Genomic DNA, 54,293 nt, shown 5'->3' with positions numbered 1-54,293 from the left:
TCGTGCTGACCTCCGCCGCCGAGGACGTCGCCCGCACCCGCCGGCTCGGCGTCCAGGTGCCGGTCACCGGCTACGACGAGGTGGGCCGCCTGGGCCGTGCCTTCGACCGCATGCTGGGGCGCCTGGCCCAGTCCGAGGAGGACCAGCGCCGCCTGGTCCAGGACGCCGGTCACGAACTGCGCACCCCGCTGACCTCGCTGCGGACGAACATCTCCCTGCTGCGCCGCATCGACGAGCTCCCGCCCGGCACGCGCGAGGAACTGGTCGCGGACCTGGCCCAGGAGGCGCTCGAACTGACCGACCTGGTCAACGAGCTCGTCGACCTCGCCGCCGGGCAGTCCGACAGCGAGGCGCCGCAGCGGGTCGACCTCGCCGGTCTCGCCGAGGACGTGGCGGCCCTCGCCCGGCGCCGCAGCGGGCGCCGGATCACCGTCCGGGCCAGCGGCGAGACGGTGACGACCGGGCGGCCCGGCATGCTCACCCGGGCGCTGTCCAACCTCGTGGAGAACGCGGTGAAGTTCGACCGCGGCGGCCGGGCCCCGATCGAGATCGTGGTGGCCGGACCCGCCCGGCCGGGCACCCTCCGCGTCGAGGTCCTCGACCGGGGTCCGGGCATCTGCGACGACGACCTCCAGCGCGTCTTCGACCGCTTCTACCGCGCCGCCGACGCCCGTTCCCTGCCGGGCTCCGGCCTGGGCCTGTCGATCGTCCAGGAGGTGGCGCTGGCGCACGGCGGAGCCCCGTTCGCCCACCGGCGGGACGGGGGCGGGACGGTGATCGGGTTCACCGTGAGCGGGTGCGCGGCCGACGGGGGCGCGTGAGCGCGTGAGCGCGTGAGCACGGGCCGGACGGATCCGCGGGACCGGCGGGGCCGGAGGGGCCGGAGGGGTGTGGGGTCCCTGCCGGTCGTCCGGTGACGGTGGGCGGGGTGTGGGGTCCCTGCCGGTCGTCCGGTGACGGTGGGCGGGGCGTGGCGTCTTCGCCGGTCGCCTGGTGACGGCGGGCCGGGTGCGGGGTCCCCGCCGGTCACCCGACGACGGCCGACGGGGTACGGCGCCCCCGCCGGTCGCCCGACGGGGTACGGCGCCTCAGCCGGTCACACGACGACGGGGCTGCGGCGTTCGAGGAGGACGACGTCGCGCCAGCGGCCGTGGTGGCGGCCGATGCGCTCCCTCGTGCCGATGACGCGGAAGCCGGCCCGCGCGTGCAGCGCGAGACTGGCGGTGTTCTCGGGGAAGACGCCGGACTGGATCGTCCAGATCCCGGCCGCCTCCGTGGAGTCGATCAGCGCCGTCAGCAGCGTGGCGGCCACCCCGCGGCCCCGGGCGCCGGGGCGGACGTACACGGAGTGCTCGACGACACCGGCGTAGGCGCAGCGGTCGGAGACCCGGGAGGCGGCGACCCAGCCGAGGACCGTCCCGCGGGCGTCCAGGCCGACGAAGCGGTGCCCGGGGAGCCTGCCGGCGTCGAACGCCTCCCAGCTCGGCGCGGCCGTCTCGAAGGTCGCGTCGCCCTCGTCGATGCCCGCCTGGTAGATCGCCAGGACCTCGCCGGCGTGCGCGGCGGTCATCGGGGCGGCCGTCACGCCGGCGGGCGCGGCCGGTCCGGGCAGGGTGCTCTCGGGCACGGTGGCCTCTCCTCGGCCCGGTCAGGCCGTGGCCGGCGCGAGGGACAGCAGCCTGCCCATCGCGGCCAGCACGGACGGCTCGACGCGGTAGTACACCCAGGTGCCGCGCCGCTCGGAGGTGAGCAGGCCGGCCTCCCTCAGCTTCTTGAGGTGGTGCGAGACGGTCGGCTGGGAGACGCCGACGTCGGAGATGTCGCACACGCACGCCTCGCCGCCCTCGTGGGAGGCGACGGCGGAGAACAGCCGCAGGCGCACGGGGTCGCCCAGGGCCTTGAACATCCGCGCGGCCGTCTCGGCCTCCTCGGCGGTGAACGGGCGCTCGGTCAGCGGCGGGCAGCACGGCTCCGCGGAGGAACCGGAGACCTCGGGCCGGAGCAGCGGCAGCACCTTCGTGTTCGACATGTGTCTATGTTGACACACGTCGAATCAAATCCTCGTGGCCCCGTCTGGATTCGACCTCTGTCTATATTGATGATTGCCGAAGCAAGTGGCATGCTGGCACGTGCAGCACATCGACACATGTCGAAACAGAGGGATGCCGTGCACGTGCCGACGGCACCCCGTCCCGTCCCCAGGAGGAACGCCATGTCCCGCGTCCAACTCGCCCTGCGCGTCCCCGACCTCGCCGCGTCGGTCGCCTTCTACCGCAAGCTGTTCGGCACCGAGCCGGCCAAGCTCCGCGACGGCTACGCCAACTTCGCCGTCGCCGAGCCCCCGCTCAAGCTCGTCCTCATCGAGGGCGCGGCGGACGAGGAGACCCGCCTGGACCACCTCGGCGTCGAGGTCGGCTCCACCGAGGACGTGGCCGCCGCCACCGCCCGCCTCGCCGGGGCCGGCCTCGCCACGGCCGAGGAGCGCGACACCGCCTGCTGCTACGCCCTCCAGGACAAGGTCTGGGTGCACGGCCCCGGCCGCGAGCCCTGGGAGGTCTACGTGGTGAAGGCCGACGCCGGCACCCTCGCCCGGCAGCCGGACAGCACCTGCTGCACCGGCCTCTCCGGCACCGGCACCGACATCGATGCCGGCACCGCGGCCACGCGGCAGCCCGGCGCCGCCGCCCAGGACCCGGTGGTCGCGGGCGGCTGCTGCTGAGGCGGGGCCGCGGCCGGCACGGGGGGCCGGCCGCGGCCCGGACGGACGCGCGCCGCCGGGCGACGGCGGCGCGCGTCCGTCGGCGCCGCCCGGCGAGCCCGCCGCCGAGCGCCGCGTGGAGCCGGGCGCTCGGCTCGTTCAACTTGGTGATCTCCACGGTCCTGCCGTGCCGGCCGTACCGGGCCCGGACGGCGTCCGGGGCGGCGGAGGAGCCGGGGCGGGGCGGGCAGGCGGCGGCGCCGGACCTCACGGGCCCGCGCACGCGCTCTCCTGCGAACCGCCGGTGGCGGACTGCCGGACTCGGGGCCGTTCACCCGGGACGGCGGACCGCGGTCCGCGCCGGGAGCGTCACCGGCCCCGGCCGTCCGGCGGCCACGACCGCGTCCCGCACCGGCGGGACGGGCCCGGCGGCCGGCCGGGCGCCTCTGCCCGGCCCCGTCACCGGCCTCCCGGCCGCGCGGGGACGCGGCTCAGGGCCACACCAGGCAGTACGGCTGGTGCCCCGCCTCGTGCAGCCGGTGCGAGAAGTCCTGCCACTCGTGGAGCAGCTGGTACACGTTGAAGGCGTCCCGCGGGCCCCCGCGGTCCGGCACCGTCGACCAGATGAACGCCGCCGCGCCCACCGCCTCCTCGCCGATGCCGCGCAGCGGGTCGACGACGGTCATGGGGAGCTTGACCACGGCGTAGTCCGGGTGCAGGACGACCAGCTCCAGCGGCGGGACCTTGTGCAGGGGGACGCCCTCGATGCCGGTCAGCACCATGGCCGCCATCGTCTCCGGCTTGATCTTGGTGAACATGCCGTTCATGCCGAGCTCGTCGCCGCCGAGCTCCTCGGGACGCATCGAGATCGGGACGCGGGCCGCCGTCGCGCCGTCCGGCGCGCCGAAGTACTTGTACGTCACCCCCACCCGACCACCATTCCTGCTCCCCGACCCGGGACGGTCGATCCGTCCGTCCACGCGCCGGTCGTCCGTACGTCGATCGTCCATACGTCGGTCGACCCGCTCGGGTTCATTCGGAAGACCCTGCGTCTGACGTGCTTCGTTCGTGTCCTCCGCGTCGCGCCGGTGCCTTCCCCGCCGGGCACGTCGAGGACCCAGGTCATCGGTCCCCTCGCCCAGTCCGCCACCGCGATGCATATCTCCACCCGACTGCTTTTCTAGGACGCGTGGCCCCCGCCGCGCAACCCGATCATCGTGTCAGTGACCTCCCCCACGGCCGCTCGCCGAAACGTACGGCGGACCACCCGCGCGGGGAGCTCCTCGGCCTCTGACCGCCATGGGCCGTTCGAGCTGTGTGTATCAGGGACCAGTCTCGCAGACGGCGGCGGACCGGTAGGGGCGGTCGGCCCGGAGCGCCCCGCTGCGCCCCGTGCCCCTGGCCTACCCTGAACAGGTCACTGGCAACCGGAGTCCGTGAACCCGCAAGACGAAGAAGGTCGGAGAAGTCGCAGGTCATGAGCGAACTGGCATATCCGTACGAAGCCCCAGCCTCGCAGGCGCTGTTCGACCGTGCGACGGCCGTGACGCCGGGCGGCGTGAACTCCCCGGTGCGCGCCTTCCGCGCCGTCGGCGGTACGCCCCGGTTCATGGTGTCCGGCACCGGTCCGTACCTGACCGACGCCGACGGCCGCGAGTACGTCGACCTGGTCTGCTCCTGGGGGCCGATGATCCTCGGGCACGCCCACCCCGAGGTGATCGCCGCCGTCCAGGAGGCCGTGGCCCGCGGCACGTCCTTCGGCACGCCCGGTGAGGGCGAGGTCGCGCTCGCCGAGGAGATGGTCGCCCGGATCGAGCCGCTGGAGCAGGTGCGGCTCGTCTCCAGCGGGACCGAGGCGACGATGTCGGCGATCCGGCTGGCCCGCGGCTTCACCCGCCGCTCCAAGGTGATCAAGTTCGCCGGCTGCTATCACGGGCACGTCGACTCGCTGCTCGCCTCGGCCGGCAGCGGCGTGGCGACCTTCGCGCTGCCGGACACGCCCGGCGTGACCGGCGCCCAGGCCGGCGACACGATCGTGCTGCCGTACAACGACCTCGACGCGGTGCGCGCGGCCTTCGCCGCCCACCCCGGCGAGATCGCCTGCGTGATCACCGAGGCCTCGCCCGGGAACATGGGCGTCGTGCCGCCGCTGCCCGGGTTCAACCAGGGGCTCAAGGACGTCTGCGCCGAGCACGGCGCGCTCTACATCTCCGACGAGGTGATGACCGGCTTCCGCACCAGCAGGGCCGGCTGGTACGGCATCGACGGGGTGCGGCCCGACCTCATGACCTTCGGCAAGGTCATGGGCGGCGGCTTCCCCGCCGCGGCCTTCGGCGGGCGCGCCGACGTGATGGGCCACCTCGCCCCGGCCGGGCCGGTGTACCAGGCCGGCACCCTCTCCGGGAACCCCGTCGCCACCGCCGCCGGCCTCGCCCAGCTGCGCCTCCTCGACGACGCCGCCTACGACAGGGTCAACGCCGCCTCCGCGCGGATCCGGTCCCTCGTCTCCGAGGCGCTGACCAAGGAGGGCGTCGCGCACACGCTGCAGAACGCCTCCAACATGTTCTCCGTCTTCTTCACCGACCGGCCGGTGCGCACCTACGCGGACGCCAAGGAGCAGGAGGCCTTCCGCTTCAACGCGTTCTTCCACTCGATGCTCGCGAGCGGCGTCTACCTGCCGCCGTCGGCCTTCGAGTCCTGGTTCGTGTCCGCCGCGCACGACGAGCGGGCCCTGGAGCGGATCGCCGACGCCCTTCCGGCGGCGGCCCGGGCGGCTGCGGAGGCGACCGCATGAGCGCCGGCACCGACATCACTGTCGTCCACCTGATGCGGCACGGCGAGGTCGCCAACCCGGACGGCATCCTGTACGGCCGGCTGCCCGGCTACCACCTCTCCGAGCTGGGCGTGCGGATGGCCGAGCGGGTCGCCGAGCACCTGGCCCCGCGGGACGTGACGTACGTCGCGGCCTCCCCGCTGGAGCGGGCGCAGGAGACGGCCACGCCGATCGCCAAGGCGCACGGCCTGGAGCTGAACACCGACGAGCGGCTCATCGAGGCCGACAACGTCTTCCAGGGCAAGACCTTCGGCGTCGGCGACGGGGCGCTGCGCCGCCCGGGCAACTGGCGGCACCTGGTCAACCCGGTGCGGCCGTCCTGGGGCGAGCCGTACGTCGACCAGGTGGTGCGCATGACGGCCGCGCTGCACACGGCCAAGGACCGGGCGCGCGGGCACGAGGCGGTGCTGGTCAGCCACCAGCTGCCGATCTGGATCGTGCGGTCCTACGTCGAGCGGCGGCGGCTGTGGCACGACCCGCGCCGGCGGCAGTGCACGCTCGCCTCCCTGACGACCTTCACCTTCCAGGGCGACCGGATCGTGTCCGTCGGCTACTCCGAGCCGGCCCGCGATCTCGTCCCGCCCCACCTCCTGGCCGGCGCCAAGCCGGTGAAGGGGAAGGGCAAGGCCTTCGGGGCGTGACCGACGCGCCCCCGTCGCGCACCCCCCGTCACACACCCCCTGACGCAGCACCCTCTGACGCACCCCCCGTCACGCCCCCGTGACGCTCCTCACACGTACGTGACCCCGCTGCGAAACGTGTGCGAAAGCGAGGAACCTCCCCGTTCGTCACCTCCTCTGACTGGGTGACCACCCAAGGACGTGACGAACGGGGATGCGATGCGCACTCTCACCCGCAGGGGAATGCTCGGGCTCGGCGCGGGTGCCGGAGCCGCGACCGCCGTGTCGCTGGCGGGCTGCGGCGGCCCCACCGGGCCGGACGGCTCGACGCACGCCGGCGGTTCCGGCGGCGGCCGGCCCGGCACCCGTCCGAAGCCCGCGCCCACCGCCCGGCTCCTCGGCGACGGCTCCACCTCCTACACCGGCAGGCAGCCCCACCAGCCCGCCGCCCCCGTCCCGCTGGAGCCGGGGCAGCGGCCGCCGCAGTTCGTCGTCTTCTCCTGGGACGGGGCCGGCGAGGTCGGCAACGGCCTCTTCCCGCGCTTCCTGGACCTCGCCCGCGAGCACGGCGCGAGCATGACCTTCTTCCTCTCGGGCCTGTACCTGCTGCCCGAGTCGAAGAAGCGCCTGTACGACCCGCCGAACAACCCGCGCGGCGCCTCCGACATCGGCTACCTCACCGACGCGCACATCAAGGACACCTTGAGGAACCTGCGCCGCGCCTGGCTGGAGGGCCACGAGATAGGCACCCACTTCAACGGCCACTTCTGCGGCGACGGCCCCGGCTCGGTCGGCCGCTGGACGCCGCGGCAGTGGCGCAGCGAGATCGACCAGGCCCGGTCCTTCGTGACGCGGTGGCGCACCAACACCGGCTGGACCGATCTGCCGGCGCTGCCGTTCGACTACGACAAGGAGCTCGTCGGCGGCCGCACGCCCTGCCTGCTCGGCCAGGACAACCTGCTGCCCGCCGCGCGGGAGCTCGGCTGGCGCTACGACGCCTCCTCGCCCGGCGGACGCCAGGTGTGGCCGGTGAAGCGGCAGGGGATCTGGGACCTGCCCCTCCAGCAGATACCTTTCCCCGGTCGTTCGTTCGAGGTCCTGTCGATGGACTACAACATGCTCGCCAACCAGTCGCTCAACTCCACGAACGCCCCCGCCCACCGCCACCCGGCCTGGCGGGAGCAGGCCGCCCGGTCCTACATCCAGGGCTTCCGCCGGGCCTACGAGACGAACCGGGCGCCGCTCTTCATCGGCAACCACTTCGAGCAGTGGAACGGCGGCATCTACATGGACGCCGTCGAGGAGGCGTTCCGGCACATCGCGCGGGAGAAGGAGAAGGGCGGCGACGTCCGGCTGGTCTCGTTCCGGCAGCTCACGGACTGGCTGGACGCGCAGCGGCCGGAGGTGCTGGCGAAGCTGCGCACCCTGGAGGTCGGGCAGGAGCCGGCCGGCGGCTGGAAGGAGTTCCTCAAGGGCGCCGAGAAGACCGCCGAGGGAGCCGGGAAAGCCGCCTGATATGCGGTTTTCCACCCGCAAGGGGGGTGCGCGAGAGCCCTGGAACGGGCATGCGAAACTTTTCACATGAGTGCCGCCAGCCGCGCCCCCCAGGGCACGAACCGCTCGAATCACCCGCACCGCACGACCCGCGCCCGCCGCGCCGTCCTGGCCGCCGGCGCCGCCGTGGCCGCGCTGCTCGTCTCCGCGTGCAGCTCCGGCGGGACGTCCGGCGGGGGCGGCGACACCAACTTCGTCACCGGCACCGACGGCATCGCCACCGTCGCCCGGGGGGAGCGCGCCGCGGCCCCCGAGCTGTCCGGCAGGACCGTCACCGGGGACACCCTCGACGTCGCCGACTACAAGGGGAAGGTCGTCGTCCTGAACGTCTGGGGCTCCTGGTGCAACCCCTGCCGCGCGGAGGCCAAGTACTTCGCCAAGGTGTCCAAGGCGTACGCCGGCAAGGGCGTGCAGTTCGTCGGCATCAACACCCGGGACACCAACGTGAAGGCCGCCGCCGCCTTCGAGGAGGACTTCGGGATCCCCTACCCGAGCCTGTACGACCCGGCCGGCAAGCTGATGCTCCGCTTCGAGAAGGGCACGCTCAACCCGCAGACGGTCCCCTCCACGCTCGTCCTCGACCGGGACGGGCGGATCGCGGCCCGGTCGCTGGCCGCGCTCAGCGAGGAGCGCCTGCTGAAGATGCTCAAGCCGGTCCTCGCGGAGAAGTGACGTGACCGCGCTCACCACGCTCGCCGCGGTCACGGACCCCAACGGCACGGTGCTCAACGGCGCCCTGCTGGTGGCCCTGCCCATCGCGCTGCTCGGCGGGCTGGTCTCCTTCTTCTCGCCGTGCGTCCTGCCGCTGGTCCCCGGCTACCTCTCCTACGTCACCGGGGTCGCCGGCACCGACCTCGCCGAGGCCCGGCGCGGCCGGATGGTCGCGGGCGCCTCCCTGTTCGTGCTCGGCTTCACCGCCGTGTTCGTCTCCTCCGGGGCGCTGTTCGGCTACTTCGGCGACACGCTCCAGGTGCACCGGGACGTGCTGTCCAAGGTGCTCGGCGTGCTCATGGTCCTCATGGGCGTCTTCTTCATGGGCCTGATGCCCTGGCTCACCCAGCGCGAGTTCCGCTTCCACCGGCGCCCGTCGACCGGGCTGGTGGGCGCGCCCCTGCTCGGCGCGCTGTTCGGCATCGGCTGGACGCCCTGCATCGGCCCCACCCTCGCCTCCGTGCAGGCGCTCGCCCTGGACCAGGCGAGCGCCGGGCGCGGCGCCGTCCTGACCGTCGCGTACTGTCTGGGGCTGGGCGTGCCGTTCGTGCTCGCCGCGGTCGCCTTCCGCAAGGCGCTCGGCGCCTTCGGGTGGGTCAAGCGGCACTACGTCTGGGTGATGCGGGTCGGCGGCACGATGATGATCGTGACCGGTCTGCTGCTGCTGACCGGCGCCTGGGACCGCATCGTGCAGGAGATGCAGGTCTGGTCCAACGGCTTCACTGTGGGGATCTGATCGATGAGCAAGACCACCTCCGACCCGGCCCCGACCGCCGCCGAGGACCAGGAGCTGGGCGCCGCGGGCTCCCAGCTCACCACCGCCCCCAGCGACGAGGCCCCCCAGCTGCCGGCGCTCGGCGCCCTCGGCTGGGTCCGCTGGTTCTGGCGGCAGCTGACCTCGATGCGGGTCGCGCTGCTGCTCCTGCTGCTGCTGTCGCTCGGCGCGATCCCTGGCTCGCTGATCCCGCAGACCGGCGTCGACGAGACGAAGGTCGCCGACTTCCGCGAGGCCCACCCGGCGCTCAGCGACGTCTACGACAAGCTGGGCCTGTTCCACGTCTACAGCTCGGTGTGGTTCTCCGCGATCTACATCCTGCTGTTCGTCTCCCTCATCGGCTGCATCGTGCCCCGCACCTGGCAGTTCGTCGGCCAGCTCCGGGGCCGCCCGCCGGGCGCGCCCAGGCGCCTGAACCGGCTGCCCGCGTACACCACCTGGCGCACCGTGGCCGAGCCCGAGCAGGTCCGCGAGGCCGCGCTCGCCCTGCTGAAGAAGCGCCGCTTCCGCGCCCACCTCGCCGGTGACGCCGTCGCCGCCGAGAAGGGCTACCTGCGCGAGCTGGGCAACCTGGCCTTCCACATCGCCCTGATCGTGATGCTGGTCGCCTTCGCCTGGGGCCAGCTGTTCAAGTCCGAGGGCAACAAGCTGATCGTCGAGGGCGGCGGCTTCTCCAACACGCTCACCCAGTACGACGACTTCAAGTCCGGCAACCTCTTCGCCACCGAGGACCTGGTGCCCTTCAGCTTCCACCTGAAGGAGTTCACCGGCACCTACGAGCGCACCGGCCCCAACAAGGGCACCCCGCGCCTCTACCAGGCCGACCTCACCTACACCGAGGGCGCCTACGGCACGGAGAAGAAGACCAGGATCAAGGTCAACGAGCCGCTGGAGATCGGCGACGCCAAGGTCTACCTCGTCAGCCACGGCTACGCCCCGGTCGTCACGGTCCGCGACGGCAAGGGCGAGGTCGTCTTCCGGGACGCGGTGCCGCTGCTGCCGCTGGACGCCAACGTCACCTCCTCCGGCGTGGTCAAGGTCCTCGACGGCTACCGCAACCCCGGGGGCGAGAAGGAGCAGCTCGGCTTCAACGCCTTCTTCGTGCCGACCTTCGGCGGCTCGGCCAGCGGCACGATGCTCTCCCAGTTCCCCGCGCTGGACTATCCGGTGCTCGCGCTGTCCGCCTACCACGGCGACCTGGGGGCCGACGCCGGCATCCCGCAGAGCGTGTACCAGATGGACAAGAAGAACATGAAGGAGTTCAAGGACTCCAAGGGCGAGCTGTTCAAGAAGCTGCTGATGCCCGGCGAGACCATGAAGCTCCCGAACGGCGCCGGCTCGGTCACCTTCGAGAAGGACGTCAAGGAGTGGGCCGGCTTCCAGATCGTCCAGGAGCCCGGCGGCGGCTGGGCCCTCGCCGGGGCCCTCGTCGCGATCGGCGGCCTGGCCGCCTCCCTGTTCATCCAGCGCCGCCGCGTCTGGGTCCGCGCCGTCCGGGGCGCCGACGGCGTCACCGTCGTGGAGATGGCCGGGCTCGGCCGCAGCGAGTCCGCCAAGGTCCCCGAGGAGCTCGGCGACCTCGCCGGGATCCTGTACGAGCGGGCCCCCGGCGCCCCCGACCCCGACGACGGCCCGGCGCCGCCGTCCGATTCCCCCGACCCGCACGCCGTACCTGCCGAAGGGGCTGAGCAGCAGTGACCCTCGCCGCCGCCACCAACGAGAATCTCGCGAGCATCAGCAACGTGCTGATCTACTCCGCGATGGCCGTCTACACCCTGGCCTTCTTCGCTTACATCGCCGAGTGGCTCTTCGGCAGCCGCAGCAAGGTGGCCCGGACCGCCGCCGCGCTCACCGCGAAGCCCGGCGCGGACGGGGCGCCGGCGGTCACCGTGAGGACGGCCGGCGGGACCGCCGTGCTGGAGCGGCCCAAGGTCGTCGTGCGGGCCGCGGCCGGCCGGCGCGACGTGCCGGACGGGCCCGGCGCGCACGGCGGGGACGAGCGGGGCGACCTCTACGGGCGGATCGCCGTCTCCCTGACCGTGCTCGCCTTCCTGGTCGAGTTCGGCGGTGTGCTCGCGCGGGCCCTGTCGGTGCAGCGGGCGCCGTGGGGCAACATGTACGAGTTCAACATCACCTTCTCCACGGTCGCCGTCGGCGTGTACCTCCTGCTGCTGGCGCTCAAGAAGAACGTGCGCTGGCTCGGCCTGTTCCTCATCACCACGGTCCTGCTCGACCTCGGTCTCGCCGTCACCGTGCTGTACACCGCCAGCGACCAGCTGGTGCCCGCCCTGCACTCGTACTGGCTGTACATCCACGTCTCCACCGCCATCGTGTGCGGCGCGGTGTTCTACGTCGGCGCGGTCTCCACGGTCCTGTACCTGTTCAAGGACAGCTACGAGAACAAGCTGGCCGGCGGCGGCAGGCCCGGCAGCTTCGCCACCTCCGTGCTGGAGCGGCTGCCCGCCTCGGCCTCGCTCGACAAGTTCGCCTACCGCGTCAACGCGGCCGTCTTCCCGCTGTGGACGTTCACGATCATCGCGGGCGCCATCTGGGCCGGCGACGCCTGGGGCCGCTACTGGGGCTGGGACCCCAAGGAGACCTGGTCCTTCATCACCTGGATCGCCTACGCCTGCTACCTGCACGCCCGCGCCACCGCCGGCTGGAAGGGCCGCAAGGCCGCCTACCTGGCCCTGCTCGCCTTCGGCTGCTGGCTGTTCAACTACTACGGCGTGAACATCTTCGTCTCCGGCAAGCACTCCTACGCCGACGTGGGCCTCGGCGCCCTGACGGCCGTCGGGTTCTGACCCGCGCACCGCGAGGCCGGTTCCCGTGACCCAGGTCACGGGAACCGGCCTTCGCCGTACGGACAGGCAAGGGGCGTGGACACAAATCTGCGGACACGCATCCGCGCGGGGGACCACGACGCCTTCGGCGACCTCTTCGACGCCTGCGCACGCTCCGTCTACAACCACGCCTTCCGGCTCACCGGCGACTGGACGGTGGCCGAGGACGTCGTCTCGCTGACCTTCCTGGACGCCTGGCGGCTGCGCGCGACGCTCGACGAGGAGGGCGGCTCGCTCCGGCCCTGGCTGCTCGGCATCGCCACCAACGTCACGCGCAACACCCGCCGGGCCGCCCGGCGCCATGCCGCCGCCGTCGCCCGCCTGCCCCGCGACGCGGCCGTACGGGACTTCGCCGACGAGGTCGCCGGACGCCTGGACGACGAGATCCGGCTCGCCCTGGTCCGCACGGCCCTGGCGAAGCTGCGGCGCGCCGAGCGCGAGGTGCTGGCGCTGTGCGTGTGGTCCGGGCTGGACTACGCGTCCGCCGCCGAGGCGCTCGGCGTGCCCGTCGGCACCGTGCGCTCCCGGCTCTCCCGCGCCCGGACAAAACTCGCGAAACACCTGAAAGAACCGGAACCCGACTCCGCCCGCGGACAGATCAGAGGTGACCGCACCACCGCGGCCAGGCCCATGACGGAGGGAAACCGATGAACCAGCTTCCCGAACGAGACCTCCCCCCGGGCCGTCACCGACTCCTCAAGGAGCATCTGATGACCGAGATCCGGCACGACGAGCCCGCTTCCGCCCCCGGGCGCGTCCGGTGGCTGCGGCCCGCGATCGCCGCTGCGGCCACGGCAACGGCCGCCGCCGTCGCCTTCGTCCTCCTGCCGGCCTCCGGAGGCGACGCGAGCGCCCGGCCGCCCAGCCGGGCCACCGTCGCGCTGCTGGAGGACATCGCGCTGGCGGCCGGGCACGAGCGGGACTACGGCACGATCCGCGACGACCAGTTCGTGTACGTGGACAGCAAGGTGTCGTACTCGCGGAGCGAGGACGGGAGGACGACGGTCCAGCCGCCGCACCGGCTGGAGAGCTGGCACTCGGTGGACGGCACCCGCGAGGGACTGATGCGCGAGACCGGGCGGGGAGACTGGCCCCTGGACCCGGACGCCCGACCCGGAGAGCCCGGTCACGAGGTGAGCACCAGCTTCCGGCACCTGTCCACCCTGCCCACCGACCCCGGCGAGATGTACGACTGGCTGCGGGAAGTGGCCCCGCGCTACAGCGGCCAGGACACCGACCAGGCCGTGTTCGTCCTGGCCGGGGACCTGATCCAGTCGGCGATCGTGCCGCCGGAGCAGGGCGCGGCCCTCTACCGGGCGGTGGCGCGCGTCCCCGGCGTCACCGTGGTGGAGGGGGCGGTCGACGCCGTCGGACGGCGCGGCGTGGCGATCACCCGCCAGGACCCCGACAACCCGACCCGCGACGAGTGGGTCTTCGACCCGGAGACGTACGAGTTCCTCGGTGAGCGCAGTGTGGCCACCGACGACTACGAGAACGTGACGGAGGGCACCGTCACCAGCAGCACCGCCGTCCTGCGCCGCGCGGTCGTCGACGAGCCGGGCCGGCGTCCGTAACGCGTGCGCATCCCCCGGCCCGGGGTCAGGCTGGTGTCATGAGCGGTTCCATCGAACAGGGCACCAGCCAGACCCACGGGAACACGCACATCCTGCACTTCCTGGTGCGGCTCCCCCGGCCCATGGAGGCGGTCTGGCCGGCACTGGCCACCCCGGACGGGCTCACGGCGTGGTGCGCGCCCGCCGACGCGCTGGAGCCCCGGCTCGGCGGCGAGGTCGCCCTGCGGGGCCTGGGCGGCGGCCGGATCACGGCGTGGGACGTGGACCGGGTCGCCGAGTACACGGTGGAGGGCGGCGGCCGGCTCAGGTTCCACCTGGAGCGGGACGGCGACGGCTGCGCCCTGCGCTTCACCCACGAGTTCCAGGAGGACGGGACGGAGTCCGAGCAGCGCTGGCGAGACCGCTTCGAGCGGCTGATCGGGCTCCTGGACGACGGGTCCTAGACCTGGGCGGCGGTGCGGGTGATCACGTCCCGCAGCCGCTCGGCGTACAGCCGCAGGTTCTTGTGCGCCGCGTCGGTGTCCGGGTAGCGGCTGGCGAACCACAGGCCCTCCTGGAGCCGGGTCACCCAGGCGCACACCTGGTCGCCGTAGGAGACCCGCAGCAGCGCGTACGCCTTCTGGCCGGTCCAGTGGGCCGCGCCGGGGATGCCGCGGGCGTCGACGAACGAGACGATCGAGTACAGGTCGGGCGAGGTGGGCCGGAAGTCCGCGCCGAGCAGCCGCAGCACCCGGGCGAGCGGCATCCGCGACAGCGGACGGGCCTCGTGCAGCGCGGCGCGCACGGTCCGCAGGGCGGCGGGCAGGTCGCCCGCCCGGTCGGCCGGGACCTCGATCGGCGCCCCGCCGACGTACCAGCCCACCGAGTCCGACCAGCGGGACTTCAGCCGGGTGTGGAACGGCACCACCGTGCGGTAGACGGGCTGCCCGCCGATCTCGTGGACGATCAGCGCGGTGGCCGCCAGCACGCCGACCAGGCTGCCGCCGTAGGGCCGGCAGTACGCCTCGAACGCGGCGGCGGTGTCCGCGTCCACCAGCGGCTCGCGCAGGAACCTCTGCTCGGGCAGCGGGCCGCCGGCCGTCAGGCCGAGGTCCACGGGGAAGGACGGCAGCCGCCCGTCGCAGCGGCGGATGAACTCCCGCCAGCGGGCCACGGTCTCGTGGCCCGCGTCGATCCGGTCCGCGTCGGCCCGCTCCGCCTCGCAGAAGTCGACGTAGCTGCCGGTCGGCGGCCGCCGCGCGGGCAGCCCGGCGAGGCGGGCCGCGTACAGCTCGTGGATCTCGGCGGGGATGCGGAAGATCGAGTAGGCGTCGACGTTGCTGTGGTCGAAGGCCAGGTACACGCTGGTGGAGTCGTCCCGCAGGACCGCCGCGTAGATCAGGTTGGGCCAGCGCAGCGCGTCCGCCGTCGTGTCGAAGCGCTCCTGGAGGTGCCGGACCAGGTCCGTCGCGTCCGGGAAGTCGCCGATCTCCGCCCGGTGCAGGAAGACGTCCTCGGCGTCGAGGGTGAAGCGGCGCATCGCGTCGCCGGCCGCGCCGGACCAGCGGAAGCCGCTGCGCAGCGTCTCGTGCCGCAGCGTCCAGTCGCGCAGTGCCCCCTGGAGCGCGTCGAGGTCGGCCCGGCCCGGCAGGTCGAAGGCCGCGCCCAGCCAGGTCGGCACGAACAGCCCGTCCTCGCGCACGGAACGGGCGGTCCTGATGTGCGACTCCTGGATGTAGGCCGGTGGCCGGGAGTCCTCGGGCAGGACGGTCGCCCTCTCGACGGTCGCCGGACTGAGCGTCCACTCGACGAGTCGTCCGGGCCGGACCTCGCAGCGCTGGATGTCAGTCATTCGCACGGGGCGTCTCCGTTCGCAGTTGGGACAGACCCGACCAAGGGAATGCCGCGCCCGCGACCGGACACAGCGGGTGTCGGCACATTTCAATGGAACGGATGGCATCTCGAACGGCGATACGACCGTTCCGCCGGGTGAACGTTCCGGGTGCCCGCCGCGTCCGAGGTACGGATTCCCGAGCCGGGCCGCGGCTCCCCGAGGAGGCACACCGATGAAGACACCGTCCCCGTCCGTCCGCAGGACGGCCCTGGCCGTGCTGCCGGCCGTGATCGCCGCCGCGGTGACCGCGGGCTGCGCGGAGCCGGCCGGGGAGACCGCCGGATCCGCGCCGTCCTGCGCGTACGTCGTCGAGTACGACGGCCGCCGTTACCTGGGCCGGGACGGGACCGGCCTCCCGGTCGGGGAGCCGCTGGGCAGCGCCGTCCGCCCCGCGTGCGACGACACCCCGAACGATCCCGACCCCGGGGACCGGCGGACCCGGGTCACCGCCCACGCGGTCGAGGGCGTGGACCCGTCCGTCGCCCTCGCCGTGGCGGAGGCCCCCGGCGACTTCCTCCTCGTCACCGCCGATTCCCTCACGACCCTCCCTCCCGAGCTGCGGAGACTGGTCGGGGACTGACCGCGCCCCGCCCGGCTCAGCCCTGCCGCTCCAGCACCGCGTAGTCCGCGAAGGTGCGGCGGTAGCGGGTGTGCCGGGTCTCCTGCGTGTGCCGCCGCTGCCACTCCTCCACCTCCGCGGGACCGGTGCGGGGCCCGGACGCGGCCCCGCAGTCGGCCTCGCCGCCCGAGACGCACCGGGCCTCGTACTCCGGCAGCGCCGACGGGTCCTGCACGATCGTGTACGGCACGTACCGGAAGAGCCGCCGCACCGGGAGCGGCGCCTCGCCGTCGTGGTCCCGCCTCCGGTGGCGGCGCAGCAGCACGTTCGCGTCGGTCTCGGCGGTCCCGTCGGCCCGTGCGCGGGCCCGGGCCCGCCGGGCGGCGAACTCCTCGCACGCCGCGCAGCCGGGCACCGGCTCGGGCGGCCGGCTCAGGTCCTCCACCCCGTGACGCCCGGCGCCGGAGCGGACGTTGGCCGCCCGTACCTCCGCGCTCAGCCGCTCCTCGGCGGTCGCCGGCCGGACCCGTGCCGCGTCGGCCTCCCACTCCCGGCCCCCGCCGACCGGCCGCAGCATCGCGTACGGACCCGCCTTGCCCTGGTACTCGCCGACCCTGCCCGTCTCCGGGTCGTAGACGGGCGTTCCCCGCTCGATTTCGTGTGCGAACCGCTCAATCATGATCTCTCCGTGCCCACTTGCTCACTCTGGGTGTGTCGAGCGTCGCTCAGTGGCACCGTCGGTATCAACGCTTCGCGCGTGCCACTGGATCACTGTCACGGAGGGGGAGGGGTCGCCGTGAGCCGACGCAACGCCGAGGCGGGGGCGGGTGCCGCGAGTACGGCGGCGGTGTTCGGGGAGGTGCTGCGGCACTACCGCGAGGCCGCGCTGCTCACCCAGGAGGCGCTGGCGGGCCGCATCCCGTGCGACCGGTCCCACGTCGCCCGGGTGGAGGCGGGCACGCGGGTGCCGCAGGAGTCCTTCGCGAAGAGCTGCGACGAACTGCTCGGCACGGGCGGGGTGCTGTCGCGGTTGTGGGGGCGCATCGACTGGTACCCGCAGGTGGAGCATCCGGACTGGTTCCGGCGACGGGCCGAGATGGATGCGGTGGCTGTGGAGTTGTACGAGTATCAGGTGCAGGTCATCCCCGGTTTGTTGCAGACCCCGGGTTACGCGCGGGCGATGTTCTCTCGCCTTCCGGCGCGCGCGGACGAGGTGGAGGATCGCGTACACGCGCGACTCAGCCGACAGCGGCGCTTCATGTCCGACGACGGGCCGTTGTACGTGGCGATCCTCGACGAGAGCTGCCTGCGCAACGTGATGGGAAACGCGTCCGTGATGCGCGACCAGTGCGCGCACCTCCTGGCGATGGGGCGCCGCCCCAACATCCGCATCCAGATCGCCCCGGCCGCCCGTGCCGAGCTGCGGCGGCCCAAGACCTCCATGGCGCTGATCACGATGCCCGACGGGGAGCGCTGGGTGTACTCGGAGTCGTTGGACCGCGGCCATTTCAACAACGATCCGTCCATCTATGCGCGCCACAACCGGACCTATGATGTGCTCAGGTCGGATGCCCCGTCACCCGGTGAGTCCGCCGCTTTGATCAGCGACGCGTTGGAGGGGTACGAGCAGCATGAGCAGCCACGAACTCGGCGCGATGACCTGGATCAAGAGCAGCTACAGCGACGACGACGGCGGCAACTGCATAGAAATAGCCCCCGGTTTCCCCGAAACCGTCCCCGTGCGCGACAGCAAGAACCCTGACGGGCCGGTCCTGCTCCTCCGCCGCACCGCCTGGTCGGCCTTCCTCACCGCGCTCAAGGACTGACCCGCGCACTGGTGATTTACGCGGTCCCAACCGCCGTACCCCCGAGAAGACTTCGGTGACTTCTGCTGTCACCCCTCTCGGAGGTGCCGATGTCCGGTCCGCTCACAAGATCAGGCGCGCTGGTGGGCGCCCTCCTGCTGGCCGTCGTGGGGCTGGTCGCCGCGCCCGCCGCGGCGGCCGAAGGGCCCACCGCCACCACCCGGTACGGGCAGGTGCGGGGCGAGGCCGGGGAGACCGCCCACTCCTACCTCGGCCTCCCGTACGCCGCGCCGCCGGTCGGCCCGCTGCGCTGGAGGCCGCCGGCCCGGCCCGCGCGCTGGGCGGGCGTCCGCGACGCCACCGCGCCGGGCAACCCGTGCATGCAGCGCCCCGGCTCCACCCCCTGGGGCGACCTCGCCGGGCCCGGCACGCCCAGCGAGGACTGCCTCTACCTGAACGTCTACACGCCCGCGCGGCGCTCCGTGCTCAAGCGGCCGGTGATGGTGTGGATCCACGGCGGCGGCTTCACCGTCGGCTCGGGGACGTTCTACGACGGCGGGAAACTCGCCGCGAAGGGCGACGTCGTCGTGGTCAACTTCAACTACCGGCTCGGCGCGTTCGGTTACCTCGCCCACCCGGACCTGGCCGCCGAGTCGGCGCAGGGCGTCTCCGGCAACTACGGGCTGCTCGACCAGCAGGCCGCCCTGCGCTGGGTGCGGGAGAACATCGCGGCGTTCGGCGGCGACCCGGACAACGTGACGGTCTTCGGGGAGTCGGCGGGCGGCGGCAGCGTCTGCCAGAACCTCGTCTCGCCCCGCGCGGCCGGCCTGTTCGACCGGGCCGTCGCCCAGTCGGGCTGCGGGTTCCCGCTGCCCACCCGGGAGTCGCAGGAGCGCACCGGCACGGCCTGGGCCCGGTCGCTGGGCTGCGAGAGCGTGACCTGCCTGCGCGCGACCGCCGCCGAGGACCTGCTCGCCGCCTCCGCCACGCCCACCGCGCGCTGGGTCCCGAACGTCGACGGCGAGGTCCTGCCGTCCCAGGTGACGGACGCGCTGGAGAGCGGACGGTTCCACCGGGTGCCCGTGCTCCAGGGCACCACCGCCGACGAGGGCCGGCTCACCGTGGCGACCACGTACGACCTGGCCGGCCGGCAGCTCACCGCGGCGGACTACCCGGTGGCCGTCCGCGCGGCCTACGGCACCCGGGCCGACGAGATCCTGGCCCGCTACCCGCTGTCCGACCACGGCACGCCCGCGGAGGCCCTGGGCGCGGTCCTCACCGACTCCCAGTTCGCCTGCCTGCAGTCCCGCACCGCGGGCCTGATGGCGGCGCACACCCGCTCCTACCAGTACGAGTTCGCCGACCGGCACGCCATGGACTACCTGAACCTGCCGATCGGCTTCCCGATCGGCGCCCCGCACGGCTCGGAGATCCGGTACGTCTTCGGCGGCGTCACGGGCACCCCGGCGCAGAACGCCCTGTCCGACCGGATGGTGGGCTACTGGACCAACTTCGCCAGGACGGGCGTCCCGTACGCGGCGGACGCCCCGCGCTGGCCCCTCTTCCCGAAGGTCCTGACCCTCGCCCCCGAGGCGATCACCTCGTCGACGGCCTTCCCGGAGCGGCACCAGTGCGACCTGTGGAACCGGCCCGCCTCCTGAGCGGCCGAACGCCCGTCCCCGCCGGAACCGCCGGCGGGGACGGGCGCCGTCAGGTCTCGTCCCGCTTGGGGTCGTCGTCCGTCCTGCGGTCCTCGTCGAGGGACTTCAGGAAGTCGGGGTTGTCGTCGGGCGCCACCCACTGCCGCGACCGGCCGCCCCGCACCCCGGACCAGCCCCCGGCGGCCGGGCTGCGCCGCTTGCCGGCGATGATCCAGGAGAGCGAGCCGACCAGGGGGAAGAGCAGCACGAGGATCGCCCACAGCGGCTTGGGCATGTGGCGGACGTCCTCGTCCTTCGTGCTGATGCAGTCGATGAACGCGTAGACGCTCAACGCCAGTGGCACGAGGAACATCAGCACCCGGAGCATGGGGCCTCTCCAGCGGAAGCGGTGGGCGGTACGGGGCCAGGGTAGCCGCTCGGGGATACTTGACCCCATGGCTTACGACGATCTGCGCTCCCTGCTCAGGGCGCTGGAGCGCGAGGGAGACCTCAAGCGCATCAAGGCCGAGGTCGACCCGCACCTGGAGGTCGGTGAGATCGTCGACCGGGTGAACAAGGCCGGCGGACCCGCCCTGCTCTTCGAGAACGTGAAGGGCTCCGACATGCCGCTGGCGATGAACGTCTTCGGCACCGACCGCCGCCTGCTCAAGGCCCTGGGCCTGAAGTCGTACGCGGACATCTCCGACAAGATCGGCGGGCTGCTGAAGCCGGAGCTGCCGCACGGGTTCGTCGGGGTGCGCGAGGCGTTCGGCAAGCTCGGCGCGATGACCCACGTGCCGCCGAAGAAGGTCAAGGACGCCCCCGTCCAGGAGGTCGTGCTGACCGGCGACGACGTGGACCTCGACCGGCTCCCGGCCCTGTTCACCTGGCCGAAGGACGGCGGCTCCTTCTTCAACCTGGGCCTGACCCACACCAAGGACCCGGAGTCGGGCGTCCGCAACCTGGGCCTGTACCGCCTCCAGCGCCACGACAGGCGCACCATCGGCATGCACTGGCAGATCCACAAGGACAGCCGCAACCACTACCAGGTCGCCGCCCGGCGCGGCGAGCGCCTGCCGGTCGCGATCGCCTTCGGCTGCCCGCCCGCCGTGACCTACGCCTCCACCGCGCCGCTGCCCGGCGACATCGACGAGTACCTGTTCGCCGGGTTCGTGGCGGGCAAGCGGATCGAGATGGTCGACTGCAAGACCGTGCCGCTCCAGGTCCCCGCGCAGGCGGAGGTCGTGCTGGAGGGCTGGCTGGAGCCCGGCGAGATGCTGCCGGAGGGACCCTTCGGCGACCACACGGGCTTCTACACCCCGCAGGAGCCGTTCCCGGCGCTGACCATCGACTGCGTGACCATGCGCCGCCGCCCCCTGCTCCAGTCGATCGTCGTGGGCCGCCCGCCCACGGAGGACGGACCGCTGGGCCGCGCGACGGAACGCTTCTTCCTGCCGCTGCTGAAGGTCATCGTCCCGGACATCGTGGACTACCACCTCCCCGAGGCCGGCGGCTTCCACAACTGCGCGATCGTCTCGATCGACAAGAAGTACCCCAAGCACGCCCAGAAGGTCATGCACGCCGTGTGGGGCGCCCACATGATGTCGCTGACCAAGCTGATCGTGGTCGTGGACGCCGACTGCGACGTGCACGACCTGCACGAGGTGGCCTGGCGGGCCCTGGGCAACACCGACTACGCCCGCGACCTCACCGTCGTCGAAGGCCCCGTCGACCACCTCGACCACGCCTCCTACCAGCAGTTCTGGGGCGGCAAGGCGGGCATCGACGCGACGCGCAAGTGGCCCGAGGAGGGCTACACGCGCGACGGCGGCTGGCCCGACATGGTGGAGTCCGACCCCGAGACGGCGGCGAAGGTGAGCCGCCGGTGGAAGGAGTACGGCCTGTGAGCCCCCTCGCCGTGGGCGGTCCGGCCCTCTTCATCGGCACCGACACCGACTACGTGGCGCTCGTGCGGCCCGAGCTGGACCCGGCCGACCCGGGCGTGCGGCTGGCCGCCGAGCAGGCGGGCGTCGCACCGGAGGAGTTTGCGGGACCGGGCGACACCTGGGCGGTCCTCGTCGAGCACGGCGGCCAGGGCGACGGCTTCGAGCTGCCCGGCGTCCGCGACGCGGAACCGGTCCTCTTCGCGGAGCGGCTGCGCGCCGGGCTCACCGCGGCGGACGGGCCGTTCACGGTCGACGGCGCGGTGCTGCGGCTGGACGCCCGCCCGGCCGGCGCGGACGGATACGCCTTCACGGCGCACGTCACCCCGCCCGACGACGCCGCGACCCCGCTGACCGTGGAGACGGGCCCGCTGCCCGTCGCCGCGCTGCTGGCCGACCTCGACGCGTTCCTCGGGAGCCTCGCATGATGACCACCGCCGACGGGATCGTGGACTCGGGCCCGGCGCCGCGGCCGGCCGGCAAGGTCAAGGCGTTCCTGCGCCTGGTGATGATCGAGCACTCGGTCTTCGCGCTGCCCTTCGCCTACATCGCCGCCCTGACGGCGATGTACGAGCGGGACCGCACCGTCCACTGGGGACTGCTGCTCCTGGTCACCGTCTGCATGGTGGGCCTGCGCACCTTCGCCATGGCGGTGAACCGGATCATCGACCGGGAGATCGACGCCCGCAACCCGCGCACGGCCCAGCGGGAGCTGGTCACCGGCGCGATGTCGGTGAAGCACGCCTGGACGGGCGCGGTGATCGCCCTGATCGTCTTCCTGGGGGCGGCGGCCCTGCTCAACCCGCTGTGCCTGGCCCTGGCGCCCGTCGCGGTCGTCCCGATGGTGGTGTACCCGTACGGCAAGCGGTTCACGAACTTCCCGCAGGCCATCCTCGGTCTCGCCCAGGCCATGGGCCCGGTCGGCGGCTGGCTCGCGGTCACCGGCGCGTGGTCCTGGGACGCCGTGATCCTGGGCCTCGCGGTCGGCGTCTGGATCGGCGGCTTCGACCTGATCTACGCCTGCCAGGACGTCGAGACCGACCGGGCCATAGGCGTCAAGTCGGTCCCGGCCCGCTTCGGCGTCCCGGCGGCGATCCGGGGAGCCCGGGCCTGCCACACGGTGACCACCGCGCTGTTCGTCTGGTACGCCCTGGCCACCGGCGCGGGCCCCTTCTTCTGGCTGGGCCTGCTGGTCGTCGCGGGCGCGTTCGTCTACGAGCACACCATCGTCCGCCCGCACGACCTCTCCCGCGTCAACCGCGCGTTCTTCAGCGTCAACGGCTTCATCGGCATCGCGCTGTTCGTGTGCGCGCTGCTGGACCTGGTGGTGCGCGGACTGACCGTGTGAGGACCGGAGCCGGAGGCGGCCGACCGGTCCTGAGCACGGCGCGGTTCACCGGTACGCTCAAAGCGTGAACGCAGGAGAAACGCAGCGCACGCCTTGGATCGTGGGGGTGTCCGGGGCGTCGGGGACGCCGTACGCCGCCGCCGTCCTGCGGGCGCTGCTCGCCGCGGGCGAGAGCGTCGATCTGGTCGTCAGCCGGGCCTCGCGGCTCACCCTGCTGGACGAGACCGGGATCTCCTTCCGGGACGCCCACTGGCAGGAGGACCTGCGGCACTGGCTGGCGCGGGGCGCCGACGGCAAGCCCGGCACCTTCGCCGTCGACCTCGACGGGGTGCGGTACTGGAACGCGGGGGACCTCGCGGCCGGGCCGTCCTCCGGGTCGTACCCGGCCAAGGGCATGCTCATCGTGCCCGCCTCGACGGCCTGCGTGGCCGGGGTCGCGCTCGGCCTCTCCAAGGACCTGCTGCAACGCACGGCGAGCGTCACCCTCAAGGAGGGGCGCAAGCTGGTCGTGGCCGTACGCGAGACCCCGCTGAACGGCCAGACCCTGCGGCAGCTGGTGGCCCTCGACGAGGCGGGCGCGACCGTACTGCCCGCCTCGCCAGCCTTCTACGCGGGCGCGACGCACATCCAGGACCTGGTGGACTTCGTCGCCGGACGCGTGCTCGACGCGGCGGGCGTCCCGCACCGGCTCTACCGCCGGTGGGAGGGCGAGCTCGGCGGCGGGTCCCGCACCACCTGAGCACACCCACACCCCACACCCCACACTTTCAGACCTCTTCAGCGGAAGGCTTCGATCGCATGGACGCGGTGGACAGGCAGCTCATCCAGGCCCTGAGGGAGAACGGCCGGGCCTCCTACGCGGAGCTGGGACGCCTCGTCGGCCTGTCGGGACCCAGCGTCACCGACCGCATCAACCGGCTGGAGGCGGCCGGTGTCATCACCGGCTACCGCGCCACCGTCGACGCCGCCTCGCTCGGCCTCGGCGTCATCGCCCTGATCGGCATCTCGCTCTCCGACGCCGCCGACCACGAGGACGTGGCGCGCCGGCTGAAGGACCTCCCCGAGATCGAGGACTGCTGGTTCATCGCCGGCGACGACTCCTTCATGCTCAAGGTGCGGGCGACCGACGTGGACGGCCTGGAGAAGATCATCCGGAGGCTGTCCGGCACCAAGGGCGTCTCCCGCACCCGCACCACCATCGTGCTCTCCACGAAGTGGGAGAACCGGGTGGGTGAGCTGCCGGAAGAGGTCTAGAGGTCTGGGAGTACGGTGGACGGAGTCTGTCTCTAGGTGGAGGTAACGGCATGGACGTCGGGCTCAAGCGCGAGCTGGAGCAGAAGGTCCGCTCCGGTGAGCGGCTGACCCGCGAGGACGGCATCGCGCTGTACGCGTCGGACGACCTGGCCTGGCTTGGCGGACTCGCCCACGAGGTGCGCACCCGCAAGAACGGCGACGTGGTGCACTTCAACGTCAACCGCCACCTCAACATGACCAACGTGTGCACGGCCTCCTGCGCGTACTGCTCCTTCCAGCGCAAGCCCGGCGAGAAGGACGCGTACACCATGCGCATCGAGGAGGCCGTCAAGCTCGCCAAGGCGATGGAGTCGGAGAACCTCACCGAGCTGCACATCGTCAACGGCCTGCACCCGAACCTCCCCTGGCGCTACTACCCGCGCTCGCTGCGGGAGCTGAAGGCCGCCCTGCCGAACGTGTCCCTGAAGGCCTTCACGGCCACGGAGATCCACCACTTCGAGACCATCTCGGGGCTCAGCGCCTCCGAGATCCTCGACGAGCTGATCGACGCCGGCCTGGAGTCGCTGACCGGCGGCGGCGCGGAGATCTTCGACTGGGAGGTCCGGCAGCACATCGTGGACCACCGCACCCACTGGGAGGACTGGTCCCGCATCCACCGGCTGGCGCACGAGAAGGGTCTGAAGACCCCGTGCACCATGCTGTACGGCCACATCGAGGAGCCCCGGCACCGCGTCGACCACGTGCTGCGGCTGCGCGAACTCCAGGACGAGACCGGCGGTTTCCAGGTCTTCATCCCGCTGCGCTACCAGCACGACTTCGTCGACGTGAAGGACGGCAAGGTCCGCAACCGCCTCCAGGCCCGCACGCAGATGGCGAGCGGGGCCGAGGCGCTGAAGACCTTCGCCGTCTCCCGGCTGCTGTTCGACAACGTGCCGCACGTGAAGGTCTTCTGGGTGATGCACGGCGTCAACACCGCCCAGCTCGCCCTCCAGTTCGGCGCGGACGACATGGACGGCTCGGTCGTCGAGTACAAGATCACCCACGACGCCGACAACTTCGGCACGCCGAACAAGCTCACCCGCGAGGACCTGCTCGAACTCATCCGCGACGCGGGCTTCCGCCCGGTGGAACGCAACACGCGCTACGAGATCATCCGCGAGTACGAGGGCCCGGACCCGTCCCGCCGCGAGTCCCCGCAGCCGATGAGGGTCTGACCCGGAAACTGGCCCGGGGCTGACCGGCCCGGGGGCGCGGGGCTGACGACCCGGGGGCCCGGGGCTGACCGACCCGGGGGCGCGGGGAACTGCGCGACCGGCCCCCGCGCACCCGCACCCGGCCGCCGATCCGCCCCCACCCCCCGTTCGCCGCCGCCCACGGGGGGTACCCCGCAGACATGCCTGCAACGAAGGCCCCGGAAGACGCCTACACCGCGGAACCCTTCGTCCCGGCCGGAGCCGGGCTGGACCGGCTCCGCGAGGCCGCGGCCGCCTGCCGCGGCTGCCCCCTGCACCGGGACGCCACGCAGACGGTCTTCGGCACCGGCAACCCCCACGCCCGCGTGATGCTCGTCGGCGAACAGCCCGGCGACCAGGAGGACCGCCAGGGCCGCCCCTTCGTGGGCCCCGCGGGGAAACTCCTCGACCGCGCCCTCGCGGAAGCCGGCCTCGACCCGGCGGACGCGTACGTCACCAACGCCGTCAAGCACTTCAAGTTCACCCGGGCCGACCCCGGCAAGCGCCGCATCCACAAGTCCCCGACCCGGCGGGAGGCGACCGCCTGCGGGCCCTGGCTCGCCGCCGAGCTGGCCCTCGTCGAGCCGGAGCTGATCGTGGTGCTGGGCGCCACCGCCGGCAAGGCCCTGCTCGGCCCCTCGTTCAAGGTCACGCAGGTGCGCGGGACCGTCCTGGAGGAGGAGATCCACGGGCGCCCCGAGCGGCTGGTGCCCACCGTGCACCCCTCGGCGGTGCTGCGCGCGGACGACCGGGAGGCGGCGTACCGGGGGCTGGTGGCGGACCTCGGGGTCGCGGCGCGGGCGCTGGGCTGAGCGGGGGCGTCCGCTCCTCGGGACGGCGTTGATCACGACCGCGCGTAATGAATAATCTCCCGACATGCCCCTTACCTTCACGCTGGACCCCGCCGTGACGCCCGACCTGCGCGACGGCCTCCTGGACCTGTGGACCGACGTGTCCAACGCGGGCGGAGCCGTCGGCTTCGTGCCGCCCGTCACGCGGGAGGACGTCCGCCCCGAACTGGTCAAGCACTTCGTGGCGATGGCGGAGGGCAGGGTCCGGCTGCTCGCCGGCCACGACGAGGAGGGGCGGGTGGCCGCGACCGCGTTCCTCACCTTCAACACCCACCGGCTGATGCGGCACTGGATCTGGCTGTACACCGTGATGGTGCACCCCCGCCACCAGGGCCGGGGCTGCGGCCGGGACCTGCTCGCGGCCGCCGCGGACGCCGCCCGCACCCTCGACGGCGTCGAGGCGATCCGCCTCACCTGCCGGGGCGGCCTCGGCCTGGAGCGCTTCTACGCCTCCTGCGGCTACCAGGAGGTCGGCCGGGTGCCGGGCGCGATCCGCGTCGCCCCCGGCGACGACCGCGACGACGTGATGATGCTGCTGCCGCTGGACCGATCGCGCGCCGCGCACCCCCCTGCGGGGCCGGCGGCCGGGCGTGCTTCACTGGACGGTGCCTCTTTGGGCATGTTCCGGCCGGTCTAGACGGAAGAGTGGATGAGAGATGCTCCGCTACACGCTGATGCGCCTCGGGATCTTCGTGGGCTGCCTCGTGGTCGTCTGGGGCCTCGTCTACTCCGGCCTGGCGCCGCGCGGCCTCGGCGACTCCAACGGCCTGTGGGTCGTCCTGCTCGCGCTGCTGCTCTCGGCGCCGATCAGCTTCGTCGTGCTGCGCGGCGAGCGGGACCGGGCCTCCGAGCAGATCGTGCGGCGCGTGGACCGGGCGAAGGCCAACCTGGAGGCCAACCGCAGCCAGGAGGACGCGGCCGACGACACCGTCCGCACCCAGGAGCCGGCCCAGGGCCGGGCGCAGGGTCAGACTTCCTGACATCTCACCCTTTGTGTTGTATGGCTGGATGCGGCCGCATGCCTCTCAAAGGAAGGCTTTGAGCCTCTCAAAGTTCAGGTGTTAAGGTTTCTGTATGAAGCCAGCAGCCGCGTCTCCCACGCCCCGGAGCATCCCGCTCGTGGCGCGCCTGCACGTGGACCTCTGCCGGTGCGCGTCGGCGACCTGTCGTCCCTGACGTTTCCGCCCCGCCGCTTCCACGTCAGCCTCTACGCGCCCCCACCGGAGCATGTCCGTGTCCTCTGAGACCAAGTCCTTCAAGGTGCCCTTCTGGGCCCAGATACTCGCCGGCCTCGTCCTCGGCGTCCTGCTCGGCTGGCTCGCCCGCAGCCAGGACCTGTCCTGGCTGGTGACGACCCTGGAGAAGATCGGCGGCACCTTCGTCGGGCTGCTGAAGCTCGCCGTCGCCCCGCTCGTCTTCTTCGCGATCCTCGTCTCCATCACCAACCTGCGGAAGGTCAACAACGCGGCCCGCCTGGCCTCCCGCACCCTCCTCTGGTTCATGATCACCTCGCTGATCGCGGTGAGCATCGGCATCGTGATCGGCCTGGTCACCAACCCCGGCGCCGGCACCGGCCTCACCCCCAAGGACGGGGCGAAGCCGGAGACCACCGGCTCCTGGATCGACTTCCTCACCGGCATCGTCCCGACCGACGTGATCACGCCGTTCACCGAGCTGAACGTCCTCCAGATCGTCTTCATGGCCGCCGTCGCCGGCATCGCCGCCCTCCAGCTCGGCGAGAAGGCCCAGCCGATCCTCACCCTGAGCGAGTCCGTGCTGGAGCTCCTCCAGAAGGCGCTGTGGTGGGTCATCCGCCTCGCCCCGCTCGGCACCGTCGGCCTCATCGGCAACGCCATCGCCACCTACGGCTGGGACCTGATCGGCAAGTACGCGACCTTCACCGCCGACATCTACGTCGGCTGCCTGATCGTGCTGTTCGTGGTCTACCCGGTGCTGCTGGCCACGGTCGCCAAGGCCAACCCGCTCCAGTTCTTCAAGGGCGCCTGGCCCGCCATCCAGCTCGCCTTCGTCTCCCGCTCGTCGGTCGGCACCATGCCGCTGACCCAGAAGGTCACCGAGCGCCTCGGCGTCCCGCGCGAGTACGTCTCCTTCGCGGTGCCGTTCGGCGCCACCACCAAGATGGACGGCTGCGCCGCCGTCTACCCCGCGATCGCCGCGATCTTCGTCGCCCAGATCTTCGACATCCAGCTCGGCCTCGGCGACTACCTGCTGATCGCATTCGTCTCGGTGGTCGGCTCCGCCGCCACGGCCGGCCTGACCGGCGCGACGGTCATGCTGACCCTGACCCTGTCCACCCTGGGCCTGCCCATGGAGGGCGTGGGCCTGCTGCTCGCCATCGACCCGATCCTCGACATGATCCGCACCGCGACCAACGTGGCCGGACAGGCCCTGGTGCCGGTCCTGGTCTCGGCCCGCGAGGGCCTGCTCGACCGGACCGCCTACGACAGCGTCGGCGGCTCCCCGGTCGACGACGAGCCGGCCGACGCGCCGCAGCGGGTGCCCGCCGCCGCCTGACCGGGCGTGACGTGCTGCGCCGGACCGTACGCTAATCCGCATGGGTGCCGTGAAGAACAAGCGGATGCCGCGTGCGGTCCGTGAGCAGCAGATGCTGGACGCCGCCGTACGGACCTTCGGGCAGCGCGGGTACATGGCCGCGTCGATGGACGAGATCGCCGAACTCGCCGGTGTCTCCAAGCCGTTGGTGTACCTGTACCTGAACTCGAAGGAAGACCTCTTCACGGCCTGCATCCGCCGCGAGGCCCGGGCCCTGACCGAGGCCGTGCGCGCCGGCGTCCGCCGCGACCTGCCCGCCGACCGCCAGCTGTGGGAGGGCCTGCGGGCCTTCTTCACCCACACCGCGCGGCACCCGGACGCCTGGTCGGTCCTGCACCTCCAGGCCCGCACCCACGGTGAGCCGTTCGCGGCGGAGGTCACCGCGATGCGCGAGGAGATCGTCGCGTTCGTGACCCAGCTGATCCTCGCCGCGGCCCGCGAGGCGCACCGGGACCCCGACCTCCCCGAACGCGAGGTCGCGGGCCTCGCCGAGGCCCTGGTCGGGGCCGCCGAGTCCCTCGCCGCCTGGGCGAACGCCACCCCGGGCGTCACGGCCCGGCAGGCCGCGGCCACGCTGATGAACTTCGCGTGGGCGGGCCTGGGCGACCTGATGGCGGGCCGGCCGTGGACACCGCCGGAGGAGCCGGACGACCCGGACGCGCCGGACGGCCGCCTGGCCTAAGCCGGGCGGACCTCGCCGCCGAGGTGGAGCCGGCCGTCCTCGCCGCGCAGTTCGAACCGGCCGTCCCGGGCCGCGTACGTCACCGTTCCCGGCAGCAGCACCGGTGCCCGGAAGTCCACGCGCACGGTGACCGCGTCGGGCGTGCCGTGTGCGGCGAGGCAGCGGGCCGCGGTCCACATGCCGTGGGCGATCGCCCGCGGGAAGCCGAACAGCCGGGCGGTGAGCGGGTGCAGGTGGATCGGGTTGCGGTCGCCGGAGGCGGCCCCGTAGCGCCGCCCGAGGTCCGGGCCGAGCCGCCACCGCGCGACGGCGGGCAGCGGCTCGCGGTCGCCGGCGGGGGGCGGGGCGGCCCGGCCGGACGTGCGGTGCCGGGCCAGGTACGTGCTCCGCGACTCCCACACCAGCGCGTCCGCGCACCGGAGTTCCGTGACGACGGCGGCCTCCGTCCCGCGCCGGTGCGGCGCCAGCCCCTCGACGTACACCGTCAGGTCGTACGCGCCCGAGGCCGCCGGCGCCCGGTACCGGGTGATCGCGATCGAGGTGTGGACCAGGCCGAGCAGCGGCAGCGGGAAGTCCCGGCCGCTCATCAGCCGCATGGCCGCGGGGAAGCCCAGCACGTGCGGATACGTCACCGGCAGGGCGTCCGCCCCGGCCGGGAACCCGCACACCCGCTCGTACGCGGCCAGCCGCGCGAGGTCGGCGCGCACCCCGGGCAGCACCAGCCGGGTGCGCGGGAACTCCGCGTCGGGACCCGGCCGCTTGAAGGGGGACAGCAGGGCGCCCCGGGCCAGCAGGGGCGGCAGGGAGGGGGGAGCGGTGAGGACGCGGGAGCCGGCGGGGGCCGCGGTCATGGTCACGCCCCCAGCAGGCTCTGGCCGCAGACCCGGACGACCTGCCCGTTGACCGCGCCCGAGGCCGGGTGGGCCAGCCAGGCCGTGGTCTCGGCGACGTCCGCCGGGAGCCCGCCCTGGGCGAGGGAGTTCATGCGGCGGCCCGCCTCGCGGATGAACAGCGGGACGGCGGCGGTCATCCGCGTCTCGATGAAGCCCGGCGCGACCGCGTTGACCGTCACCCCGTGCTCGGCCAGCGCGCGCGGCGCCAGGGAGCGGACCAGGCCGACGACGCCCGCCTTGCTCGCGCCGTAGTTCGTCTGTCCGGCGTTGCCCGCGATGCCCGCGATGGACGCGGTCGCCACGATCCGCCCGCCCGGTCGCAGCGTCCCCGCCGCCAGCAGCGCGTCCGTCGTGCGCAGCACGCTCGCGAGGTTGACGTCGAGGACCGAACTCCAGCGGTCGGCGGGCATGTTGACCAGTCGCCGGTCCCGGGTGATGCCCGCGTTGTGCACCAGGACGTCGAGGCCGCCGGGCAGGGCCCCGGCGATCCGCTCACCCGCGTCGGCGGCGGTGACGTCCAGGAGCAGGGCGGTGCCGCCGAGCCGGTCGGCCAGGCGCCGGGCGTCCGCCTCGGCCTGCGGCACGTCCAGCACGACGACCCGCGCGCCGTCCCGGGCCAGCGTCCCGGCGACGGCCTCGCCGATGCCGCGTGCCGCGCCGGTGACGAGGGCGGTGCGGCCGGCCAGGGGGCGGTCCGGGTCGGCGGCAGCGGCGGCCCCGCCCGCCCCGTCCGTGCCCGCCGCGCCGGCGCCGACCTCGATCACCTGCCCGCTGACGTAGGCCGACTTGGGGGAGAGCAGGAAGTGCAGGGTCGACTCGGCGGCGGCGGCGTCGGTCAGCCGGACCAGGTTCACGGTCCGGCCGCGGCCGATCTCCTTGCCGAGGGAGCGGGTGAAGCCCTCCAGGGCCTGCTGGGCAGCGGCCCGGTGGTGGTCGGCCGGGTCCGGCGGGGCGCCGAGCACCACCACGCGCCCGCTCGCCGTGACCGACCGCACGACGGGGTGCAGCGCCGCGTGCACCTCGGCGAGCCCGGCCACGTCCCGTACCCCGGTGGCGTCCAGGACGACGGCGGCGGGCCGGCCCGAGTCGGCGCCGAGGCCCGCCCGGGCCAGGACGGGCGCCAGGTCGAGCTTCGAGGTGCCCGCGGTGAGGTGGAGCAGGCCGCCGTCCAGCACCGGCCGCTCCGCCGACCAGCGCCGCAGCGCGGCCGGCTGCGGAAGACCCAGCCGCCGGGTCAGGAAGCGGCCGGGCGCGGTGCCGGTGAAGCTCAGGTAGCGGTCGGCCATGTGCGTCTCCCAGCTGCCGAAAGAGGCTCACTCGTGCTTACTCTAGAGTAAGGTTACCGGAGGTAAGGGTACGTCACCGTGAGGAGCAGGTCGAGATGAGCCCCCAGTCGAGCCCTCCGCAGCAGCCGCGGCAGCCGCTGCCGCGGCGCGTCGCGGTCGTCGGCGGCAGCCGCATCCCCTTCGCCCGCTCCGACGGGCCGTACGCCACCGCCTCCAACCGGGAGATGCTGACCGCCGCCGTCGACGGCCTGGTCGAGCGGCACGGGCTCCAGGAGCCGGGCGCGGTGGGGGAGTTCGTCGCCGGGGCGGTCCTCAAGCACAGCCGTGACTTCAACCTCGCCCGCGAGACGGTCCTCGGCTCGCGGCTGGACCCGCGGACTCCGGCGTACGACGTCCAGCAGGCCTGCGGCACCGGGCTCCAGGCCGTCGTCGCCGCCGCCAACAAGATCGCCCTCGGGCAGACCGAGTCGGCGATCGCGGGCGGCGCGGACACGGCGAGCGACGCGCCCCTCGGCGTCAACGACGACCTGCGCCGGATCCTGCTGGAGGCGCGGCGCGCCCGGTCCGTCCCCGGCCGGCTCAAGGCCCTCGCGAAGATCCGCCCCTCCCACCTGGTCCCCGACATCCCGCGCAACGCCGAGCCGCGCACCGGCCTGTCGATGGGCGAGCACGCCGCCGTCACCGCCCGCGCCTGGGGCATCGGCCGCGCCGCGCAGGACGAACTCGCCGCCGCCAGCCACCGGCGCCTCGCGGCGGCCTACGAACGCGGCTTCTTCCAGGACCTGGTGGTCCCCTTCCGCGGCCTGGCCCGCGACCAGAACCTGCGCCCCGGCTCGACGGCGGAGAAACTGGCCGCTCTCAAGCCCGTGTTCGGCCTCGATCACCCCGACCCCACCATGACGGCCGGCAACTCGACCCCGCTGACCGACGGCGCGGCGGTGGTGCTGCTGGCGAGCGAGGACTGGGCCCGGGCCAGGGGCATCGAGCCGCTGGCGTACCTGACGGCGTACGAGACGGCGGCGGTGGACTTCGTGCACGGCGACGTCGCCGACGGCGAGGACGGGCTGCTCATGGCCCCGGCGTACGCGGTGCCGCGGATGCTGGAGCGCGCCGGCCTGGAGCTGTCCGACTTCGACCTGGTCGAGATCCACGAGGCGTTCGCGTCCCAGGTGCTGGCGACGCTGGCGGCCTGGGAGAAGCGCGGGCTGGGCCCGGTGGACCGGGACCGCCTCAACGTCGCGGGGTCGTCGCTGGCGACCGGCCACCCCTTCGCCGCGACCGGCGCCCGGATCCTCGCGACCCTGGCCAAGCTGCTCGCCGAACGGGACGCGCCCGGACGGGGGCTGATCTCGGTGTGCGCGGCGGGCGGGCAGGGCGTGACGGCCGTGCTCGAACGGCCCTGACGCCCCGCACGGAAGCTGAAATACCCTCACGTAACCCCCGACATTGCACAGGCCCGGCTCCGGACCATCGTGAAACCCGCACGAACCCGCCACGTGAGCCCCGTACGATCCACTGTCTACCTGCGGTAACCCCGGTCGGGGTCCCTGCCCGTGAACGCCTCGGCGTGCGAGGCACGTACGTGGTGCAGCAAGCAGGTCCCCGCCGCGCGCCCCAGGAGCCGCCCGTGTCCACCGTCCCTCCCTCCGCCGCCTACGACGACGTACGCCGGGGGCCCGTCCTCGTCACGCCCGAGACGCGCCGGCTGGACGGGGCCGTACGGGAGGTGTCGGTGCCGCCGCTCGCCCGGCCGGTGCGGCACGGGTCGCTGGCGGACCTGCCGTTCGACAACGCGCGCGAGGCCCCGGGGGTCGTCGTGCTCAGCCGCAGGACGGGGCACGGCACGTGGCGGGACCTCACGGCGGCGGAGTTCGCCGACGAGGTGCTGGCCGTCGCGAAGGGCCTGATCGCCGAGGGCCTGGTGCCGGGCGACCGCGTCGCGGTGATGGCCCGCACCTGCTACGAGTGGACCCTGCTGGACTTCGCCGCGTGGGCGGCGGGCCTGGTCACCGTCCCCATCTACCCCACCGCCTCCGTCTACCAGGCCCGCTGGATCCTCCAGGACTCCGGCGCGGTCGCCCTCGTCACCGAGACGGTCGCCCAGGCCGCCGCCCTCGGCCCGGAGCGCGACCGGCTGCCCGACCTGCGCCACGCCTGGGTCGTCGAGAAGGGCCACGTGGAGCGGCTCGCCGAGGCCGGCGCGCACCTCGCCGACCAGGAGGTGGAGGTGCGGCGCGGGGTGCTCGGCCCCGACACCCTCGCCACCCTCGTCTACACCTCCGGCACGACCGGCCGCCCCAAGGGCTGCGCGCTCACCCACGGCAACTTCTTCGCCGAGGTGGACAACGCCGTCGAGCTGCTCTACCCGGTCTTCAGGGCGCGGACGAGCGAGGAGGCCTCGGTCCTGCTCTTCCTGCCGATGTCGCACGTCTTCGGCCGCATGGTGGCGATCGCCTGCGTCCGCGCCCGCGTGCGGCTGGGCCACGCCCCGAGCATCAAGGCCGACGAGCTGCTCCCGGACCTGGCGAGCTTCCGGCCGACCTGCCTGCTGGCCATCCCGTACATGCTGGAGAAGGTCTTCAACACCGCCCGCGCCAAGGCGGAGGCGGCCGGCCGGGCCGCGTCCTTCGACCGCGCCGCGGCCGTCGCCCGGCGCTACGGCGAGGCCCTGGAGGCGCAGCAGAACGGCACCGGCCCGGGCCCGACCCGCTCCCTGAAGACGGCCCGCGCGTTCTACGACCCGCTGGTCTACCGCCGGCTGCGCGCCGCCCTGGGCGGCCGGGTCCGGTACGCCATCTGCGGCGGCTCCCCGCTCGGCCGCCGCCTGGCCGCCTTCTACGCGGGCGCGGGCATCGAGGTCTTCGAGGGTTACGGCCTGACCGAGACCACCGGCGCGTCCACGGTCACCCCGCCGCTCAAACCCCGCCTGGGCACGGTCGGCTGGCCGCTGCCCGGCACCCGGATCCGCATCGCCGCGGACGGCGAGATCCTGGTCGCCGGCGACCACGTCCTGCGCGGCTACTGGGACCCGGCGGCGGGCGGCGTGGTCCCCGCCGCCCCCGACGGCTGGCTGGCGACGGGCGACCTCGGCGCCCTGGACGACGAGGGCTACCTGACGATCACCGGCCGCAAGAAGGAGCTGCTGATCACGGCGGGCGGCAAGAGCGTGGCCCCGGCCCCGCTGGAGAACTGGCTGCGCCAGCACCCCCTGATCTCGCAGTGCATGGTCGTCGGCGACGGCCGCCCCTACGTCTCGGCGCTGATCACCCTGGACCCCCAGGGCATCACCCACTGGCGCCGGATGAACGGCAAGCACCCGGTGCCGCCGGAACTCCTCGTCGACGACGAGGAGTTGCGGGCCGTGCTGCAACGGGCGGTCGACGAGGCCAACAAGCTGGTCTCCCGCCCCGAGTCGATCCGCCGCTTCGCCGTGCTGCCCGGGGACTTCACGGAGGAGACGGGCCACCTCACCCCGTCGATGAAGCTGCGCCGGGACGCGGTCATGCGGGACTTCGCCCACGTGGTGGAGGGTCTGTACGGGCACTGAGGCGGACGGCGCGAGCGGGTGCCGGCCCATCCCGGCCGGGCCGGGGTGGGCGCCCGTCAGCGGCGGGCGATCAGGAACGCCTGCTCGACCAGCTCGCCCTTCTCGGTGTCCGGTGCGCGCACCGTCCGGCTCACCATCCGGAAACCGGCGTCCTCCAGCACCCCGGCGACGTGCTCCGGCCGCCGCCGCTCGAAGGTGAGGGAGACCGGGCGGCCGAAGGGCCGGTCGTGGTGCCGGGGCTCGTCACCGGCCTGGAAGCCGAGCAGCAGGTGGCCGCCCGGGGCCAGGACCCGCCGGAACTCGGCGAACAGGTCCGGCAGGCGGTCCAGCGGGGTGTGGATGGTCGAGTACCAGGACACCACGCCCGCCAGGGCGCCGTCGGGCAGGGCGAGCTCCAGCATCGACCCCTGCTCGAACCGCAGTCCGGGGTGCTCGCGGCGGGCGATCGCCAGCATGGCCTCTGACAGGTCGACCCCGAACACCGACAGGCCCCGGGACGCCAGGTACGCCGTCGTCCACCCCGGCCCGCACCCCAGGTCGGCCACCTCCCCGCCCTCCCCGACGAGTCCGGCGAACCCGGCCAGCACCGCGAGGTCCAGCGGCATGGCCGGGAACACGTCCCGGAAGCGGTCGGCGTAGTCCTCGGCGATGGCGTCGTAGAAGGTGCGGGTGGCGGTCACGAAGTCGGTGTCGGTCATGGCCGGGGACCCTAACGGCCGCCACCGGCGGCGGCACCCGGTACGGGCGTCTTCAGGCCACGCCCGCCGCCCGCAGGGCCGCCGTCACCGCCGCCGCGCCCAGCACCACCACCGCGAACGGGGCGCGGCGCCACGCCAGCACGCCGCCCGCCAGCACCCCGGCCGGGCGCGCCCACCCCGCCGGGCCGCCGCCCTCGGTGAGCGCACCCGTCGCCAGCAGGGCCACCAGCAGGACCACCGCCGCCGCCGAGAGCAGCTCCCGGGTCCGGACCGGCAGCTCCACCCGCCCGTGCAGCACCGGTCCGACCAGCCGGAACGCGTACGTCCCGACCGCGAGGACCAGGATCACCGCGGCCGTCGCGCTCACGCCGCCCGCCCCCGCCCGTGCAGCACCAGCCCGGCCAGCGCCAGCAGCACCGGCACCCCGGCCGGGACCACGGGGGTCACCGCCAGGGCCACGGCGGCGCCGAGCAGCGCGGACCGCCGTACCGCCCGGTCCCCGCGCAGGGCGGGCAGGACCAGGGCGACGAGGACGGCGGGGAAGGCGGCGTCCAGGCCGTAGCGGGCCGTGTCGCCGAGCGCGTCGCCGGCCAGCGCGCCCGCCAGCACGCCGGTGTTCCACACCGCGAACAGGGCGAGCCCCGAGACCCAGAAGGCCGTGCGCCGGGCCGGGCCGGACCGGGCGAGGGTGAAGGCCACCGTCTCGTCGGTGACCAGGTGCGCCCCCAGCAGGCGGGTGAGCCGCCCCCGGCCGATGTCCCCGGCGACGGCCAGGCTGAAGGCCGCCGTGCGGGTGTTGAGCAGCAGGCCGGTGGCCGCCGCGGCCAGCGGCCCGCCCCCGGCCAGCAGCACGCCGACGGCGCTGAACTGGGCGGAGCCCGCGTACACCACCAGCGACATCACCACCGGCACCCACACCGGCAGCCCGCCGGCCACGGCGATCGCGCCGAACGACACCCCGACGACGCCGCCGGCCAGGCAGACCAGGGCCACGTCACGGAGCAGGCCGGGATCGAGCCCCGCCCAGGGGAATGTTCGCTGTACCGAACGCATGTTTTCTACCATGGACAGACGACGCCCTGTTCGTCAAGACGAACGATCAGACCGCTGGAGCGAACGACATGGCCGACGAAACTCCCGCCCCGCCCCGCCTCCCCCTCGACTGGATCGCCGCCGCCCTGCGGCGCGAACGCACCCGCGCGGGCCTGTCGCTGTCGGAGCTCGCCAAGCGGGCCGGCATCGCCAAGTCCACGCTCTCCCAGCTGGAGGCGGCGAGCGGCAACCCGAGCATGGAGACGCTGTGGGCCCTGGGGGTCGCGCTGGGGGTGCCGTTCAGCGCGCTGGTCGAGCCGCCCGCCCCGGCGGTCCAGGTGATCCGGGCCGGCAGGGGCCCTGCGGTCGCCTCCGAGCAGGCGAACTACGTCGCCACCCTGCTCTCCGCCAGCCCGCCCGGCGCCCGGCGGGACATCTACCACCTGCGCGCCGAGCCGGGCGCGGCCCGCGCCTCGGAGCCGCACATCCCGGGCACGGTCGAGCACCTGGTCGTGAGCACGGGCCGGGTCAAGGCCGGGCCGCGCGGCGACGAGGTGGAACTGGGACCCGGCGACTACATGTCCTATCGGGGCGATGTGGCGCATTCCTACGAGGCGCTCGCGCCGGGCACGACTTTCGTGCTGGTCATGCAGCACGTCTGAGAATGCGGAAGGCGGAGGAATTCGCCGGAAATTCACCGGCCGGACGTCCCGGAAAGGCGGCCGCGGCGCTGCCGGGAGGGCGCCGCGCCGGAAAAGGGCAGGAGCCCCGTCGCCGGGCGGCGCGGGGCTCCTTGGGTACTGCTCTCAATCAGACAGGGGTGACGTTCTCCGCCTGCGGACCCTTCGGGCCCTGGGTGACGTCGAAGGACACCTGCTGGTTCTCCTCGAGGGAACGGAAACCCTGCGCGTTGATCGCGGAGTAGTGGACGAAGACGTCGGGGCCGCCGCCCTCCTGGGCGATGAAACCAAAGCCCTTTTCGGCGTTGAACCACTTCACGGTTCCGGTAGCCATAAGCCCTCCTTGGGCTCAAAAGGGTTGCCCTGCTCCAGAACCAGCAAGTGTGAAGAAGATTCTGCACAACTGCGTACGTCTGAGAACGACGAGAGCCCGCGGTCACATGCTCCGCAGGCTCTGTACTGCAAGGGAAACCAAACTGCAACTTGCGACGAGCGTAGCACGGAGACGCCCGAATGCAAGAGAGGTCAAGATCACGTCACCCGAATGTTTGAACGCGCCGTGTTCGGGCGGCGGCCGGGGGCCCGCCGGCCGCCGACGGGGGCGGAGACGGGGGCGCGCCGCCCGAGGGCTAGCCTCACGATGTGGACAATCCTCGCACCCGGCCGCGTGTCGGCCACATCCAGTTCCTGAACTGCCTGCCCCTGTACTGGGGGCTGGCGAGAACGGGCACGCTCCTCGACTTCGAGCTCACGAAGGACACCCCGGAGAAGCTCAGCGAGAAACTGGTGCAGGGCGAACTCGACATCGGGCCGATCACCCTGGTCGAGTTCCTCAAGCACGCGGACGAGCTCGTCGCCTTCCCCGACATCGCGGTCGGCTGCGACGGCCCGGTCATGTCGTGCGTGATCGTCTCGCAGGTCCCCCTGGAGCGGCTGGACGGCGCCCGGGTCGCCCTCGGGTCGACCTCGCGCACCTCCGTACGCCTCGCCCGGCTCCTGCTGGAGGAACGCTTCGGCGTGACGCCCGACTACTACACCTGCCCGCCCGACCTGAGCCTGATGATGCAGGAGGCCGAGGCGGCCGTCCTGATCGGCGACGCCGCGCTGCGCGCCAACATGCTCGACGGTCCGCGCTTCGGCCTCGACGTGCACGACCTCGGCCTGCTGTGGAAGGAGTGGACGGGACTGCCGTTCGTCTTCGCGGTCTGGGCGGCGCGCCGCGACTACCTCGCCCGCGAACCGGTCATCACGCGCAAGGTGCACGAGGCCTTCCTCGCCTCCCGCAACCTCTCCCTGGAGGAGGTCGGCAAGGTCGCCGAACAGGCGGCCCGCTGGGAGGCCTTCGACGAGCGGACCCTCGCCCAGTACTTCACCACCCTCGACTTCCGGTTCGGCGGCCCGCAGCTGGAGGCGGTGACGGAGTTCGCCCGCCGGGTGGGCCCGACCACCGGCTTCCCGTCGGACGTCAGGGTCGATCTGCTGGAGCCCTGAGCCCGGCCGGAGCGGCGCACTACGCTGCTGGGGCCCGGGCGTGCGGGAGGGGGAACGCCCGTACGCGGGCGAGGGGCACACCGCACACGGGGGAAGGGTGACGCCATGCGGCCGCTGGAAGCCGACGAACCCACGGCCGTCGGGCCCTACCGGCTGCTCGGCCGGCTCGGCTCGGGCGGCATGGGACGGGTCTACCTGGGGCGCAGCGCCGGGGGCCGCACGGTCGCCGTGAAGATCGTGCACCCGCACTTCGCGCTGGACGAGGAGTTCCGGGCGCGGTTCCGGCGCGAGGTCGAGGCCGCGCGCCGGGTCGGCGCCGCGTGGACGGCGCCCGTCCTGGACGCGGATCCGCAGGCCCCGGTGCCGTGGGTCGCCACGGCGTACGCGGCGGGCCCGTCCCTGGCGGCCGCCGTCGCCGGCGGCCCCCTGCCGGCCCACACGGTACGGGTGCTGGGGGCGGGGCTCGCCGAGGCACTGGCGGCGGTCCACGAGCTGAACCTCGTGCACCGGGACGTGAAGCCGTCCAACGTGCTGCTCACCGTGGACGGGCCCCTGCTGATCGACTTCGGCATCGCCCGGGCCACGGACGGTACGGCGTCCCTGACGTCCACCGGCGTCTCGATCGGCTCGCCCGGCTACATGGCGCCCGAGCAGATCCTGGGCAAGGGCGTCTCCGGCGCGGCGGACGTGTTCTCGCTGGGCGCGGTGCTGGCGTTCGCGGCGGCCGGGCGGCCGCCGTTCCCGGGGGACTCCTCGGCGGCGCTGCTGTACAAGGTCGTGCACGAGGAGCCGGAACTCGGCGCGCTGGACGGCGCGTTGCGGGAGCTGGTCCGGGAGTGCCTGGCCAAGGACCCGGCCGCGCGGCCGGCACCGGCCGAGGTGGCCCGCCGCCTCGCCCCCGACGGCGCGGCCCGCCTGGTCGCGGCCGGCTGGCTGCCCGGCGCGCTGGTCGAACAGGTCGGCCGCAGCGCGGTACAGGTCCTCAACCTGGAGGCGGGACAGGGGGAAATGCCCGGGGCCGCCTCGGGGCCGGTGGGGTTCAGCAGGCGGTCGGTGGGGGCGCGGGGCGGCGAGGGCGGTGCCGGGGGCCCGACGCCGCCGGGTGCCGCGGGCCCCGGAGCCGGCTCCGGGGCGCCGGGCGCCGGGGACCCCGCCCCGCCCGGGGCGGGAGCCTCCGCCCCGCCGGCCGCCGGAGGCTTCGGGCCGCCGCCCGCGAGGGGACCGGTCCCGCCCGGACCGCCGGACGCGCACGTCCCGGACACGGCGCCCTCCCCGGGGACGCGCCGCCCCGCCGGGGTCTCCGTCAGCGTGGCGGCGACCTCCACCGCGGAGGGCGGCGGGCGGGTACGGAGGCTGAGCTGCACGGTGGCCCTCGCGGTGGCGGGGGCGATGGCGGCGGTGACCGTCGGGTCGGTGTTCGTGTTCGAGCTGCTGCCCGGCCGGTCCGAAGGCGACGCGGACGGCTCCGGGAGCCGGCCCCCGGCGGCGAGCGCCGCCCCCGACGGGTCCACCGGAGCCCCGGCCGCCGTCCCCGCCCGCTACCTCGGCACCTGGGAGGGCCGGGGCCGCGCCCTGGACGGCACGCTGCCCGCGGGCACCTTCCGCGTCACCGTCCGGCAGGCGGCGGTGGGGCAGGAGGTGGGACGGGTGCGGCAGACGGACGCGCTCGGCGGCGTGTGCGTGGACGTCCTGACCCTGGAACAGGTGACGGACCGGCAGCTGGTGGCGAGATCGGCCGGGGCGGAGGACAACCACGGCGGCTGCGACCCGGCCCCCGCCACCGTCCGTCTCGTCCCGGCCGGCGACGGCCTCCGCTACGCGTCGGACAGCGCGGAGTCCGGGCGGCCCGAGGCACGTCTGACGAAGGTCGGGTAGCGGCGCACGGGGCGGGCAGCGGCGTACGGGGCACGCGGCGGCGGCCGGGGACGGGTGCGCGGACGTGCGACGGCCGCCCCGGACCGAGGGAACCGGGGCGGCCGTCGCGGGTCGCGTCAGTACAGCGAGGCGTGCAGGTGCACGTCCGCCGCGACACCCTCGGGCGACACGGCGGCGCCGGCGCCGGCGGTGAGGCAGAGCGGGCCGGCCTCGACGTGCAGACCGGCGGCGGCGCCGGCGGCGGCAGCGGCGTGCACGCCCGCCTGCCCGCCGGAGACGCCGTCCAGCTCGGCGTCGGAGATCTCGGCCGTTTCGACCTGGGGGGCGAGGTTCATGGCGCGCGTTTCCCTTCGTGTCAGCAAGGTTCGACCGCGGGCCCGGCCGCATTCCGGGAGCGGCGGAACGCCCGGCCGGTGATCCGCGGGCCCCGATCAAAACACGCGGGCGGGGGGCCGGCCAGCCGGTCGGCGGGCGGGCGGCGCCCCGGGCGCCAACCGCTTTCACCGGTGTGGGAACACGGTCACCGAATGGCCCGATGTCTTCACGCGATCCGTGGTTTGACCGCGGCGCCCGCCGTCGCCGCCCGGCCGGAAGACGGCCCCCGCCGCCGCGCGGGCACGGCGGCGGCCCCGTCCCGCGCGCTCCCGGTGAACGATGTGGGAATCCGCGGGATGTTCCGGGACCGCGCGGGACCGCCGCGCCGCCGGCCCGCCCCGCCCGTGCCGTCCGCTCGCCCGCGCGGCCTGGCGTCGGCCCGTCGAAATGCCTGGCGTACGCTGGTTCGGTCCGTCCATGAGCGACGATACGTCGACCACCCTTGACGAAAGGGACGCCCGGTGACCGAGAAGGCCGACCTTCAGCCCGTCCTCGACCGTGCTGCCGCCGGCGGGCGGATCACCCCCGAAGAGGCCCTCGTCCTCTACCGCGACGCCCCGCTGCACGCGCTGGGCGCCGCCGCCGACGCCGTACGCCGCCGGAACTACGCGGGCACCGAGCACATCGCGACGTACATCATCGAGCGCAACATCAACTACACGAACGTCTGCGTCACGGCGTGCAAGTTCTGCGCCTTCTACGCCCCGCCGAAGAGCGACAAGGGCTGGACGCGCGACCTGGACGACATCCTGCGCCGGTGCGCGGAGACCGTCGAACTCGGCGGCACGCAGATCATGTTCCAGGGCGGCCACCACCCGGACTTCGGCGTCGAGTACTACGAGCGGCACTTCTCCGCCATCAAGAAGGAGTTCCCGCAGCTCGTCATCCACAGCCTGGGGGCGAGCGAGGTCGAGCACATGGCCCGGATCTCCGGCGTGAGCGTCGAGGAGGCCATCACGCGCATCCGCGACGCCGGGCTGGACTCCTTCGCCGGCGCCGGCGCGGAGCTGCTGCCCGCGCGGCCGCGCAAGGCCATCGCCCCGCTGAAGGAGTCCGGCGAGCGCTGGCTGGAGATCATGGAGATCGCGCACGGCCTGGGCGTGGAGTCCACCAGCACCATGCTGATGGGCACCGGCGAGACCAACGCCGAGCGCATCGAGCACCTGCGGATGATCCGCGACGTCCAGGACCGCACGGGCGGCTTCCGCGCGTTCATCCCGTACACCTACCAGCCGGAGAACAACCACCTGAAGGGCCGCACGCAGGCGACCCTCTTCGAGTACCTGCGGATGATCGCGATCGCGCGCCTCTTCCTCGACAACGTCCGGCACATCCAGGGGTCCTGGCTGACGACGGGCAAGGAGGTCGGGCAGCTCTCCCTGCACTACGGCGCCGACGACCTCGGCTCGATCATGCTGGAGGAGAACGTCGTGTCGTCGGCCGGCGCCAGGCACCGCTCCAACCGCATGGAGATCATCGACCTGATCCGCACGGCGGGCCGCGTCCCGGCGCAGCGCTCGACGACCTACGAGCACCTCGTCGTCCACGACGACCCGGCGAACGACCCGGTCGACGACCGCGTGGTCTCGCACATCTCGTCCACGGCGATCGAGGGGGGCACCGCCCACCCCGAGCTGAAGCTGCTCGCCTCCAACTAGCGCCGCCGTGCCGACGATCCACACCGCCGACCTGCTGCTGACGGGCGACCCCGGGCGGCCGGCGGTGCCGGGCGGCGCGGTGCTCGTGGACGGCCGGGAGATCACCGCCGCCGGCCCGTACGAGGACCTGGCGGCCGCGTGGCCCGCCGTCCGGGTGCGGCGCTGGCCCGGCCTCCTCACGCCCGGCCTGCTGAACCCGTACGGGCCCGAACTGCTGGAGGGCGCCTACCATCCCGACCCGCGCGAGGCCGCCGAGCTGGGCACCGGGCCGCTGACCGGCGCGGCCCTCGCGGCGCTGGAGATGTCCGACGCCCGCTGGGGCGCGAGCGCCCGGCGCGGTGTGCAGCGGATGCTGGCGCACGGGACGGTGGCGGTCGCGGGCGACCTGCGGCGGCCCGCGGTGCTGGACGCCGTCCACCGGGCGGGGCTGGCGGCCGAGCGGCGTGCCGGGCGGCCCGAGGGGGCGCCCGCCCTCGACCCGCTGGCCGCGCGGAGCCCGGCCGAGGCGATGCGCCCGCCCCTGCTGCCGTACCGAGGCAGGGCGGCGACCTTCGCCGTCTTCGACGTGCCCGACGAGGCGGCGCTCGCCGCGCGCGGCGCCGCGACCTGCGTGGCGACGGTCGTCGCCGGGCGCCTGGTGTACCGGCGCCGCTGAACCACGCCGGCGCCGGTCCCCTCAGCCCGAGAACGCCTCCGCGAACGCGCCCGCGCTCTGCTCCACCCCGCTGCAGTCGGTCGAGGCGTCGTCGGCCCCCGCGTCCTCGTCCTCGCACCGCCGGTCGCGGAACGCCGACCACATCGACACCCAGGCGATGTCCTTCTCCTCGGCGAACGCCCGCACCTCGGCCGCGTCCGCGAGCGTGAAGGTCTCCCCGTCGACGTCGTTGACGCCGATCATCGAGGTGAGCGCCATGCCCCGCCAGGTGGCCGCGTCCGACTGCCCGAAGACCTCCTTGAGCTGGGTGTGGGCGGCCCGCGCGGAACGCAGCGCGTAGGCGCCCATGTCGCCGGTGTAGGACTCGCCGTAGTTCATCGTCATGAGGTTGACGGTGGAGACCTGGACGCCGTGGTCGTTGGCGGACCGGAGCAGCGCCACGCCGTCGTCGTCCAGTCCGGAGGGCATCACCGGCAGCGTGAAGGACACCTCCAGGTCCTCGCGCTCCCGCTGGAGCAGCGCGATCGCCTCCGACCGCAGGGCCACCGAGCCGGCGTCGGTCAGCTCGTCGCCCTCGACGTCGAAGTCGGCCTTGCCGGTCCCGGCCGCGTCCAGCGCCTCGCCGTACGCCGCGGCCAGCTCCGACGCGCTGTCGCAGACCGCCGCCAGTTCCTTGCCGGAGGCGCCGCCGAAGGAGACGCGGACCGCGGCGCCGTCCGCGGTGAGCTCCGCGATCCGGTCGGCCACCGACGCGTCGCCGAGCTCCCGGGTGCCGTTCCACCGCGGCGTGCACCCGCTCCCGGAGGAGATCACGAACGCCAGGTTGTACGTCGTCGGCGAGCCCGCGGAGTCGTTCTCGGAGGCGCTGGTGGCGCTGACGTAGGGGGCGTACGCCGGGCCGGCCGAGGACGACGCCGACGTCGGCGCAGCCGTGGGGGCCGCCGAAGGCGCGTCCGCCGCACCGCCCTGGCCGGAGCACCCCGTGATGGCCAGGGCAAACAGGCAACCGAGCCCGGCCGCCGATGTCCGCAGACCCCTCATTGCACATGCACCCGCTCTCGCTGTTTTTTGTCCCAGCCCGGAAACAAAAGCCGGGTCCGGAGAGGCAAAGTCTCACACGGGGCTGTGTGCCGGACGAGTGGATGCGGCGCTGACCTGCACATTCGCCGAATTCTCTCAGCGCAAGGACAGGTTCGGGCGTTTCTCATGGGTGGCTCACAAGAAACACCGAGTTCCTGTCACATAAACGATCTCTAATATCCGGGGACATGCAATCCGAGTCTGTCATCGAAAACCGCGCCGACGTGCGCGGTCGCCGCCGCAAACGGGGCAACGGGTCCGCCGACGGGCCCGTGTTCGTCGACACCTCCGGACGCCGGGCGAAGCTGCTGCGCCGGATCGGCCTCCTGCTGGGCGCCGTCTGCCTCGGGTACGCGGGCGTCCTCGGCGCGGCCTTCATGGGCTGGGGCACCTCGCTCACGCCGTCGCGGCTGCTGCCCTTCGCGGGCGCGGGCCCCGGCGGTTCCCAGCCGCAGGGCGGCGGCGTCCCCGGCGTCCCGCCGAGCGGCGCGCCCAGTGGCGTGCCCGGCGGCCTCCCCTCGGCGGCGCCCACGGGCACCGCCCTCCCGACCCCGGTCGCCCCGGCCGCCGTCGACTGACCGGGAGCAGCCATGACCACGACGTCCCCGCGCGGCCGCCGCCGCGCCCCCGGCCGCATCGAGCGCGCCGCCGGCAAGGCCGCCGCGCTCCAGCGGCCGCGCGTCATCCTCGCCCTGCTGATCCTGCTCGCGCTGACCTGCGTGATGCTGCTCGACGGCTATCTGCGCGCCGAGGTCGGCGGCGACCAGCGCGTGCGCACCGGGGCGAGCTCCAGCGACGTGCCCGACGAGGTCCTGGAGGGCGGGCCGATCCTCACCTTCCGCGGCGGCCGGGCCACCACCCTCTCCGTCCCGGACAAGACGATCGCGCTGACCTTCGACGACGGCCCCGACCCGACCTGGACGCCGCAGATCCTGGAGATCCTGGAGAAGTACGACGTGCCCGGCACGTTCTTCCTGGTCGGCTCGATGGTGGCGCGCTACCCCGGGATCGTGGCGGACCTGGTCGAGCAGGGCAACGAGGTGGGCATCCACACCTTCACGCACGTCGACCTGTCGTACCAGAGCGACGCCCGCGTCACGCGCGAGATGGAGCAGACCCAGCTCGCGCTGGCGGGCGCGGCCGGCATCACGACGACACTGTTCCGTGCCCCGTACTCCTCCGAGACGGACGCCGTCGACAACTACAGCTGGCCGGTCTACGAGGAACTCGGCGAGCAGGGCTACACCAGCGTCTTCATCGACACCGACAGCGACGACTGGAAGCGGCCGGGCGTCTCGAAGATCGTCCAGTGGGCCACCCCGGAGGACGGCAAGGGCGCGTCCGTGCTGTTCCACGACGCGGGCGGCGAGCGCTCCCAGACGATCGCGGCGCTGCCGAAGTACATCGAGAAGATGAAGGCGAAGGGCTACACCTTCACCACCGTCAGCGGGGCGATGGAGGAGCAGGACGGGGGGCTGCCCGGCGGCGCGGCCGCCGCGGACGCCCAGGGCACCGGCACCGGCCGCCTCCAGGCCGCCCACCGCGAGGCGAGCGGCACCCTGCTCTACGAGGGCAAGGCGCTGCTCGCGGCCGTCGCCGTCGCCGAGTGGACCGTGCCGACGCTGTCCGTCGGGCTCATGGTCGTCGGCGTGGCCGTCATGGGCCGGTTCGGCATGATGCTCCTCCTGGCCCGCCGCCACCACCGGCAGCGCAACCGGCGCCGCTTCAGCTGGGGACCGACCGTCACCCGGCCGGTGAGCGTGATCGTGCCCGCGTACAACGAGAAGGAGTGCATCGCCAACACCCTGCGGTCGCTGGCGCGGAGCACCCACCCGATCGAGGTCCTCGTCGTCGACGACGGCTCCACGGACGGCACCTCGGAGATCGCGCGGGCCGCGGCGGAGTCCCTCGGCATGCGGAACGTCCGCGTGATCCGCCAGGAGAACGCGGGCAAGCCCGCCGCGCTCAACAACGGCGTGCGCAGCGCCGGTCACGACATCGTCGTGATGATGGACGGCGACACCGTCTTCGAACCGGACACCGTCCGGCAGCTCGTGCAGCCCTTCGCCGACCCGGAGGTCGGCGCGGTCGCGGGCAACGCCAAGGTCGGCAACCGCAACACGGTCATCGGCGCCTGGCAGCACATCGAGTACGTGATGGGCTTCAACCTCGACCGCCGCATGTACGACCTGCTGCGCTGCATGCCGACCATCCCCGGCGCGATCGGGGCCTTCCGGCGCGAGGCGGTGCTGGACGTCGGCGGCATGAGCGAGGACACCCTCGCCGAGGACACCGACATCACCATCGCCCTGCACCGGGCGGGCTGGCGGGTCGTCTACCAGGAGCACGCGCGGGCGTGGACCGAGGCGCCCGGTTCCCTCAAGCAGCTGTGGTCGCAGCGCTACCGCTGGTCCTACGGCACCATGCAGGCGCTGTGGAAGCACCGCAAGTCCCTGACGGACCGGGGGCCTTCGGGCCGCTTCGGCCGGGTCGGCATGCCGCTGGTGGTGCTGTTCCAGATCGTCACGCCGGTCTTCGCCCCGCTCATCGACGTGTTCACCGTCTACGCGATGGTCTTCGTCGACTTCCGGGCGTCCCTGCTGGCCTGGTGCGCGGTGCTCGGCGTCCAACTGCTGTGCGCGGCCTACGCCTTCCGCCTGGACCGCGGGAAGTACCGCTACCTGCTGATGATGCCGCTCCAGCAGCTCGCCTACCGGCAGATGATGTACCTCGTCCTCATCCACTCCTGCATCACCGCCCTGACCGGCGGCCGCCTGCGCTGGCAGAAGCTGAAGCGGACCGGCGAGGTGGGCACCCCGGCGGGGGTGGGCTGAGTGGGGGCGCACAGCAAGGGCGCGGCACGGGCACGCCCGGCGCCGCGCACGGGGGCGGCGGACCCCGCGGGGCCCACGGGCCCCGCGGGGTCCGCGTCGGGCACGGAGCCCGTGGCGGGCACGGGACCCGCGGCGGGTGCAGGACCCGCGGCGGGTGCAGGACCCGCCGCGGGCCCGCCCGGCCCCGCGGACACGGCCCCCCTGCCCCGCGTCGCGTCCGCGGGACGCGACCGCTACTTCGACACCCTGCGGGCCGTGGCCCTGGTCCGGGTGGTCACCTACCACACGTTCGGGTGGGCCTGGGCGGGACTGCTCTTCCCCTCGATGGGGATCATGTTCGGCCTGGCCGGCACGCTGATGGCGAAGTCCCTGGAGCGTCCCGCGGCGAAGGTGATCAGGAGCCGGCTGCGCCGGCTGCTGCCCCCCTTCTGGTTCTGGGGCCTGTTCGTGGTCGTCGCGATGCTGGTCCACGGCTGGATGCCCGGGTGGCAGATCGTCTACTGGGTGGTGCCGCTCGGCGACCCGCCGGGCAGCGCCTGGGGCGAGCAGGCCTGGGAGATCGTCTGGTACCTGCGCACGTACCTGTGGTTCGTCCTGCTCTCCCCGCTCCTGCTGCGGCTGTTCCGCCTCGCCCCGGTGGCCGTCCTGCCGGCCTCCCTCGTCCCGATCGTGGTGTTCCAGTACGTCTGGCAGCCGCCGGACGGCCGCCTCGGCAGCGCGCTCACCGACCTGGCGACGTACCTGTGCTGCTGGCTGCTCGGCTTCGCGCACCGCGACGGCGTGCTGCACCGGCTCCGGCCCGCCGGGGTCGCCGTGCCGGCGCTGGCCGCCGCCGGCTTCGGCGCCTGGCACGCCTTCGCGCACCAGGCCGCGTACGGCACGTACGACCTCGACGAGAACCCGCTCGCGCAGGCCTTCTGGTCGGCGGGCTTCGTGGCGCCGCTGCTGTACGCCAAGGCCCGCCTGCGCGTCGACTTCGCCGGACTGGCCCGCTTCCGGCGGCTCGACCGGATCGTCACCGTCCTCAACTCCCGCGCGGTGACCGTCTACCTGTGGCACGAGATCGCCCTGGTGCTCGCCGTGCCGCTGATCGACCGGTTCTGGGAGGTGCCCGCCTTCGAGGCGTACCTGCCGCTGGAGAGCCAGTGGTTCCTGTTCGGCGTCGGCTGGGTCCTCGTCGCGGTGTTCGTGCTGCTGTGCGGGTGGGTGGAGGACGCGGCGGCGCGCAGGAAGCCCGAACTCCTCCCCGGCGGGCGCCCTGCAAGAATGACCCCGTGACCCGCGCATCCCTGGACAAGCAGCCGCACGAAGTCGCCTCGATGTTCGACGACGTGGCGGAACGGTACGACCTGACCAACGACGTGCTGTCCCTCGGCCAGGACCGGCGATGGCGCAAGGAGGTCGCGAAGGCGGTCGACGCGCGGCCCGCGCAGAAGGTCCTGGACCTGGCGGCCGGCACGGGCACGTCCTCGCTGCCCTTCGCCCGCACCGGCGCCTACGTCGTGCCCTGCGACTTCTCGCTGGGCATGCTGCGGGTCGGCAAGGAGCGCCGCGGCTGGCTGCCGTACACCGCGGGCGACGCGACGCGGCTGCCGTTCAAGGACGACACCTTCGACGCGGTGACGATCTCCTTCGGGCTGCGCAACGTGCACGACACCGACGCGGCCCTGCGCGAGCTGTACCGGGTGACGCGGCCCGGCGGCCGGGTCGTCATCTGCGAGTTCTCGCACCCGACGTGGGCGCCGTTCCGGACCGTCTACACCGAGTACCTGATGCGCGCCCTGCCGCCGGTCGCGCGGGCGGTGTCCTCCAACCCCGACGCGTACGTCTACCTCGCCGAGTCCATCCGCGCCTGGCCCGACCAGCCCGCCCTGGCCGGCCGGCTGCGCGGGGCCGGCTGGTCGCGGGTGGCGTGGCGCAACCTGACCGGCGGGGTGGTGGCCCTGCACCGCGGGTTCAAGGACGCCCCGGGCACCCTCACGGAGGGCTGAGGACCGGGGCGGGGTCCTCCGGTTCGTCCAGTTCGCGCCGCATCCCGCCCGACGGCGGCACGGCCGGCCGCGGCTCCCGCACGCCCGAGCCCCCCTCGCCGTCGCCGGGGTCGAACCAGACGGTGACCACGGCGCCGCGCGGCACCTCGGCGCCGGGCTGCGGGTACTGCCGTACGACGTAATCGACGACCGTGCGCGGGAAGTCGGGCCGGTCGGGCGCGTCGAGCCGCACGCCGCCCGCCTCGGCTCTCTCCCGCGCGTCCACGGCCATCAGGCCGACCAGACGCGGTACGCGGACTTCGGGTGTGGTGTGTGGGAAACGCACGGTGGTCACCCCCAGCGGTACGGGCAGGGTAACTCCGGCTCCGCACCGGCCGGAAGCGCCGAGTGGCGTTCCGTGACAGTCGGTCACGTGCGGTCACGGAACCGCGCGGCCGCCCGGCCCGGTCATCCGGCCCCGGGGACGTCCGTCCGCAGGTCGAGCCGGTAGCAGTGGCCCGTCCGCCCGGCGGACGGCGTCGTGAACGTCTCGGCGAGGCGCATGCCCAGCCGCCGGGTGACCGCGATCGACCGGGTGTTGCGGGCGTCGACCATCGCGATCACGCCGGGCACCCCCGCCGCCCGCACCCGCTGGAGCGTCTCGCGGGCCGCCGCGGTGACGTACCCCCTGCCCCAGTGCTCCCGCCCCAGCCGCCAGCCGATCTCGATCTCCCCGGTCGGGCCCCACGGGTGCTCCCAGGGCTGCGCGCCGGTGAAGCCGATGACCCGGTCCGAGGCGTCGAGCAGGGTCCACAGGCAGAAGCCGCGTTCGGCGTCGTGCCGGCGCTGGCGGGCGGTGAGCTCCTCGTAGACCGACAGCTCGGCGGCCCGGCCGCCGTGGAACTCCATGACCTCCGGGTCGGCGAAGACCCGGTGCCAGGCGACCGCGTCCTCGTCGGTGGGAACACGCAGCCGTACAGCGGGGAGAGCTCGGTTCACGGGGGGCAGCCCTTCAGCCGGGTGATCGGTGACGCTGCATAGACTGCCCATGTCCTGTGCCGGTCGGCACGCAGATTTCGAACTGGGGGAGATCCCGCCGTGACCGTCGTGACCGAGCCCCTCTCCGAGAACACCGCCGATGTGATCGTCGTGGGCGCGGGGCCGGCCGGCTCCACCACCGCCTACCACCTGGCCAAGGCCGGACTCGACGTGCTGCTGCTGGAGAAGACCGTGTTCCCGCGGGAGAAGGTCTGCGGCGACGGCCTCACCCCGCGCGCCGTCAAGCAGCTCGTGGCCATGGGCATCGACATCTCCGAAGAGGCCGGCTGGCTGCGCAACAAGGGCCTGCGCATCATCGGCGGCGGCGTCCGCCTCCAGCTCGACTGGCCGGACCTCGCCTCCTTCCCCGACTACGGCCTGGTCCGCAAGCGCGACGACTTCGACGAGCAGCTCGCCCGCCAGGCCCAGAAGGCCGGCGCCCGCCTGTACGAGCACTGCAACGTCTCCGGCCCGGTCGTCGACGACCGCACCGGCCGCATCACCGGCGTGACCGCCAAGCTGGGCGAGGACAAGCGCGAGGTCACCTTCCACGCCCCGCTGGTGGTCGCCGCCGACGGCAACTCCACCCGCCTGTCCCTGGCGATGGGCCTGCACCGCCGCGAGGACCGCCCGATGGGCGTCGCGGTCCGCACCTACTTCACCTCCCCGCGCCACGAGGACGACTACCTGGAGTCCTGGCTGGAGCTGTGGGACCGCCGCGGCCCCCAGGACCGCCTGCTCCCCGGCTACGGCTGGATCTTCGGCATGGGCGACGGCACCTCCAACGTCGGCCTCGGCGTCCTGAACACCTCCGACTCCTTCAAGGAGCTGGACTGGCGCGAGGTCCTCAAGGCCTGGTGCGCGTCCATGCCGGAGGACTGGGGCTACACCCCGGACAACATGACGGGCCCGATCCGCGGCGCCGCCCTCCCCATGGCCTTCAACCGCCAGCCGCACTACACCAAGGGCCTGCTGCTCGTCGGCGACGCCGGCGGCCTGGTCAACCCGTTCAACGGCGAGGGCATCGCCTACGCCATGGAGTCCGGGCAGATCGCCGCCGACGTCATCGTCCAGGCCCACGCCCGCGCCACCCCGGCCCAGCGCGAGACCGCCCTCCAGCGCTACCCGCGCGTCCTGAAGGACACCTACGGCGGCTACTACACCCTGGGCCGCGCCTTCGTGAAGCTCATCGGCAACCCCAAGGTCATGCAGATCGCCGCCCAGCGCGGACTGACCCACCCGATGCTGATGAAGTTCACCCTGAAGCTGCTGGCCAACCTCACCGACCCGACCGGCGGCGACGCGATGGACCGCATCATCAACGGCCTGACCAAGGTGGCGCCGAAGGCATGACGTCCCCCGGGCGGCGGCTGTTGTGAGGGCGCCGCGGGCGGCCGGGAACCAGGCTTCCGGCCGCCGCCACCCCCGCCTGCCCTTTGGTGCCCACGGCAGCAGAACAGCACGCGCAGCAGTCCCCCGACCCGGCCGCCCGCCCCGCAGACGCTTCCTCGCGGCCGGCGGGGCGGCGGGGCGGTGGGGCGGCGGCCGGAGCCCTCGCCCTACGGCCCGGCACCGCGTCGGCCGCGCCCGCGGCGGGACGCCCGCCCGTCCCGGCGCCGTCGCCCGCCGGTCGGACGATCGCCGTCCTCGGCGGCGGCGTGGCGGGCCTCGGCGCGGCCCACGAACCCGCCGAACGCGGCTGCGCCGTCACCGTCCACGAGTACCACGACGCCCTCGGCGGCAAGGCCCGCTCCCTGGACGTCCCCGGCACGGGCGCGGGCGGCCGCCGGGACCTCCCCGGCGAGCACGGCTTCCGCTTCTTCCCCGGCTTCCACCGGAACCTGCCGGACACCCTGCGCCGCATCCCCTTCCCCGGCAACGCCGACGGCGTCCGCGGCAACCTCCGCCACACCACCGAGGCCCTGTTCGCGCGCGGCTCCGGCCGGCCCGACCCGCCCTTCCCGCTGCGCCGGATCACCACCCCACCCCGCCCGGCCCGGCCTCACCCCGTCCCGGCTGCGCGACCAGATCCTGTCCGTCCCGGACCTCGGCACCCGCCTGCCCGCCCACGAGGCCGCCCGCTTCGCCGACCGCGTCCTCGTCCACCTCACCGGCTGCGAGGCCCGCCGCGAGGGCCAGTGGGAGCAGGTGGCCTGGTGGGACTTCATCCGCGCCGGGGAGATGAGCGAGGAGTACCGCACCTTCCTCGGCGTCGGCCGGACCCGCGACCTCGTCGCCACCCGCGCCGAGGCCGCCTCCACGCGGACCGTCGGCCGCGTCATCGTCGAGGCGCTGCTGCTGCGGGGCCTGCTCGGCCGCGGCATGGACGGGCCGGACGCCGACGTCGACCGCGTCCTGAACGCGCCGACGAGCGAGGCCTGGATCGACCCCTGGGAGCGGCACCTGCGCACGCTCGGGTGGAGTTCGTCCTCGGTGCCCGGGTCCACGAGATCGAGTACGCGGGCGGCCGGGTGACCGGCGTACGCGTCGCGGCCCGCGACGGCGGCCGGGAGCGCGTCGTCACCGCCGGCCACTACGTCTGCGCGCTGCCCGTCGAGCACGCCCGCACGACCTGGGGCCCGGCCCTGCGCGCCGCCGACCCGCGGCTCGCCCGGTGCGACGCGCTCACGACGGACTGGATGACCGGTGTGATGTTCCACCTGCGCGCGCCCGTCCCCGTCGTGCACGGCCACGTCAACTGCCTGGACTCACCCTGGCCGGTGACGGCCGGGCGCGCGACTGCCGCTCCGCGATCATCTCGGAGCGGGACGAGCCCGGCATCCTGGACGGCAGGACGGCAGGACGGCAGGACGGCAGGACGGCACGGGAGCGCACCGAGGACGAGCTCGTCGCCGAGCTCCGGGCCCGGCTCGAGGACGGGCCGAACGACGCCGGGAGGACGATCCCGCGCGACGAGGACCGGCTCGGCCGGTTCACGGACCCGGCGGTGATGGGCCTGGGCGGCCCCGGTCCGCAGAACCGCGAACGGCTCCTCGTCCACCCCACGGGCACCCTGCACCACCGCCCGCCCGCACGGGGGTGCCCAACCTCCTCCTCGCGGGCGACCACGTGCGCACCGACGTCGACCTCGCGACCATGGAGGGCGCCAACGAGTCCGCCCGGCGCGCCGTCAACGCCCTGCTGGACGCGGACGGGTCGGGACGCCGAGCGCTGCCGCGTGCCGGAGCTGTACCGGCCGCCCGAGCCGGAGCCGCTCAAACGCGTCGACGAGCTGCGCTACCGGCTCGGCCTGCCCAACACCTTCGACCTGGGCTGAGCCGGTACCGCCCGAAGTGCCCGGCGCCCGGGGACGCGCCGGAAGGGCCGCTGCCCCCGAGCGGCTGCGGCCCTTCCCCGCGCGCGGCGGTGCGGTGTGCTCAGAGCACCCGCACCGCGCCGGTCGGCGGGTCGTAGGACAGCGGCTTCTCGGCGACGCCCGTGGAGGGGTTCTGCGCGCCGATGAACATGCCGTCGCCGACGTAGACCGCCACGTGGTACGCGCTGCCCGCGCTGCCCCAGTACAGGATGTCGCCCGGCTGCAGGTTGCTCAGCGACACCTGGGTGCCGGCCGTCGACTGGTCCTGAGAGACGCGCGGCAGGCTGATGCCCACCTGCTTGAAGGCGGCGCCCACCAGGCCCGAGCAGTCGTAGGCGGAGGGACCGGTGGCGCCCATGACGTAGGCCTTGCCCACCTGGGCCTTGAGGAACGACACCACGGCCGCGGCCGAACCCGTCGCCGCGGACGTGCTCGTGGAGGTCTCGACGCTCGCCGCCGTCGCCGCCGCCGTCTTGAGGGTCGGGCGCTCGGCGTC

Annotated in this window: 58 protein-coding genes and 3 pseudogenes (2 of these 61 only partly in view); 44 read left to right on the top strand and 17 right to left on the bottom strand. The window is 73.6% G+C overall.

Going from position 1 to position 54,293, the window contains the following annotated elements; translation table 11 throughout:
• On the top strand, positions 1-821 hold the 3' portion of the coding sequence (locus ACIF8T_RS30490) for an ATP-binding protein (protein WP_400039374.1). 613 nt of this gene lie to the left of the window's left edge; only the last 821 of its 1,434 coding nucleotides appear in the window; its start codon lies off the left edge, out of view; the stop codon is at positions 819-821.
• A 275-nt stretch (positions 822-1,096) separates the two neighbouring features.
• Here ACIF8T_RS30490 and ACIF8T_RS30485 read toward each other — a convergent pair whose 3' ends face one another.
• Together ACIF8T_RS30485 and ACIF8T_RS30480 are read right to left on the bottom strand one after the other, a co-directional pair.
• Positions 1,097-1,570 (bottom strand): GNAT family N-acetyltransferase, encoded by a 474-nt coding sequence (locus ACIF8T_RS30485; RefSeq protein ID WP_400039447.1) that lies wholly within the window; start codon positions 1,568-1,570, stop codon positions 1,097-1,099.
• A gap of 78 nt (positions 1,571-1,648) precedes the next feature.
• A complete protein-coding gene (locus ACIF8T_RS30480) occupies positions 1,649-2,029 on the bottom strand; it encodes an ArsR/SmtB family transcription factor (protein ID WP_400039372.1) in 381 nt (126 codons plus the stop codon).
• A 183-nt stretch (positions 2,030-2,212) separates the two neighbouring features.
• Between ACIF8T_RS30480 and ACIF8T_RS30475 the strand changes: the two genes are divergently transcribed.
• Entirely contained in the window at positions 2,213-2,719 is a 507-nt protein-coding gene (locus ACIF8T_RS30475; protein ID WP_400039370.1) for an ArsI/CadI family heavy metal resistance metalloenzyme, read from the top strand.
• A 470-nt stretch (positions 2,720-3,189) separates the two neighbouring features.
• On the opposite strand, the gene ACIF8T_RS30470 is transcribed toward ACIF8T_RS30475, so the two are convergent.
• Complete coding sequence (locus ACIF8T_RS30470) at positions 3,190-3,627, bottom strand: hypothetical protein (RefSeq protein WP_003974483.1); 438 nt, start codon at positions 3,625-3,627, stop codon at positions 3,190-3,192.
• 548 nt (positions 3,628-4,175) lie between these two features.
• On the opposite strand from ACIF8T_RS30470, the gene hemL reads away from it, so the two are divergent.
• The 10 genes from hemL (at position 4,176) to ACIF8T_RS30420 (ending at position 14,051) form a co-directional block, all read left to right on the top strand.
• Positions 4,176-5,492 (top strand): glutamate-1-semialdehyde 2,1-aminomutase, encoded by a 1,317-nt coding sequence (hemL, locus tag ACIF8T_RS30465; protein WP_400039368.1) that lies wholly within the window; start codon positions 4,176-4,178, stop codon positions 5,490-5,492.
• Entirely contained in the window at positions 5,489-6,172 is a 684-nt protein-coding gene (locus ACIF8T_RS30460; RefSeq protein ID WP_400039366.1) for a histidine phosphatase family protein, read from the top strand. Before hemL ends, ACIF8T_RS30460 begins: the two co-directional genes overlap by 4 nt.
• A 198-nt stretch (positions 6,173-6,370) precedes the next feature.
• Positions 6,371-7,666, top strand: a complete 1,296-nt coding sequence (locus tag ACIF8T_RS30455; protein ID WP_400039364.1) for a hypothetical protein — start codon at positions 6,371-6,373, stop codon at positions 7,664-7,666.
• 66 nt (positions 7,667-7,732) lie between these two features.
• Complete coding sequence (locus ACIF8T_RS30450) at positions 7,733-8,377, top strand: TlpA family protein disulfide reductase (protein WP_400039362.1); 645 nt, start codon at positions 7,733-7,735, stop codon at positions 8,375-8,377.
• 1 nt (position 8,378) lies between these two features.
• Positions 8,379-9,152 carry a cytochrome c biogenesis CcdA family protein gene (locus ACIF8T_RS30445; RefSeq protein ID WP_400039360.1) on the top strand — a complete coding sequence of 258 codons (774 nt, stop codon included), beginning with the start codon at positions 8,379-8,381 and terminating at the stop codon, positions 9,150-9,152.
• 3 nt (positions 9,153-9,155) lie between these two features.
• Entirely contained in the window at positions 9,156-10,889 is a 1,734-nt protein-coding gene (locus ACIF8T_RS30440) for a cytochrome c biogenesis protein ResB (RefSeq protein ID WP_400039358.1), read from the top strand.
• Positions 10,886-11,995: a c-type cytochrome biogenesis protein CcsB gene (gene ccsB / locus ACIF8T_RS30435; RefSeq protein WP_400039356.1), complete on the top strand. Its 1,110-nt coding sequence runs from the start codon at positions 10,886-10,888 to the stop codon at positions 11,993-11,995. The genes ACIF8T_RS30440 and ccsB overlap by 4 nt, the downstream gene beginning before the upstream one ends.
• A 75-nt stretch (positions 11,996-12,070) precedes the next feature.
• Positions 12,071-12,685: an RNA polymerase sigma factor gene (locus ACIF8T_RS30430; protein ID WP_400039355.1), complete on the top strand. Its 615-nt coding sequence runs from the start codon at positions 12,071-12,073 to the stop codon at positions 12,683-12,685.
• The gene (locus tag ACIF8T_RS30425) at positions 12,682-13,608 is read left to right on the top strand and encodes a CU044_5270 family protein (protein ID WP_400039353.1); all 927 of its coding nucleotides are present in this window, start codon (positions 12,682-12,684) and stop codon (positions 13,606-13,608) included. The genes ACIF8T_RS30430 and ACIF8T_RS30425 overlap by 4 nt, the downstream gene beginning before the upstream one ends.
• A gap of 38 nt (positions 13,609-13,646) precedes the next feature.
• Complete coding sequence (locus ACIF8T_RS30420; RefSeq protein WP_400039352.1) at positions 13,647-14,051, top strand: SRPBCC domain-containing protein; 405 nt, start codon at positions 13,647-13,649, stop codon at positions 14,049-14,051.
• On the opposite strand, the gene ACIF8T_RS30415 is transcribed toward ACIF8T_RS30420, so the two are convergent.
• The gene (locus ACIF8T_RS30415; RefSeq protein ID WP_400039350.1) at positions 14,048-15,445 is read right to left on the bottom strand and encodes a condensation domain-containing protein; all 1,398 of its coding nucleotides are present in this window, start codon (positions 15,443-15,445) and stop codon (positions 14,048-14,050) included. The genes ACIF8T_RS30420 and ACIF8T_RS30415 overlap by 4 nt on opposite strands.
• Positions 15,446-15,653: 208 nt before the next feature.
• On the opposite strand from ACIF8T_RS30415, the gene ACIF8T_RS30410 reads away from it, so the two are divergent.
• On the top strand, positions 15,654-16,061 hold the full coding sequence (locus ACIF8T_RS30410) for a DUF6281 family protein (protein WP_400039348.1): 408 nt from the start codon (positions 15,654-15,656) through the stop codon (positions 16,059-16,061).
• A gap of 16 nt (positions 16,062-16,077) precedes the next feature.
• Here the strand turns inward: ACIF8T_RS30410 and ACIF8T_RS30405 are convergent, their stop codons facing one another.
• Positions 16,078-16,719, bottom strand: a complete 642-nt coding sequence (locus ACIF8T_RS30405; protein ID WP_400039346.1) for a hypothetical protein — start codon at positions 16,717-16,719, stop codon at positions 16,078-16,080.
• Between the two features lie 117 nt (positions 16,720-16,836).
• On the opposite strand from ACIF8T_RS30405, the gene ACIF8T_RS30400 reads away from it, so the two are divergent.
• The 3 genes from ACIF8T_RS30400 to ACIF8T_RS30390 all read left to right on the top strand — a co-directional run bounded on the left by ACIF8T_RS30400 (position 16,837) and on the right by ACIF8T_RS30390 (position 19,506).
• A complete protein-coding gene (locus ACIF8T_RS30400; RefSeq protein WP_400039344.1) occupies positions 16,837-17,802 on the top strand; it encodes a Scr1 family TA system antitoxin-like transcriptional regulator in 966 nt (321 codons plus the stop codon).
• Positions 17,744-17,866 (top strand): DUF397 domain-containing protein, encoded by a 123-nt coding sequence (locus ACIF8T_RS30395; RefSeq protein WP_400039446.1) that lies wholly within the window; start codon positions 17,744-17,746, stop codon positions 17,864-17,866. The genes ACIF8T_RS30400 and ACIF8T_RS30395 overlap by 59 nt, the downstream gene beginning before the upstream one ends.
• 89 nt (positions 17,867-17,955) lie before the next feature.
• Entirely contained in the window at positions 17,956-19,506 is a 1,551-nt protein-coding gene (locus tag ACIF8T_RS30390; RefSeq protein WP_400039343.1) for a carboxylesterase/lipase family protein, read from the top strand.
• A gap of 49 nt (positions 19,507-19,555) precedes the next feature.
• Here ACIF8T_RS30390 and ACIF8T_RS30385 read toward each other — a convergent pair whose 3' ends face one another.
• Positions 19,556-19,873, bottom strand: coding sequence for a PLD nuclease N-terminal domain-containing protein (locus ACIF8T_RS30385; protein WP_400039341.1), 318 nt, complete (start codon positions 19,871-19,873; stop codon positions 19,556-19,558).
• Between the two features lie 67 nt (positions 19,874-19,940).
• On the opposite strand from ACIF8T_RS30385, the gene ACIF8T_RS30380 reads away from it, so the two are divergent.
• The 12 genes and pseudogenes from ACIF8T_RS30380 (at position 19,941) to ACIF8T_RS30325 (ending at position 29,369) form a co-directional block, all read left to right on the top strand.
• Positions 19,941-21,392 carry a menaquinone biosynthesis decarboxylase gene (locus ACIF8T_RS30380; RefSeq protein ID WP_400039340.1) on the top strand — a complete coding sequence of 484 codons (1,452 nt, stop codon included), beginning with the start codon at positions 19,941-19,943 and terminating at the stop codon, positions 21,390-21,392.
• On the top strand, positions 21,389-21,856 hold the full coding sequence (locus ACIF8T_RS30375) for a hypothetical protein (protein ID WP_400039338.1): 468 nt from the start codon (positions 21,389-21,391) through the stop codon (positions 21,854-21,856). The genes ACIF8T_RS30380 and ACIF8T_RS30375 overlap by 4 nt, the downstream gene beginning before the upstream one ends.
• Positions 21,853-22,776: a menaquinone biosynthesis prenyltransferase MqnP gene (gene mqnP / locus ACIF8T_RS30370; protein WP_400039337.1), complete on the top strand. Its 924-nt coding sequence runs from the start codon at positions 21,853-21,855 to the stop codon at positions 22,774-22,776. Before ACIF8T_RS30375 ends, mqnP begins: the two co-directional genes overlap by 4 nt.
• Positions 22,777-22,840: 64 nt before the next feature.
• Positions 22,841-23,515, top strand: coding sequence for a UbiX family flavin prenyltransferase (locus ACIF8T_RS30365; RefSeq protein ID WP_400039336.1), 675 nt, complete (start codon positions 22,841-22,843; stop codon positions 23,513-23,515).
• Between the two features lie 59 nt (positions 23,516-23,574).
• Positions 23,575-24,030 carry an Lrp/AsnC family transcriptional regulator gene (locus tag ACIF8T_RS30360; protein ID WP_400039335.1) on the top strand — a complete coding sequence of 152 codons (456 nt, stop codon included), beginning with the start codon at positions 23,575-23,577 and terminating at the stop codon, positions 24,028-24,030.
• 50 nt (positions 24,031-24,080) lie between these two features.
• The gene (mqnE, locus tag ACIF8T_RS30355; protein WP_400039333.1) at positions 24,081-25,244 is read left to right on the top strand and encodes an aminofutalosine synthase MqnE; all 1,164 of its coding nucleotides are present in this window, start codon (positions 24,081-24,083) and stop codon (positions 25,242-25,244) included.
• A gap of 179 nt (positions 25,245-25,423) precedes the next feature.
• Positions 25,424-26,074 carry a UdgX family uracil-DNA binding protein gene (locus ACIF8T_RS30350; protein ID WP_400039331.1) on the top strand — a complete coding sequence of 217 codons (651 nt, stop codon included), beginning with the start codon at positions 25,424-25,426 and terminating at the stop codon, positions 26,072-26,074.
• Positions 26,075-26,138: 64 nt separating this feature from the next.
• A pseudogene (locus ACIF8T_RS30345) lies at positions 26,139-26,657 on the top strand (GNAT family N-acetyltransferase); the annotation flags it as partial.
• A 112-nt stretch (positions 26,658-26,769) separates the two neighbouring features.
• Entirely contained in the window at positions 26,770-27,093 is a 324-nt protein-coding gene (locus ACIF8T_RS30340) for a DUF4229 domain-containing protein (protein ID WP_400039329.1), read from the top strand.
• A 94-nt stretch (positions 27,094-27,187) separates the two neighbouring features.
• Positions 27,188-27,289 (top strand): putative leader peptide, encoded by a 102-nt coding sequence (locus ACIF8T_RS30335; RefSeq protein WP_365830463.1) that lies wholly within the window; start codon positions 27,188-27,190, stop codon positions 27,287-27,289.
• Positions 27,290-27,340: 51 nt separating this feature from the next.
• Positions 27,341-28,648 (top strand): dicarboxylate/amino acid:cation symporter, encoded by a 1,308-nt coding sequence (locus ACIF8T_RS30330; protein ID WP_400039327.1) that lies wholly within the window; start codon positions 27,341-27,343, stop codon positions 28,646-28,648.
• Between the two features lie 40 nt (positions 28,649-28,688).
• Complete coding sequence (locus ACIF8T_RS30325; RefSeq protein WP_400039326.1) at positions 28,689-29,369, top strand: TetR/AcrR family transcriptional regulator; 681 nt, start codon at positions 28,689-28,691, stop codon at positions 29,367-29,369.
• On the opposite strand, the gene ACIF8T_RS30320 is transcribed toward ACIF8T_RS30325, so the two are convergent.
• Both ACIF8T_RS30320 and ACIF8T_RS30315 read right to left on the bottom strand, forming a co-directional pair.
• Positions 29,366-30,220 carry a MaoC family dehydratase gene (locus ACIF8T_RS30320; protein WP_400039445.1) on the bottom strand — a complete coding sequence of 285 codons (855 nt, stop codon included), beginning with the start codon at positions 30,218-30,220 and terminating at the stop codon, positions 29,366-29,368. The two genes, ACIF8T_RS30325 and ACIF8T_RS30320, sit on opposite strands and share 4 nt — an antisense overlap.
• Before the next feature lie 2 nt (positions 30,221-30,222).
• Entirely contained in the window at positions 30,223-31,548 is a 1,326-nt protein-coding gene (locus ACIF8T_RS30315) for a 3-oxoacyl-ACP reductase (RefSeq protein WP_400039324.1), read from the bottom strand.
• A gap of 95 nt (positions 31,549-31,643) precedes the next feature.
• On the opposite strand from ACIF8T_RS30315, the gene ACIF8T_RS30310 reads away from it, so the two are divergent.
• Positions 31,644-32,951, top strand: a complete 1,308-nt coding sequence (locus tag ACIF8T_RS30310) for an acetyl-CoA C-acetyltransferase (protein ID WP_400039322.1) — start codon at positions 31,644-31,646, stop codon at positions 32,949-32,951.
• A 224-nt stretch (positions 32,952-33,175) separates the two neighbouring features.
• On the top strand, positions 33,176-35,095 hold the full coding sequence (locus ACIF8T_RS30305) for an AMP-dependent synthetase/ligase (RefSeq protein ID WP_400039320.1): 1,920 nt from the start codon (positions 33,176-33,178) through the stop codon (positions 35,093-35,095).
• Positions 35,096-35,151: 56 nt separating this feature from the next.
• On the opposite strand, the gene ACIF8T_RS30300 is transcribed toward ACIF8T_RS30305, so the two are convergent.
• Genes ACIF8T_RS30300 through ACIF8T_RS30290 form a run of 3 tightly spaced genes read right to left on the bottom strand, consistent with a single transcriptional unit; the run spans position 35,152 to position 36,846 of the window.
• Complete coding sequence (locus tag ACIF8T_RS30300) at positions 35,152-35,793, bottom strand: class I SAM-dependent methyltransferase (RefSeq protein ID WP_400039319.1); 642 nt, start codon at positions 35,791-35,793, stop codon at positions 35,152-35,154.
• Positions 35,794-35,845: 52 nt separating this feature from the next.
• Positions 35,846-36,160 (bottom strand): AzlD domain-containing protein, encoded by a 315-nt coding sequence (locus tag ACIF8T_RS30295; RefSeq protein ID WP_400039317.1) that lies wholly within the window; start codon positions 36,158-36,160, stop codon positions 35,846-35,848.
• Positions 36,157-36,846: an AzlC family ABC transporter permease gene (locus ACIF8T_RS30290; RefSeq protein ID WP_400039315.1), complete on the bottom strand. Its 690-nt coding sequence runs from the start codon at positions 36,844-36,846 to the stop codon at positions 36,157-36,159. Before ACIF8T_RS30290 ends, ACIF8T_RS30295 begins: the two co-directional genes overlap by 4 nt.
• Positions 36,847-36,914: 68 nt before the next feature.
• Between ACIF8T_RS30290 and ACIF8T_RS30285 the strand changes: the two genes are divergently transcribed.
• Positions 36,915-37,487 (top strand): helix-turn-helix domain-containing protein, encoded by a 573-nt coding sequence (locus ACIF8T_RS30285; RefSeq protein WP_400039313.1) that lies wholly within the window; start codon positions 36,915-36,917, stop codon positions 37,485-37,487.
• A gap of 148 nt (positions 37,488-37,635) precedes the next feature.
• Here ACIF8T_RS30285 and ACIF8T_RS30280 read toward each other — a convergent pair whose 3' ends face one another.
• Positions 37,636-37,839: a cold-shock protein gene (locus ACIF8T_RS30280; RefSeq protein ID WP_003974443.1), complete on the bottom strand. Its 204-nt coding sequence runs from the start codon at positions 37,837-37,839 to the stop codon at positions 37,636-37,638.
• 308 nt (positions 37,840-38,147) lie between these two features.
• Here ACIF8T_RS30280 and ACIF8T_RS30275 point away from each other — a divergent pair, with 308 nt between their 5' ends.
• Positions 38,148-38,996 (top strand): menaquinone biosynthetic enzyme MqnA/MqnD family protein, encoded by an 849-nt coding sequence (locus tag ACIF8T_RS30275; RefSeq protein ID WP_400039311.1) that lies wholly within the window; start codon positions 38,148-38,150, stop codon positions 38,994-38,996.
• Between the two features lie 105 nt (positions 38,997-39,101).
• Positions 39,102-40,871, top strand: a complete 1,770-nt coding sequence (locus tag ACIF8T_RS30270) for a serine/threonine-protein kinase (protein WP_400039310.1) — start codon at positions 39,102-39,104, stop codon at positions 40,869-40,871.
• Positions 40,872-40,987: 116 nt separating this feature from the next.
• Here the strand turns inward: ACIF8T_RS30270 and ACIF8T_RS30265 are convergent, their stop codons facing one another.
• Positions 40,988-41,206 carry a hypothetical protein gene (locus ACIF8T_RS30265; protein WP_400039309.1) on the bottom strand — a complete coding sequence of 73 codons (219 nt, stop codon included), beginning with the start codon at positions 41,204-41,206 and terminating at the stop codon, positions 40,988-40,990.
• Between the two features lie 501 nt (positions 41,207-41,707).
• On the opposite strand from ACIF8T_RS30265, the gene mqnC reads away from it, so the two are divergent.
• Both mqnC and ACIF8T_RS30255 read left to right on the top strand, forming a co-directional pair.
• Positions 41,708-42,904: a cyclic dehypoxanthinyl futalosine synthase gene (mqnC, locus tag ACIF8T_RS30260; RefSeq protein ID WP_400039308.1), complete on the top strand. Its 1,197-nt coding sequence runs from the start codon at positions 41,708-41,710 to the stop codon at positions 42,902-42,904.
• Between the two features lie 7 nt (positions 42,905-42,911).
• Positions 42,912-43,559: an imidazolonepropionase-like domain-containing protein gene (locus tag ACIF8T_RS30255; protein WP_400039306.1), complete on the top strand. Its 648-nt coding sequence runs from the start codon at positions 42,912-42,914 to the stop codon at positions 43,557-43,559.
• Positions 43,560-43,580: 21 nt separating this feature from the next.
• On the opposite strand, the gene ACIF8T_RS30250 is transcribed toward ACIF8T_RS30255, so the two are convergent.
• On the bottom strand, positions 43,581-44,600 hold the full coding sequence (locus ACIF8T_RS30250) for a chitinase (RefSeq protein WP_400039305.1): 1,020 nt from the start codon (positions 44,598-44,600) through the stop codon (positions 43,581-43,583).
• Positions 44,601-44,827: 227 nt separating this feature from the next.
• Here ACIF8T_RS30250 and ACIF8T_RS30245 point away from each other — a divergent pair, with 227 nt between their 5' ends.
• From ACIF8T_RS30245 to ACIF8T_RS30230, 4 genes are all read left to right on the top strand, one after another.
• Positions 44,828-45,217, top strand: a complete 390-nt coding sequence (locus ACIF8T_RS30245) for a hypothetical protein (RefSeq protein WP_400039303.1) — start codon at positions 44,828-44,830, stop codon at positions 45,215-45,217.
• Between the two features lie 12 nt (positions 45,218-45,229).
• Entirely contained in the window at positions 45,230-47,473 is a 2,244-nt protein-coding gene (locus tag ACIF8T_RS30240) for a bifunctional polysaccharide deacetylase/glycosyltransferase family 2 protein (RefSeq protein WP_400039302.1), read from the top strand.
• 201 nt (positions 47,474-47,674) lie between these two features.
• Positions 47,675-48,751 (top strand): acyltransferase, encoded by a 1,077-nt coding sequence (locus ACIF8T_RS30235; protein ID WP_400039444.1) that lies wholly within the window; start codon positions 47,675-47,677, stop codon positions 48,749-48,751.
• Positions 48,748-49,464 (top strand): demethylmenaquinone methyltransferase, encoded by a 717-nt coding sequence (locus ACIF8T_RS30230; RefSeq protein WP_400039301.1) that lies wholly within the window; start codon positions 48,748-48,750, stop codon positions 49,462-49,464. The genes ACIF8T_RS30235 and ACIF8T_RS30230 overlap by 4 nt, the downstream gene beginning before the upstream one ends.
• Here the strand turns inward: ACIF8T_RS30230 and ACIF8T_RS30225 are convergent.
• Together ACIF8T_RS30225 and ACIF8T_RS30220 are read right to left on the bottom strand one after the other, a co-directional pair.
• Positions 49,451-49,789 carry a PASTA domain-containing protein gene (locus ACIF8T_RS30225; protein WP_400039299.1) on the bottom strand — a complete coding sequence of 113 codons (339 nt, stop codon included), beginning with the start codon at positions 49,787-49,789 and terminating at the stop codon, positions 49,451-49,453. The two genes, ACIF8T_RS30230 and ACIF8T_RS30225, sit on opposite strands and share 14 nt — an antisense overlap.
• 122 nt (positions 49,790-49,911) lie before the next feature.
• Entirely contained in the window at positions 49,912-50,442 is a 531-nt protein-coding gene (locus ACIF8T_RS30220; RefSeq protein WP_400039297.1) for a GNAT family N-acetyltransferase, read from the bottom strand.
• Between the two features lie 99 nt (positions 50,443-50,541).
• Here ACIF8T_RS30220 and ACIF8T_RS30215 point away from each other — a divergent pair, with 99 nt between their 5' ends.
• The 5 genes and pseudogenes from ACIF8T_RS30215 to ACIF8T_RS30195 form a co-directional block, all read left to right on the top strand.
• Positions 50,542-51,834 (top strand): geranylgeranyl reductase family protein, encoded by a 1,293-nt coding sequence (locus ACIF8T_RS30215; protein ID WP_400039295.1) that lies wholly within the window; start codon positions 50,542-50,544, stop codon positions 51,832-51,834.
• Between the two features lie 86 nt (positions 51,835-51,920).
• A pseudogene (locus ACIF8T_RS30210) lies at positions 51,921-52,280 on the top strand (NAD(P)-binding protein); the annotation flags it as partial.
• 349 nt (positions 52,281-52,629) lie between these two features.
• The gene (locus tag ACIF8T_RS30205; protein WP_400039450.1) at positions 52,630-52,956 is read left to right on the top strand and encodes a hypothetical protein; all 327 of its coding nucleotides are present in this window, start codon (positions 52,630-52,632) and stop codon (positions 52,954-52,956) included.
• Positions 52,899-53,432 (top strand): hypothetical protein, encoded by a 534-nt coding sequence (locus ACIF8T_RS30200; protein WP_400039442.1) that lies wholly within the window; start codon positions 52,899-52,901, stop codon positions 53,430-53,432. The genes ACIF8T_RS30205 and ACIF8T_RS30200 overlap by 58 nt, the downstream gene beginning before the upstream one ends.
• An 88-nt stretch (positions 53,433-53,520) precedes the next feature.
• Positions 53,521-53,565: pseudogene (locus ACIF8T_RS30195) on the top strand (hypothetical protein); the annotation flags it as partial.
• A gap of 293 nt (positions 53,566-53,858) precedes the next feature.
• On the opposite strand, the gene ACIF8T_RS30190 reads toward ACIF8T_RS30195, so the two are convergent.
• A protein-coding gene (locus ACIF8T_RS30190; RefSeq protein WP_400039293.1) for a C40 family peptidase crosses the window boundary here: on the bottom strand, positions 53,859-54,293 show its 3' portion. 387 nt of this gene lie beyond the right edge of the window; 435 of the gene's 822 nt are visible here — the last part of the coding sequence; its start codon lies off the right edge, out of view; it ends in the stop codon at positions 53,859-53,861.

This window comes from Streptomyces sp. NPDC085946 (assembly GCF_044540485.1).
In the GTDB taxonomy this organism is placed as follows: Bacteria; Actinomycetota; Actinomycetes; order Streptomycetales; family Streptomycetaceae; genus Streptomyces.
This window is presented reverse-complemented; position numbering and strand designations above follow the sequence as displayed.

What these genes read in the sequence shown, in the direction of transcription:
- ACIF8T_RS30485 (WP_400039447.1), bottom strand. Translation starts at nt 1,570, where the DNA reads ATGACCGCCGCGCACGCCGGCGAGGTCCTGGCGATCTACCAGGCGGGC.
- ACIF8T_RS30480 (WP_400039372.1), bottom strand. Translation starts at nt 2,029, where the DNA reads ATGTCGAACACGAAGGTGCTGCCGCTGCTCCGGCCCGAGGTCTCCGGT.
- ACIF8T_RS30475 (WP_400039370.1), top strand. Translation starts at nt 2,213, where the DNA reads ATGTCCCGCGTCCAACTCGCCCTGCGCGTCCCCGACCTCGCCGCGTCG.
- hemL (WP_400039368.1), top strand. Translation starts at nt 4,176, where the DNA reads ATGAGCGAACTGGCATATCCGTACGAAGCCCCAGCCTCGCAGGCGCTG.
- ACIF8T_RS30460 (WP_400039366.1), top strand. Translation starts at nt 5,489, where the DNA reads ATGAGCGCCGGCACCGACATCACTGTCGTCCACCTGATGCGGCACGGC.
- ACIF8T_RS30455 (WP_400039364.1), top strand. Translation starts at nt 6,371, where the DNA reads ATGCGCACTCTCACCCGCAGGGGAATGCTCGGGCTCGGCGCGGGTGCC.
- ACIF8T_RS30450 (WP_400039362.1), top strand. Translation starts at nt 7,733, where the DNA reads ATGAGTGCCGCCAGCCGCGCCCCCCAGGGCACGAACCGCTCGAATCAC.
- ACIF8T_RS30440 (WP_400039358.1), top strand. Translation starts at nt 9,156, where the DNA reads ATGAGCAAGACCACCTCCGACCCGGCCCCGACCGCCGCCGAGGACCAG.
- ACIF8T_RS30425 (WP_400039353.1), top strand. Translation starts at nt 12,682, where the DNA reads ATGAACCAGCTTCCCGAACGAGACCTCCCCCCGGGCCGTCACCGACTC.
- ACIF8T_RS30420 (WP_400039352.1), top strand. Translation starts at nt 13,647, where the DNA reads ATGAGCGGTTCCATCGAACAGGGCACCAGCCAGACCCACGGGAACACG.
- ACIF8T_RS30410 (WP_400039348.1), top strand. Translation starts at nt 15,654, where the DNA reads ATGAAGACACCGTCCCCGTCCGTCCGCAGGACGGCCCTGGCCGTGCTG.
- ACIF8T_RS30405 (WP_400039346.1), bottom strand. Translation starts at nt 16,719, where the DNA reads ATGATTGAGCGGTTCGCACACGAAATCGAGCGGGGAACGCCCGTCTAC.
- ACIF8T_RS30390 (WP_400039343.1), top strand. Translation starts at nt 17,956, where the DNA reads ATGTCCGGTCCGCTCACAAGATCAGGCGCGCTGGTGGGCGCCCTCCTG.
- ACIF8T_RS30385 (WP_400039341.1), bottom strand. Translation starts at nt 19,873, where the DNA reads ATGCTCCGGGTGCTGATGTTCCTCGTGCCACTGGCGTTGAGCGTCTAC.
- ACIF8T_RS30380 (WP_400039340.1), top strand. Translation starts at nt 19,941, where the DNA reads ATGGCTTACGACGATCTGCGCTCCCTGCTCAGGGCGCTGGAGCGCGAG.
- mqnP (WP_400039337.1), top strand. Translation starts at nt 21,853, where the DNA reads ATGATGACCACCGCCGACGGGATCGTGGACTCGGGCCCGGCGCCGCGG.
- ACIF8T_RS30360 (WP_400039335.1), top strand. Translation starts at nt 23,575, where the DNA reads ATGGACGCGGTGGACAGGCAGCTCATCCAGGCCCTGAGGGAGAACGGC.
- mqnE (WP_400039333.1), top strand. Translation starts at nt 24,081, where the DNA reads ATGGACGTCGGGCTCAAGCGCGAGCTGGAGCAGAAGGTCCGCTCCGGT.
- ACIF8T_RS30350 (WP_400039331.1), top strand. Translation starts at nt 25,424, where the DNA reads ATGCCTGCAACGAAGGCCCCGGAAGACGCCTACACCGCGGAACCCTTC.
- ACIF8T_RS30340 (WP_400039329.1), top strand. Translation starts at nt 26,770, where the DNA reads ATGCTCCGCTACACGCTGATGCGCCTCGGGATCTTCGTGGGCTGCCTC.
- ACIF8T_RS30335 (WP_365830463.1), top strand. Translation starts at nt 27,188, where the DNA reads ATGAAGCCAGCAGCCGCGTCTCCCACGCCCCGGAGCATCCCGCTCGTG.
- ACIF8T_RS30330 (WP_400039327.1), top strand. Translation starts at nt 27,341, where the DNA reads ATGTCCGTGTCCTCTGAGACCAAGTCCTTCAAGGTGCCCTTCTGGGCC.
- ACIF8T_RS30325 (WP_400039326.1), top strand. Translation starts at nt 28,689, where the DNA reads ATGGGTGCCGTGAAGAACAAGCGGATGCCGCGTGCGGTCCGTGAGCAG.
- ACIF8T_RS30320 (WP_400039445.1), bottom strand. Translation starts at nt 30,220, where the DNA reads ATGACCGCGGCCCCCGCCGGCTCCCGCGTCCTCACCGCTCCCCCCTCC.
- ACIF8T_RS30315 (WP_400039324.1), bottom strand. Translation starts at nt 31,548, where the DNA reads ATGGCCGACCGCTACCTGAGCTTCACCGGCACCGCGCCCGGCCGCTTC.
- ACIF8T_RS30310 (WP_400039322.1), top strand. Translation starts at nt 31,644, where the DNA reads ATGAGCCCCCAGTCGAGCCCTCCGCAGCAGCCGCGGCAGCCGCTGCCG.
- ACIF8T_RS30300 (WP_400039319.1), bottom strand. Translation starts at nt 35,793, where the DNA reads ATGACCGACACCGACTTCGTGACCGCCACCCGCACCTTCTACGACGCC.
- ACIF8T_RS30290 (WP_400039315.1), bottom strand. Translation starts at nt 36,846, where the DNA reads ATGCGTTCGGTACAGCGAACATTCCCCTGGGCGGGGCTCGATCCCGGC.
- ACIF8T_RS30285 (WP_400039313.1), top strand. Translation starts at nt 36,915, where the DNA reads ATGGCCGACGAAACTCCCGCCCCGCCCCGCCTCCCCCTCGACTGGATC.
- ACIF8T_RS30280 (WP_003974443.1), bottom strand. Translation starts at nt 37,839, where the DNA reads ATGGCTACCGGAACCGTGAAGTGGTTCAACGCCGAAAAGGGCTTTGGT.
- ACIF8T_RS30270 (WP_400039310.1), top strand. Translation starts at nt 39,102, where the DNA reads ATGCGGCCGCTGGAAGCCGACGAACCCACGGCCGTCGGGCCCTACCGG.
- ACIF8T_RS30265 (WP_400039309.1), bottom strand. Translation starts at nt 41,206, where the DNA reads ATGAACCTCGCCCCCCAGGTCGAAACGGCCGAGATCTCCGACGCCGAG.
- ACIF8T_RS30250 (WP_400039305.1), bottom strand. Translation starts at nt 44,600, where the DNA reads ATGAGGGGTCTGCGGACATCGGCGGCCGGGCTCGGTTGCCTGTTTGCC.
- ACIF8T_RS30245 (WP_400039303.1), top strand. Translation starts at nt 44,828, where the DNA reads ATGCAATCCGAGTCTGTCATCGAAAACCGCGCCGACGTGCGCGGTCGC.
- ACIF8T_RS30240 (WP_400039302.1), top strand. Translation starts at nt 45,230, where the DNA reads ATGACCACGACGTCCCCGCGCGGCCGCCGCCGCGCCCCCGGCCGCATC.